The 56,995-nt window shown below is 40.8% G+C and carries 62 protein-coding genes (2 of these 62 running past the window's edge); 30 read left to right on the top strand and 32 right to left on the bottom strand.

Annotated elements, in window-relative coordinates; genetic code table 11:
• Positions 1–254, top strand: the 3' portion of a protein-coding gene (locus tag B1202_RS09615) for a CSLREA domain-containing protein (RefSeq protein WP_078190450.1). The gene continues 2,161 nt to the left of window position 1, outside the view; only the last 254 of its 2,415 coding nucleotides appear in the window; the start codon falls outside the window, past its left edge; it ends in the stop codon at positions 252–254.
• 87 nt (positions 255–341) lie between these two features.
• Here B1202_RS09615 and B1202_RS09610 read toward each other — a convergent pair whose 3' ends face one another.
• The 5 genes from B1202_RS09610 to B1202_RS09590 all read right to left on the bottom strand — a co-directional run bounded on the left by B1202_RS09610 (position 342) and on the right by B1202_RS09590 (position 3,631).
• Positions 342–746: a DUF3106 domain-containing protein gene (locus B1202_RS09610; protein WP_078190378.1), complete on the bottom strand. Its 405-nt coding sequence runs from the start codon at positions 744–746 to the stop codon at positions 342–344.
• Positions 736–1,056 (bottom strand): hypothetical protein, encoded by a 321-nt coding sequence (locus tag B1202_RS09605; protein ID WP_078190377.1) that lies wholly within the window; start codon positions 1,054–1,056, stop codon positions 736–738. Before B1202_RS09605 ends, B1202_RS09610 begins: the two co-directional genes overlap by 11 nt.
• Positions 1,053–1,667, bottom strand: a complete 615-nt coding sequence (locus B1202_RS09600; RefSeq protein ID WP_078190376.1) for an RNA polymerase sigma factor — start codon at positions 1,665–1,667, stop codon at positions 1,053–1,055. The genes B1202_RS09605 and B1202_RS09600 overlap by 4 nt, the downstream gene beginning before the upstream one ends.
• 160 nt (positions 1,668–1,827) lie before the next feature.
• Positions 1,828–2,604, bottom strand: a complete 777-nt coding sequence (locus B1202_RS09595; RefSeq protein ID WP_078190375.1) for a TrmH family RNA methyltransferase — start codon at positions 2,602–2,604, stop codon at positions 1,828–1,830.
• 52 nt (positions 2,605–2,656) lie between these two features.
• Positions 2,657–3,631, bottom strand: a complete 975-nt coding sequence (locus B1202_RS09590) for a class 1 fructose-bisphosphatase (RefSeq protein ID WP_078190374.1) — start codon at positions 3,629–3,631, stop codon at positions 2,657–2,659.
• Positions 3,632–3,814: 183 nt separating this feature from the next.
• On the opposite strand from B1202_RS09590, the gene B1202_RS09585 reads away from it, so the two are divergent.
• On the top strand, positions 3,815–4,012 hold the full coding sequence (locus B1202_RS09585) for an NF038105 family protein (protein WP_078190373.1): 198 nt from the start codon (positions 3,815–3,817) through the stop codon (positions 4,010–4,012).
• Positions 4,013–4,266: 254 nt separating this feature from the next.
• Here the strand turns inward: B1202_RS09585 and pal are convergent, their stop codons facing one another.
• From pal to ybgC, 6 genes are all read right to left on the bottom strand, one after another.
• Positions 4,267–4,836, bottom strand: coding sequence for a peptidoglycan-associated lipoprotein Pal (pal, locus tag B1202_RS09580; protein WP_078190372.1), 570 nt, complete (start codon positions 4,834–4,836; stop codon positions 4,267–4,269).
• A gap of 68 nt (positions 4,837–4,904) precedes the next feature.
• Positions 4,905–6,188, bottom strand: coding sequence for a Tol-Pal system beta propeller repeat protein TolB (tolB, locus tag B1202_RS09575; RefSeq protein WP_171262634.1), 1,284 nt, complete (start codon positions 6,186–6,188; stop codon positions 4,905–4,907).
• Positions 6,189–6,737: 549 nt separating this feature from the next.
• Positions 6,738–8,081 carry a cell envelope integrity protein TolA gene (gene tolA / locus B1202_RS09570; RefSeq protein ID WP_078190370.1) on the bottom strand — a complete coding sequence of 448 codons (1,344 nt, stop codon included), beginning with the start codon at positions 8,079–8,081 and terminating at the stop codon, positions 6,738–6,740.
• Between the two features lie 3 nt (positions 8,082–8,084).
• Positions 8,085–8,534 (bottom strand): protein TolR, encoded by a 450-nt coding sequence (tolR, locus tag B1202_RS09565; protein ID WP_078190369.1) that lies wholly within the window; start codon positions 8,532–8,534, stop codon positions 8,085–8,087.
• Positions 8,534–9,232 (bottom strand): protein TolQ, encoded by a 699-nt coding sequence (tolQ, locus tag B1202_RS09560; RefSeq protein ID WP_078190368.1) that lies wholly within the window; start codon positions 9,230–9,232, stop codon positions 8,534–8,536. The genes tolR and tolQ overlap by 1 nt, the downstream gene beginning before the upstream one ends.
• A 27-nt stretch (positions 9,233–9,259) precedes the next feature.
• Positions 9,260–9,667, bottom strand: coding sequence for a tol-pal system-associated acyl-CoA thioesterase (gene ybgC / locus B1202_RS09555; RefSeq protein ID WP_078190367.1), 408 nt, complete (start codon positions 9,665–9,667; stop codon positions 9,260–9,262).
• Positions 9,668–9,962: 295 nt separating this feature from the next.
• Here ybgC and B1202_RS09550 point away from each other — a divergent pair, with 295 nt between their 5' ends.
• On the top strand, positions 9,963–10,619 hold the full coding sequence (locus tag B1202_RS09550; protein ID WP_078190366.1) for a hypothetical protein: 657 nt from the start codon (positions 9,963–9,965) through the stop codon (positions 10,617–10,619).
• A gap of 29 nt (positions 10,620–10,648) precedes the next feature.
• On the opposite strand, the gene ruvB is transcribed toward B1202_RS09550, so the two are convergent.
• The 3 genes from ruvB to B1202_RS09535 form a co-directional block, all read right to left on the bottom strand.
• On the bottom strand, positions 10,649–11,656 hold the full coding sequence (ruvB, locus tag B1202_RS09545; RefSeq protein ID WP_078190365.1) for a Holliday junction branch migration DNA helicase RuvB: 1,008 nt from the start codon (positions 11,654–11,656) through the stop codon (positions 10,649–10,651).
• 245 nt (positions 11,657–11,901) lie between these two features.
• Positions 11,902–12,504, bottom strand: a complete 603-nt coding sequence (gene ruvA / locus B1202_RS09540) for a Holliday junction branch migration protein RuvA (protein ID WP_078190364.1) — start codon at positions 12,502–12,504, stop codon at positions 11,902–11,904.
• 110 nt (positions 12,505–12,614) lie between these two features.
• Entirely contained in the window at positions 12,615–13,955 is a 1,341-nt protein-coding gene (locus B1202_RS09535) for a deoxyguanosinetriphosphate triphosphohydrolase (protein ID WP_078190363.1), read from the bottom strand.
• 455 nt (positions 13,956–14,410) lie between these two features.
• Between B1202_RS09535 and purL the strand changes: the two genes are divergently transcribed.
• The 3 genes from purL (at position 14,411) to B1202_RS09525 (ending at position 19,535) form a co-directional block, all read left to right on the top strand.
• Positions 14,411–18,247: a phosphoribosylformylglycinamidine synthase gene (purL, locus tag B1202_RS09530; protein ID WP_078190362.1), complete on the top strand. Its 3,837-nt coding sequence runs from the start codon at positions 14,411–14,413 to the stop codon at positions 18,245–18,247.
• Positions 18,248–18,574: 327 nt separating this feature from the next.
• Positions 18,575–18,703: a KGW motif small protein gene (locus B1202_RS16705; RefSeq protein WP_265733746.1), complete on the top strand. Its 129-nt coding sequence runs from the start codon at positions 18,575–18,577 to the stop codon at positions 18,701–18,703.
• 85 nt (positions 18,704–18,788) lie between these two features.
• Positions 18,789–19,535: an abortive infection family protein gene (locus B1202_RS09525; protein WP_078190361.1), complete on the top strand. Its 747-nt coding sequence runs from the start codon at positions 18,789–18,791 to the stop codon at positions 19,533–19,535.
• Between the two features lie 26 nt (positions 19,536–19,561).
• On the opposite strand, the gene B1202_RS09520 is transcribed toward B1202_RS09525, so the two are convergent.
• Positions 19,562–21,304 (bottom strand): FAD-dependent monooxygenase, encoded by a 1,743-nt coding sequence (locus B1202_RS09520; RefSeq protein ID WP_078190360.1) that lies wholly within the window; start codon positions 21,302–21,304, stop codon positions 19,562–19,564.
• 156 nt (positions 21,305–21,460) lie between these two features.
• Between B1202_RS09520 and B1202_RS09515 the strand changes: the two genes are divergently transcribed.
• Positions 21,461–22,342: a LysR family transcriptional regulator gene (locus B1202_RS09515; protein ID WP_078190359.1), complete on the top strand. Its 882-nt coding sequence runs from the start codon at positions 21,461–21,463 to the stop codon at positions 22,340–22,342.
• Between the two features lie 15 nt (positions 22,343–22,357).
• Entirely contained in the window at positions 22,358–22,675 is a 318-nt protein-coding gene (locus tag B1202_RS09510; RefSeq protein ID WP_078190358.1) for a YqfO family protein, read from the top strand.
• 175 nt (positions 22,676–22,850) lie between these two features.
• Here the strand turns inward: B1202_RS09510 and B1202_RS09505 are convergent, their stop codons facing one another.
• Together B1202_RS09505 and B1202_RS09500 are read right to left on the bottom strand one after the other, a co-directional pair.
• Positions 22,851–23,624: a nitroreductase family protein gene (locus B1202_RS09505; protein WP_078190357.1), complete on the bottom strand. Its 774-nt coding sequence runs from the start codon at positions 23,622–23,624 to the stop codon at positions 22,851–22,853.
• Between the two features lie 96 nt (positions 23,625–23,720).
• Positions 23,721–24,521: an enoyl-CoA hydratase-related protein gene (locus B1202_RS09500; protein ID WP_078190356.1), complete on the bottom strand. Its 801-nt coding sequence runs from the start codon at positions 24,519–24,521 to the stop codon at positions 23,721–23,723.
• A 106-nt stretch (positions 24,522–24,627) separates the two neighbouring features.
• Here B1202_RS09500 and B1202_RS09495 point away from each other — a divergent pair, with 106 nt between their 5' ends.
• Positions 24,628–25,197: a nicotinate-nicotinamide nucleotide adenylyltransferase gene (locus B1202_RS09495; RefSeq protein WP_078190355.1), complete on the top strand. Its 570-nt coding sequence runs from the start codon at positions 24,628–24,630 to the stop codon at positions 25,195–25,197.
• A gap of 87 nt (positions 25,198–25,284) precedes the next feature.
• A complete protein-coding gene (locus B1202_RS09490) occupies positions 25,285–25,851 on the top strand; it encodes a YceI family protein (RefSeq protein ID WP_171262626.1) in 567 nt (188 codons plus the stop codon).
• A gap of 17 nt (positions 25,852–25,868) precedes the next feature.
• On the opposite strand, the gene B1202_RS09485 is transcribed toward B1202_RS09490, so the two are convergent.
• Positions 25,869–26,756 (bottom strand): LysR family transcriptional regulator ArgP, encoded by an 888-nt coding sequence (locus B1202_RS09485; RefSeq protein WP_078190353.1) that lies wholly within the window; start codon positions 26,754–26,756, stop codon positions 25,869–25,871.
• 138 nt (positions 26,757–26,894) lie between these two features.
• Between B1202_RS09485 and B1202_RS09480 the strand changes: the two genes are divergently transcribed.
• Entirely contained in the window at positions 26,895–27,494 is a 600-nt protein-coding gene (locus B1202_RS09480; RefSeq protein WP_078190352.1) for a LysE/ArgO family amino acid transporter, read from the top strand.
• A 59-nt stretch (positions 27,495–27,553) separates the two neighbouring features.
• Here the strand turns inward: B1202_RS09480 and B1202_RS09475 are convergent, their stop codons facing one another.
• From B1202_RS09475 to dapD, 5 genes are all read right to left on the bottom strand, one after another.
• Positions 27,554–28,012 (bottom strand): peroxiredoxin, encoded by a 459-nt coding sequence (locus tag B1202_RS09475; RefSeq protein WP_078190351.1) that lies wholly within the window; start codon positions 28,010–28,012, stop codon positions 27,554–27,556.
• A gap of 135 nt (positions 28,013–28,147) precedes the next feature.
• The gene (locus B1202_RS09470) at positions 28,148–28,555 is read right to left on the bottom strand and encodes a hypothetical protein (RefSeq protein ID WP_078190350.1); all 408 of its coding nucleotides are present in this window, start codon (positions 28,553–28,555) and stop codon (positions 28,148–28,150) included.
• A gap of 13 nt (positions 28,556–28,568) precedes the next feature.
• Positions 28,569–29,240 (bottom strand): 7-cyano-7-deazaguanine synthase QueC, encoded by a 672-nt coding sequence (queC, locus tag B1202_RS09465; protein ID WP_078190349.1) that lies wholly within the window; start codon positions 29,238–29,240, stop codon positions 28,569–28,571.
• 29 nt (positions 29,241–29,269) lie between these two features.
• Positions 29,270–29,980 (bottom strand): 7-carboxy-7-deazaguanine synthase QueE, encoded by a 711-nt coding sequence (queE, locus tag B1202_RS09460; protein WP_078190348.1) that lies wholly within the window; start codon positions 29,978–29,980, stop codon positions 29,270–29,272.
• 113 nt (positions 29,981–30,093) lie between these two features.
• Positions 30,094–30,915 carry a 2,3,4,5-tetrahydropyridine-2,6-dicarboxylate N-succinyltransferase gene (dapD, locus tag B1202_RS09455; protein ID WP_078190347.1) on the bottom strand — a complete coding sequence of 274 codons (822 nt, stop codon included), beginning with the start codon at positions 30,913–30,915 and terminating at the stop codon, positions 30,094–30,096.
• A gap of 375 nt (positions 30,916–31,290) precedes the next feature.
• Between dapD and carO the strand changes: the two genes are divergently transcribed.
• Positions 31,291–32,001, top strand: a complete 711-nt coding sequence (gene carO / locus B1202_RS09450; RefSeq protein WP_078190346.1) for an ornithine uptake porin CarO — start codon at positions 31,291–31,293, stop codon at positions 31,999–32,001.
• A 57-nt stretch (positions 32,002–32,058) separates the two neighbouring features.
• Here carO and B1202_RS09445 read toward each other — a convergent pair whose 3' ends face one another.
• From B1202_RS09445 to B1202_RS09410, 8 genes are all read right to left on the bottom strand, one after another.
• Positions 32,059–33,273, bottom strand: coding sequence for an OmpP1/FadL family transporter (locus B1202_RS09445; protein ID WP_228145154.1), 1,215 nt, complete (start codon positions 33,271–33,273; stop codon positions 32,059–32,061).
• Between the two features lie 163 nt (positions 33,274–33,436).
• Positions 33,437–34,360: a CysB family HTH-type transcriptional regulator gene (locus tag B1202_RS09440; protein ID WP_078190345.1), complete on the bottom strand. Its 924-nt coding sequence runs from the start codon at positions 34,358–34,360 to the stop codon at positions 33,437–33,439.
• A gap of 56 nt (positions 34,361–34,416) precedes the next feature.
• Positions 34,417–35,478, bottom strand: coding sequence for a sulfate/molybdate ABC transporter ATP-binding protein (locus tag B1202_RS09435; protein ID WP_078190344.1), 1,062 nt, complete (start codon positions 35,476–35,478; stop codon positions 34,417–34,419).
• An 11-nt stretch (positions 35,479–35,489) separates the two neighbouring features.
• A complete protein-coding gene (cysW, locus tag B1202_RS09430) occupies positions 35,490–36,377 on the bottom strand; it encodes a sulfate ABC transporter permease subunit CysW (protein WP_078190343.1) in 888 nt (295 codons plus the stop codon).
• Positions 36,374–37,207: a sulfate ABC transporter permease subunit CysT gene (cysT, locus tag B1202_RS09425; protein ID WP_078190342.1), complete on the bottom strand. Its 834-nt coding sequence runs from the start codon at positions 37,205–37,207 to the stop codon at positions 36,374–36,376. The genes cysW and cysT overlap by 4 nt, the downstream gene beginning before the upstream one ends.
• A gap of 85 nt (positions 37,208–37,292) precedes the next feature.
• Complete coding sequence (locus B1202_RS09420) at positions 37,293–37,898, bottom strand: alpha/beta hydrolase (RefSeq protein ID WP_078190341.1); 606 nt, start codon at positions 37,896–37,898, stop codon at positions 37,293–37,295.
• Between the two features lie 33 nt (positions 37,899–37,931).
• Positions 37,932–38,945, bottom strand: coding sequence for a sulfate ABC transporter substrate-binding protein (locus tag B1202_RS09415; protein WP_078190340.1), 1,014 nt, complete (start codon positions 38,943–38,945; stop codon positions 37,932–37,934).
• A gap of 176 nt (positions 38,946–39,121) precedes the next feature.
• Positions 39,122–40,129 (bottom strand): sulfate ABC transporter substrate-binding protein, encoded by a 1,008-nt coding sequence (locus B1202_RS09410; protein ID WP_078190339.1) that lies wholly within the window; start codon positions 40,127–40,129, stop codon positions 39,122–39,124.
• A 161-nt stretch (positions 40,130–40,290) separates the two neighbouring features.
• Here B1202_RS09410 and pabC point away from each other — a divergent pair, with 161 nt between their 5' ends.
• The 6 genes from pabC to B1202_RS09380 all read left to right on the top strand — a co-directional run bounded on the left by pabC (position 40,291) and on the right by B1202_RS09380 (position 45,295).
• Positions 40,291–41,100, top strand: a complete 810-nt coding sequence (pabC, locus tag B1202_RS09405; RefSeq protein WP_078190338.1) for an aminodeoxychorismate lyase — start codon at positions 40,291–40,293, stop codon at positions 41,098–41,100.
• 1 nt (position 41,101) lies between these two features.
• On the top strand, positions 41,102–42,154 hold the full coding sequence (mltG, locus tag B1202_RS09400) for an endolytic transglycosylase MltG (protein WP_078190337.1): 1,053 nt from the start codon (positions 41,102–41,104) through the stop codon (positions 42,152–42,154).
• Positions 42,155–42,163: 9 nt separating this feature from the next.
• Positions 42,164–42,769, top strand: a complete 606-nt coding sequence (gene tmk, locus B1202_RS09395) for a dTMP kinase (RefSeq protein WP_078190336.1) — start codon at positions 42,164–42,166, stop codon at positions 42,767–42,769.
• Between the two features lie 69 nt (positions 42,770–42,838).
• A complete protein-coding gene (locus B1202_RS09390; protein ID WP_078190448.1) occupies positions 42,839–43,258 on the top strand; it encodes a PaaI family thioesterase in 420 nt (139 codons plus the stop codon).
• Between the two features lie 190 nt (positions 43,259–43,448).
• Positions 43,449–44,417 (top strand): hypothetical protein, encoded by a 969-nt coding sequence (locus B1202_RS09385; protein WP_078190335.1) that lies wholly within the window; start codon positions 43,449–43,451, stop codon positions 44,415–44,417.
• Between the two features lie 11 nt (positions 44,418–44,428).
• Entirely contained in the window at positions 44,429–45,295 is an 867-nt protein-coding gene (locus B1202_RS09380; RefSeq protein ID WP_078190334.1) for a histone deacetylase, read from the top strand.
• 51 nt (positions 45,296–45,346) lie between these two features.
• Here B1202_RS09380 and nadB read toward each other — a convergent pair whose 3' ends face one another.
• Positions 45,347–46,993, bottom strand: coding sequence for an L-aspartate oxidase (gene nadB, locus B1202_RS09375; protein WP_078190333.1), 1,647 nt, complete (start codon positions 46,991–46,993; stop codon positions 45,347–45,349).
• Between the two features lie 228 nt (positions 46,994–47,221).
• Between nadB and B1202_RS09370 the strand changes: the two genes are divergently transcribed.
• The 12 genes from B1202_RS09370 to B1202_RS09310 form a co-directional block, all read left to right on the top strand.
• The gene (locus tag B1202_RS09370; protein ID WP_078190332.1) at positions 47,222–48,604 is read left to right on the top strand and encodes a Do family serine endopeptidase; all 1,383 of its coding nucleotides are present in this window, start codon (positions 47,222–47,224) and stop codon (positions 48,602–48,604) included.
• 120 nt (positions 48,605–48,724) lie between these two features.
• On the top strand, positions 48,725–49,174 hold the full coding sequence (locus tag B1202_RS09365; RefSeq protein WP_078190331.1) for an acyl-CoA thioesterase: 450 nt from the start codon (positions 48,725–48,727) through the stop codon (positions 49,172–49,174).
• A gap of 195 nt (positions 49,175–49,369) precedes the next feature.
• On the top strand, positions 49,370–51,187 hold the full coding sequence (gene lepA, locus B1202_RS09355; protein ID WP_078190329.1) for a translation elongation factor 4: 1,818 nt from the start codon (positions 49,370–49,372) through the stop codon (positions 51,185–51,187).
• A 21-nt stretch (positions 51,188–51,208) separates the two neighbouring features.
• The gene (gene lepB, locus B1202_RS09350) at positions 51,209–52,036 is read left to right on the top strand and encodes a signal peptidase I (protein ID WP_078190328.1); all 828 of its coding nucleotides are present in this window, start codon (positions 51,209–51,211) and stop codon (positions 52,034–52,036) included.
• A gap of 22 nt (positions 52,037–52,058) precedes the next feature.
• The gene (locus B1202_RS09345) at positions 52,059–52,427 is read left to right on the top strand and encodes a DUF4845 domain-containing protein (RefSeq protein ID WP_078190327.1); all 369 of its coding nucleotides are present in this window, start codon (positions 52,059–52,061) and stop codon (positions 52,425–52,427) included.
• A complete protein-coding gene (gene rnc, locus B1202_RS09340) occupies positions 52,399–53,097 on the top strand; it encodes a ribonuclease III (RefSeq protein ID WP_078190326.1) in 699 nt (232 codons plus the stop codon). Before B1202_RS09345 ends, rnc begins: the two co-directional genes overlap by 29 nt.
• Positions 53,097–54,125: a GTPase Era gene (gene era / locus B1202_RS09335; RefSeq protein WP_067765139.1), complete on the top strand. Its 1,029-nt coding sequence runs from the start codon at positions 53,097–53,099 to the stop codon at positions 54,123–54,125. Before rnc ends, era begins: the two co-directional genes overlap by 1 nt.
• A gap of 33 nt (positions 54,126–54,158) precedes the next feature.
• Positions 54,159–54,356 (top strand): NF038104 family lipoprotein, encoded by a 198-nt coding sequence (locus B1202_RS09330; protein WP_078190325.1) that lies wholly within the window; start codon positions 54,159–54,161, stop codon positions 54,354–54,356.
• Positions 54,357–54,364: 8 nt separating this feature from the next.
• The gene (gene recO, locus B1202_RS09325) at positions 54,365–55,081 is read left to right on the top strand and encodes a DNA repair protein RecO (protein ID WP_213033257.1); all 717 of its coding nucleotides are present in this window, start codon (positions 54,365–54,367) and stop codon (positions 55,079–55,081) included.
• Positions 55,082–55,090: 9 nt separating this feature from the next.
• Positions 55,091–55,816: a pyridoxine 5'-phosphate synthase gene (gene pdxJ, locus B1202_RS09320; RefSeq protein WP_078190323.1), complete on the top strand. Its 726-nt coding sequence runs from the start codon at positions 55,091–55,093 to the stop codon at positions 55,814–55,816.
• A 17-nt stretch (positions 55,817–55,833) separates the two neighbouring features.
• Positions 55,834–56,487: a tRNA-(ms[2]io[6]A)-hydroxylase gene (locus B1202_RS09315; RefSeq protein WP_078190322.1), complete on the top strand. Its 654-nt coding sequence runs from the start codon at positions 55,834–55,836 to the stop codon at positions 56,485–56,487.
• A gap of 136 nt (positions 56,488–56,623) precedes the next feature.
• A protein-coding gene (locus B1202_RS09310; RefSeq protein ID WP_078190321.1) for a DUF4198 domain-containing protein crosses the window boundary here: on the top strand, positions 56,624–56,995 show its beginning. Its footprint extends 453 nt past the window's final position; only the first 372 of its 825 coding nucleotides appear in the window; its start codon is at positions 56,624–56,626; its stop codon lies off the right edge, out of view.

The raw sequence follows: 56,995 nt of genomic DNA, 5'->3' as shown, positions 1-56,995 counted from the left end.
GTTATTTAAAGGAAACCTGCTACGGTGGCAAAATCACCTTCTCTGTAAAAAATGGCTTTAGTCAGTTTGACTATCCTGTTGAATATAGCGTTATCGATAGTGACGGCATTGCATCAAGTAATGCAATTCTGACCCTTAAGAATACCGCGAAAAATACCAACTCTTCTTCTAGCGGCGGTGGCTCAATGGGAGTATTTGGACTGTTGGCATTGATTGGTTTAGGTGTTTATCGTCAGCGTCGGTTGAGCAAGTAAGACAATAAAAAAAGCCTCGATAAGAGGCTTTTTTTATGGCTTAACTAATGTAATTGATTTGATTTTTCACAACACTGTTGTTTTTGATTAGTGAACGACAGCGATAGGTTGTAAGTATTTATTGATATACTCATCGCGAATAGCAGGTCGTTCATCAGGACTAGCTTTTTGCATACGTGTCGCGAGTTCTTTACGTTCTAAAGTACTCATTTTTTGCCACGTTTCGCGCATACGCTGCTTTTCACTGTCTGGAAGTTGGGTGAACCAATCCATGCGCTGTTGCAAGCTGACACGTTGATCTGCAGGGATCTCTTTGAGTGCCTGATACTTTTTAATTAAAGCCTGTTGTTCTGCTTCAGATAGCGAATCCCAAGTTTCATTGACTTGGGTATCTGCATCTTTTGAAAAAATCCAAAAGCGATCAAAGCCAGCAAAACTGGTTTGCAAAAAACTAAAAGCACAGAATGCAATTGCTAATTTTTTAGCTGCCATGTGGAACTTTGTCCTCACCCAGAACCATCAACATTTCAAGATCTTCCACCATTTGAGGGGAGAGCTTAGGGGTTGAAATCACCTGATTTTGTGGTTTGTCATCCAGTACAGTCGCATTCGGTAAAATGACAAAACCTGCAATTGCTGCTGCAAGTGCAAAGCCAGACATTTTCCAGAAACCATAACGTGAAGTTTCGCGCTGATGAATATCTTCAAGCACGTTATTCATGACAGTTGCTTTGTCTTTATGGTGCTGTGCGAGTCCATCAAGTTTGGAAGTTACTTGCTTTAAGAAATCATCTTGTTTCATTCGGATGATCCTCCCATATGTGGATTCAAATGTGCCAAAGCGGTACGTAAACCTTGAATGGCACGGTGGTAATGTGTTTTCACACTGCCTTCGGAACAATTCATAATTTCTGCAGTTGTATGCGTATCAAAGCCTTCCCAAGCTCGCAACATAAATGCTTGTTGCTGGCGGACTGGAAGTTCTGCGATAGCATCTTGTATTTCCTCTGCAGTGACAGCCTGATCCAGAAAGTCGAAAGGGTTTGGTGTAGATTCATCTACCACATCCTGTATCTCGACATCGTCGTCATCTAGGCTGACTTTTCTAAATAAGGAAAACGGCTGCGAACGACGTGCTTCTTTTCGACGCCAGTCTTGCAGCTTGTTATTTAAAATGGTGTAAAACAGGGGATACCATTCCTCTGTGGACTTTTCAGCATAAGCTTTATGTAAGGAAATAAAGGCTTCTTGCACCAAGTCCATGGCAATGCCATGTTGACTGTGCGTTGCACTTTCCATCATTACTAAAGCACGCCCCGTCACTTCATTCATGAAGTTTTTCAGGCGAGACTCAGCCGTGCTTTTTAAAACACTGCTGTCTTGCGTCTCGGACTTTTTGGGTGCTAAATCCATAGAGATGGAAAATCCTGTCATCGGATACCCACCATTATTTCCATATTCATATACAAATAACGATGGAAATAACGGTTAGGTTGACAAAAAGAATTATTATTTTTTCTAGTGTAGTCTATTTTTTTCGGGCTTAAGCGCTAAATACAATAAAATAACGATTTTACTGACGCTGACGTACCATTTCAAAAAAACAGATCGAGCCAGCAATGGCTACGTTTAACGATTCTTGACCACCCGGTTGAGGAATCGCAACGGCTTCTGCATGCTGTAATGCATACTCAGAAACACCTTGACCTTCATTGCCTAAAATCCACACACATTGTTGGCGCAAATTTTTGCTATACAGGTTTTCAGACTGATGAGAGCTTGTTGCATACACTGGAATTTTGAATTTAGTCAAAATATCTTCGAGGGCAATATTTTCAAAGGTATTTAATGAAAAATGTGCGCCCATACCTGCGCGTAATACACGCGGTGACCAGAGTGATGCAGAGCCTTTGGTACAAACGACTTGCTCAATACCTGCAGCGGCAGCAGAACGGAGTAGGGTACCTACATTTCCTGGGTCTTGAATGTTGTCTAAAATTAAGGTGTCTTCACTGAAGTTAAGCGCTTCACTTGAACTTGGTAAATCCACAATCGCTAAGCAAGCAATAGATGTTCCAAGTGTACTGATATCTTTGTATAAAGATTCACTTAGAATGAACACCGCACCTTGATATTGTTCCGCAATGCGGTCGAAATCAGCATGGTTAATTGCTTGTTCAGTGGTGAAAATCGATTTGATTGGACGTTTTGAGTCTAACCATGACAACACCAAGTGTGTGCCTTCCAAAACAGTTTGACCTTGTTTTTTACGGTAGGCATTTTGTTCGATTAAGCCGCGTAGGTGCTTAATTTTCGGGTTGTCTTTTGATTCGAGATAAATCAGAGCCATGAGGGAGATATCCACGAAAGTCAGCAAAAATACTGACTTTCGTTATAAGAAATTAATTATGGTATGACGTAACTAGGTCAACTTCGTTTTTAGAACCAATAATCACAGGAACACGTTGATGAAGTTCTGTAGGTTGGATGTCTAGAATGCGGACACGGCCTGTTGTAGAAGCACCGCCAGCTTGTTCCATCAACATACTCATTGGGTTTGCTTCATACATTAAACGTAGACGGCCTGCTTTTTTCGGATCTTTGAAGTCGTATGGATACATGAAGATACCGCTACGGCAAAGAATACGATGAATATCACCCACCATACATGCGACCCAACGCATATTGAAGTCTTTTTCACGCGGGCCAGTTTTACCTGCAAGAAGTTCGTCAATATAACGTTTTACAGGTTCTTCCCAGTGACGTTGGTTCGATGCATTAATTGCATATTCTTTAGTGTCTGCTGCAACCGCAATCGCATCTTTAGTTAATAAGAATTCTTTGCTTTCTGGATCAAAAGTAAAGAAGACTACGCCAGCACCGACAGTTAGAGCCATCATTGTTGATGGGCCATACAATACATAACCTGCAGCCGCTTGGTTAACACCCGCTTGTATGAAATCTTCAGCTTGCGTTACCGCATTTTTTGCAGGAAGAATTGAGAAAATTGTGCCAACACACATGTTGATATCGATGTTGCTTGAACCATCTAATGGGTCGAACAAGACAAGATAATCGCCATTTTCTTGAGCTGGTGTGAATTCATCTAATTCTTCAGATGCCAAACCGCCGACATGTGGATGAACTTTTAATGCATCGATGAGGTAATCATTTGAAATGACATCAAGTTTTTTTTGTTCTTCACCTTGAACGTTTTCGTGTTGCGCGCTACCCAATACACCAGCCAAAGCACCTTTTTGTAAAAGAAGGTCGATGTCTTTGCATGTATTACCAATTGTTTCAATAACTTGTGCTAATGCAGGAGTAAGATTACCACTTTGTTGTTGTAGAAATTGGGAAAGGGTGAGATTTGACATAACCGGAAAACTCCAAATATTAATTTATCAAAAATGATAAAATGTGATTGTGCAACATTTTAGATGAGAACGAAGGAAAAGAAAAATTAAACTAGACTATTTGTCGTGATTTTACCCTTGCAAGTCCTGAATAACATGCTATGTTGAATCTAATGTATAAATCGAAAGACAGGGAGCACAACAATGACCACACAAAAATTTGATGCGACTCCGACTGCAACTGAGGGATTGAATTTAGACGATATTTCTGCGGATACCGTAAAAGCTGCATGGAGCAGTTACGAAGCAAAAGCAGAGTATAAAAAGTTCAATAAACATGACCTCATTGAGTCGATGCAAACAGAAAAAGAAAATGCTGAACATCCAGAAGCAGAAGCGTAATGATTTGGATTGTTAAGCTAATTTTCTAGTTGGTAAAGCTAAGGATCTCGTTTTTAAAGTCGTTCACTTGTATTTTTAATTGGATATTTTCTTAAAGTTCTAAAGCCGCTAATCGAATTTATCCTGAGTTAAAGGGCTAAAATGAGTTAAAGCACAGAACGATGCAAATGAAACGATATAAATAAAATGATACCGGTTAAATAAAAAAGCACTCATCAATGAGTGCTTTTTTTTAGCTCAGACTTTTTCAAGTCTTATTTAAGTAGCGGAGGAACAGCTTCGTAGTTTATTTCTACACGGCGGTTTTCTTTCCATGCATTTTCATCATGACCCGCATTGATTGGCATTTCTTTACCATAGCTGACTGCTTCAAGCTGGTTAGGGCTTACACCTGTTGTAATCAGGAAGCTTTCAACAGCTTTGGCACGACGTTCACCAAGTGCCATGTTGTATTCACGAGTACCACGTTCATCGGTGTGACCTGTTAAAGCCACGCGTGAGTTAGCATTAGCAACTAGGAACTGAGCGTGAGCTTGAAGGGTTTGTAAGTCTTCATTGCTAAGCTCTGTACTGTCGTAGTCAAAGTGTACTACGCGCTTCGCTAAAAATGCTTTATTCGCTTCAGTTACACCTTTAGATGATGCACCTGCAAGGTTTTGTGCATTGAGTGCGGCATCTTCACTTAAACCTGAAGTGTTTACAGTGGTTGAGCCATTTGGGTTTTGTCCTGCTTGTACGTCTGCTGCAGGTTTACGGCTGGCACAACCAGTCATTACTAATGCTGTAGCTAAAACAGGTAGTGCAATCAGTTTCATCGCGTTCATATTGATCTCCATGACGGTTATTTATGATGTTTCATTAAAAAGTTATTGTTGAATAAATCATGCAGTGTTTATTTCGGTGCCCAAGCTGGTTCACGAACTTCACCTTGTTCACTTGGTAAATTCATGCGGAAACGACCATCTAAAGACATGATCGAAAGCAAACCACGGTTTGCTTCACGTGTTGCATACACCACCATTTGACCATTTGGTGAGAAGCTTGGGGATTCATCTAAACTTGTTGGCGTTAAAATATTGGTTACACCAGAACCAATGTCTTGAACCGCAACTTTATAGTTACTACCGCTAGGACGATGTACCAAAGCTAATTTTTTACCGTCCGCACTTAACGTACCACGTGCATTGAAAGCGCCACGGAAAGTCAAACGTTTGACACTTTCAGCACTTAAGTTGTAGGTATAAATTTGTGGAGAGCCACCACGGTCAGAGGTAAAAATAAAGGATTTACCGTCAGGGGCATAACGTGCTTCTGTATCAATCGCTGTGTCATTGGTCATGCGTTTTAATTGGCGAGTCTGTAAATCCATTTGATAGATTTCAGGATTGCCATGCATAGATGCGGTAAACAACATCGATTTACCATCAGGTGAGAAGCTTGGTGCACCATTCAGACCACGGAAACTTGCTACTTTTTCACGGTTACCACTTGCTAAGTCTTGGATGTAAATTGCAGGGCGCTTGGTTTCAAAAGAAACATAGGCTAGCTTTTTCGCATCAGGCGTCCACGCAGGGGACAGGATTGGATCTCGTGAAGTCAAAATGGTACGGGGTTGTTCACCATCCGTATCTGCAATTTGTAGGGTATAGCGCTGATCTGGTGTTGCTGCATTACGCAATACATAGGCAATACGGCCGCTGAAGTCACCTGGAATGCCAGTTAAAGCTTGATATATTGCATCACTGATCATATGCGCTGCTTGACGGTAACGTGAAGCAGGTACAGTGAGTAGTTCATTTAACAGGTATTGTTTTTTTTCAACATCATACAGTTGGTAGTGAATTTCATAAGAGCCATCTGCCGTTGTTTTTGATGTACCTGTCACGACATAGGGTACGCCCGCAGCTTTCCATGCATCTGCATTAGGCGAATTTATTGTTGCAGTTGCAGGTAAGTTTTTAGAGGCGCTGGTAAATTTACCTGAGCGGTTCAAGTCATTTTCAACCACTGGATAAATATTTGAGTCATTACTAAAAGGCACGATCGCAATTTTAGGTGCTTCTTCAGGAGCTTTAGTGATTTCGAGGTGAAGCTGCGCATGCGTTTGAGTCACTAAAACTGGGCTCAAAGCAGTGAATACGGCTAAGCAAAGAAGATGTTTACGCGTCATTTCCATCATTCGCTAATTACTCTAAAAATGTGAGTTATTGTCTGTATTTGGTTGTGTCACATAATGGCATGATTTTGAGATATTAAAAGCATGAAAATATGACTGAACTGTTATAACACTGTGAAAAATGCAGAGATTTTATCCGAGTTTCGTCAAGTCTAGCTTAAAAATGATGAACACAACATCACATTTTGGAATGAAAATGATAATTCTTTAGTTCTAGGATTCTATTTTTGAATCAAGTGTTTAGAAAATTTTAGTAATACTTGATGTTGCTGAGTCCCACATACACGGAGTTATATAGAACGAAGACAAAAAGGGATCAATTTGTCGGGGCTAGAGCTTCATAAAAGCTCAAGTATTGAAACATGCACGTGCAATCGATTGAGTATTCATTTTAGGAAAGGGTGTAACTGGGGGATGGATGTAGAAGATTAAAAATAAACATCATACCAGCGATGAAACTTGATCTTTTGAAGATAAGAAAAATTGGTATGGGGTGATTCATTGCTTAAGCACAAAAAAATCCCCACAAGGTTTGCAGGGATTTAAAAATTAACGTGATGACTTGAAGGTGGACGTAAAACTTTGAGCTTCACGTTTTGCATCTGGGTCACTCGGCATTGGGTATGGTGCAGCAGCTCGAATAGCAGCCTCAATACTGGCTTTCATATCAGGATCACTAGAGTTCACAATCACTGACCGAACTGAACCACTTTCAGTAAGGGTAACGCGAGCAGTCGCCGTTTTACCTGCAGAGTCAGAAGGCGTATCCCACGCACGCTTAATCCTATTTTCAAAATCACGTTTTGCTGTTGACGCAATTTTCTTCGCTTCAGCTTTTTTCTGTGCTGCCTCTTCAGCTGCTTTTTTTGCAGATGAAGCTTTGGCTTCTTCGGCTGCACGTTCGCGTGCTTCGGCATCGGCTTTAGCCTTTGCATCTGCCTTGGCTTTTGCATCAGCATCAGCTTTAAGTTTTGCAGCTTCCGCATTGGCCTTAGCTTTTGCATCAGCATCAGCTTTACGTTTTGCAGCTTCCGCATTGGCCTTAGCTTTTGCATCAGCATCAGCTTTACGTTTTGCAGCTTCTGCATTGGCTTTAGCTTTCGCATCAGCGTCTGCTTTACGTTTTGCCGCATCTGCATTGGCCTTAGCTTTTGCATCGGCATCAGCTTTACGTTTCGCCGCATCTGCATTGGCCTTAGCTTTCGCGTCTGCATCTGCTTTACGTTTTGCAGCTTCCGCATTGGCCTTGGCTTTTGCATCAGCATTGGCTTTAGCCGTTGCTGTAGCTTTGGCTTTGTCAGCTTCTGCTTTTCTTAATGCATCGGCACGGATTTTTTCAGCCTTGGCTTTGGCATCAGCATCTGCTTTTCGTTTGGCTGCGTCAGCATTGGCTTTCGCCGTGGCATCTGCTTTTGCTTTAGCCGCATCTGCTTTGGCTTCTTGTTGCGCTTTTAGTTTGGCAGCTTCAGCCGCTTTAGCTTGTTCTTGAGCACGCTTTGCATTGTCCGCAGCTTTTTGTTCAGCAAGCTGTTGTGCTTTTGCCGCAGCGAGTGCCTGTTGAGCAGCAATCTGTGGATCTGCCTTAGGTGGTTCTGCTGGCTTAGGCGGTGCAGCCGTTGGAATCTCGGGTGCTGGTTCAACGCTAGGTTCTGCAGTTTGTGTGATATGTTCAGCTACATTTTCATGCGCGGTTTCATCAAACTCTGTGACTTCACGTGTTACAGGTTTTAAATCTTCCGGTTTTACCAAAACAGTGGTTATTTTTTTAGGGGGCTCAGGTGGTTTACTCATGCCAAGATAAAGTAAGCCAACCACAGCGACGATATGCACACCTAGTGTGAAACCAATCGCAACGGCTTTTTGTTTAAAAGGCGGCTTGTTGAAATCTTTCATAAATTATTTTAATGGCTCAGTCAGTAAACCTACTTGTGTTAAACCTGCATCTTGAAGGGCAGACATGAGTTTCATGACTTCACCATAAGGACGAGATTCACTGCCGTTAATCAGGACACTCATTTGCTTTTTCTGTTCGTTGGCTTCATTTTGCGAAGCAGTTAAAACAGATTTTAGTTCATCGAGTGTGAGTACATCATTCTGATGATTTTTATCTTCGAGTTTGATCGTACCATCCGCCTCAAGTGTAACAATCGCAGGGCGATCTTCCGCTTGCATAGGCGTGCCATTCGCCTGTGGTAAGTCAACTTTGACACCTGTGGTGATCATAGGTGCAGTGACCATGAAAATCACCAAAAGAACTAACATGACATCAATATAAGGTACGACGTTCATGTCACTTTTTAATGGTTTTTTGATGCGCTCAAAGCGTCCAGAACGTTGAATAGCCATTAGTCATTGTCCTGAGTTGAACCTACAGACTGACGTTGTAATAACGCAACCATTTCTTCGGCAAAAAGAGCACGATCGTTATAAACGGCTTCACCTTTGGCTGTGAAATGGTTAAATGCAAGTACAGCAGGAATTGCCGCAAAAAGACCAATGGCAGTTGCAATCAATGCCTCTGCAATACCAGGAGCAACCGTAGCAAGGGTGACTTGGTCAACATCTGCTAAACCAATAAAGGCGTTCATAATGCCCCAAACAGTACCGAATAAACCGACATAGGGTGCAACCGAGCCAATACTCGCAAGCGCGCCTAAACCATTTTCTAAATGTCCTTGGTCACGGCTTAAACCCACGCGAAGAATACGTTCTGTACCTTCAATTGATTGTTCTGCGCTGGCATGACGTTTTTTAAGTTTGAAAAACTCGCCTAAACCTTGATAGAAAACATCTTCAAGGCCAACACGTTTCGAGTTGAGCTGAGCATTGTTGTATAAAGTGTTGAGTTCGGCGCCAGACCAAAAGATTTTTTGGAAATGTTCATCGTCAGCCTGCGCTTTTTTATAACTCATGTGTAACTTGGCAATCAGATACCAACTGAATAACGAAGCTAAGAGCAGCAGGAGCATTACCAGTTGTACGACAGGACTTGCTTGTAAGATGAGGTCTGAAACTTTGAGTGTTGATTCTAGTTGAGTTGCCATAGTTACTACATGTGCCAAATAATTTTTTTAATCTTGTTCCAATTCTTTCAGAATCAGTTCACGTATTTCATCAGGAAGGCGACGGGGTTTCATCTCTGCACTGATACATGCCAATTCTACCTCACCTGATGCCAGCATAATATCACCACGATAAATATTTTGTTGCAACACAAATGACGTAGCCTTACACGAAACTACACTTGCTGTAACAGTAATCAGGTCATCCATTAATATAGGACGTGAATATTTCACATTAATTTTATGAACGACAAAGTTGTAATCTTTTTGATGCCAATAATGGTCTACACCTGAAGCGCGTAGCCATTCTGTGCGGGTACGTTCCATAAAGCGAATATGATTTGCGTGGTAAACAATGCCACCTGCATCTGTATCTTCAATATATACACGAATGTTGAATTCGAATTTATTCGCCATGAGAGTGTTCCGTCTTTATAAAATCTGAAAAATATTGGTCTGCACTTCAGCAAAGAATTAGTGCATTTAAAAATGGCGATAATTCAATGATTCGTCAAGTGCTTCAATGACGGGCAGTTTAGCACCGTGAGTCATCAGTCCAATGGCACAAGACACCAAAGAAGAATGTTTTAGGCTGAATTTAATTTAGTACAATAATTTGTTAAAAATTCTTGTAGATAGTTTTTAAATGTATTTTTTTTCATAAAATCAGTATGATATTAATTGTTAATTATTATAGAAACATATAGGAAAGATGTCAGAACAACAATATTTGCAATCACATATTTTACAAGAGACTAAAAGTGACTTAATAAAAGTAGAGTTGTATCACTCAACTGATTGGGTTGTAGCTGCTTCAATATTAGTTTCGGCATTAATAAGTGTTTTTGCGTTTTTCGTCACAATTTGTATAGTGAAGCGATCTACACAGAGTCAAATAGAATCTAATGTAAATTTAATAAATGCACAGAGTGAATTAAAAGTAAAAGAATTAAGAGCTATTCAAAAATTAGAAGAGTTAAAGGAGTTTAGAGCTCACATTGTTCAATATATTGCAGAAGCAGATCGATTTAGATTTTTATACACTCAGAACTTTTATTACGCTAAACCTTATTTTTTATTACCAAAAAGTAAAAATTATCAAATTGAGTTTTTAAGTTGTAAAGAAGAATTTCGAAGATTGACTTATTCAGTAATCATGTATTTAAAGGCTTTAGATCAAACTCAACATGAGCTGTCTTTAAAATTATTAGAGCTTCAACTTTTAGGATGTAAAATGACTGAAACTGAGACTGATGAAAAAATACATAATAAACTTACTGAAGAGTTTATAAAGTTACATCAACAGATCACTTTTATTTTGAGAGTTTTTTTAGAAGAAAATTATGGACAAACTTCAGGGAGCATTTAACTCCCTGAAGTCGTTCAGTGAGTTATTGTTTACTTATCTTTTGGCTCTGGTGGCGTCATCCCAAACTGTAAATAAGCCACATTGGTGGCAATACGTCCACGTGCAGTACGCATGATATACCCTTGCTGAATGAGGTAGGGTTCGATCACATCTTCTAGGGTCCCTGAGTCTTCTGCCATAGCAGCAGCTAGAGCTTCTACACCTGCAGGGCCACCATCAAAACGCTCAAGCAGCATCGATAAATAACGGCGGTCTAGCGTATCTAAACCATCTTTATCGACATTCAGCATGTCCAAAGCACGTTGAGCCATCTCTTGGGTTACTTCACCCGTGCCTTTGACTTGCGCATAATCACGGACCCGGCGTAATAAACGGTTTGCAATACGAGGTGTCCCACGAGCACGGCGTGCAACTTCTTGTGCACCTTCGGCAGTCATGGGTACATCCATCAAGTTTGCAGATCGAGTCACAATATGCGTTAAGTCTTTGACAGAATAAAACTCTAAGCGTTGTACGATACCAAAACGGTCACGTAAAGGAGAGGTCAGTAGGCCTGCACGAGTCGTCGCAGCCACAAGGGTAAAGGGTGGTAAATCCAGTTTGATCGAACGAGCAGCAGGGCCTTCACCAATCATGATGTCGAGTTGGTAATCCTCCATCGCTGGATAGAGAATTTCCTCGATGACCGGTGAAAGACGATGAATCTCATCAATAAATAAAACATCACCTTCTTCGAGGTTGGTTAGCATCGCAGCCAAATCGCCTGCACGCTCAAGGACTGGGCCTGATGTCGATTTTAAGTTGCCACCCATTTCACGCGCAATAATATTGGCTAGTGTGGTTTTTCCTAAACCCGGTGGGCCAAAAATTAAGGTGTGATCGAGTGCTTCTTCACGGCCACGCGCAGCACCGATAAAGATTTCCATTTGTTCACGGACGACAGGCTGCCCGATGTAGTCATCGAGGGAAGTTGGGCGAATGGCGCGGTCGAAGTGGTCTTCGGGTTTTTCTGAACCACTGATAAGACGGTCTTGCATAATTATTTAACTAATCTCTATATCGTTGTGGAAGAATCACGGCCTCAAAAAGCGATTGAACTTTAAATGCCATTGTATAGGCGATTCTCACTTTTGACTGGGCAAAAGTGACAAAACCCATTTGTTAAACTGATGCTACGTCCTTGTAGCACAGTTTAACGGCGACATCCTTGTCGCCTGCGTGATTCACATACTGTCTGTAGCTCTAAAAGGCAAAGTATGCAGTGCTCATTAGAAACTACAAATTATTTATTCATCGACTTTAATGCAGCACGGATAATGTCGCTGGCTTCAGTAAAGTCACCTTTGGCAGCATTCACTAATTTTTGTGCTTCAGCAGGTTTATAGCCTAAAGACTGCAAAGCAGCCTCAGCTTCAGCAACGGCAGAGTTGCCTGTAAATTGAATTTGTTCAACGGTTGAATTGGTTGGTGCAGTGCCTGAAGCCATGGCTTTAAAGCGATCACGTAACTCAATCATGAGGCGTTCAGCGGTCTTTTTGCCTACACCCGGAACTTTTACTAAGGTGTTTACATCTTCGTGTTCAACCGTATGAATTAGCATTTCAACACTTAAGGTCGACAAAATGCCCAGTGCCATTTTAGGGCCTACGCCGTTAACTTTTAACAGTGTGCGGAAGATCAGTTTTTCTTGAGCATTGCTAAATCCATACAGCAGTTGTGCATCTTCACGAACAGCCAGATGTGTCCACAGTGTAATTTTTTGACCTTTTTGTAGTTGGCAAAATGTAGAAAGTGGGGTGTCAATTTCATAGCCCACACCATTTACATTGAGTAATACTGTTGGTGCTTCCAATGCCAGCACTTCGCCAATTAAACATCCGATCATGTCATTTATTCACTTTATTTCAGTTTAGTCTGAGCTATTTGCTCAATTTCAATTTGTTGTGAGATTAGCGTGAAGGTCAGCGAATTACTAGCCTTCACATTTTTTCAGGTTTAAAAGAAACCAACTTTATTACCTTGAAGTTCTTGCGCTAAGTTATACGCCTGATGGTCTGAAAATTTAGAGATAATATCCAATACTTGCATGATGTTTTCATAATGAAACGGCCCAAAATGTGCCCCCGAACGGTGAAGAATGGACATCAGTCGTTGTTCTTTAAAACTCAAGGTTTTATTTGGTGTAGTTAAAGGAATAAAGGCATCTAAAATATTTTGTAGACTTTGATGCGCAATAATCTCTAAGCCGGCTTTTTGTGGATGTTCAAAAATTTTATCGCGAGCTAATTCTTTTGCTCGGTTAATTCCGCGCTCAATATCTTCACTGCAATATTGCAATAAACTGCCTTTGAGTTGACCTGACAAAATTTCATGATGATGACGGGCAAAGGCAGTCGTGACTTCTTCGACTAGACGTTTCATCACACGACCACGTAATGCAGCTATTTTTTGTTGCCAAGTGGTATCGGTCATCACCAATTCGGCAGGTATGCCATAGTCACCGACCAAATCAAGGAAAATTGGCTCAACTTCGTTATAGTTCAACATGTTGAGGATAATGCCATCTTCAAGGTCAATTAAGGCATAACAAATGTCATCTGCGGCTTCAAGCAAATAGGTCAACGGATGACGACAGTAGTGATATTCACCCAGTTGAATTAAACCGAGTTGCTCTGCAATTTGCTGCAAGATTTCTTTTTCTGCCTGATAGCAGCCAAATTTAGCCCGTTGGCTCGCAGGTTTATTGCCTTGCGATGCAATGGTTTTTGAAAGCCACGGGTATTTTAAATATGCACCTAAAGTTGCATAGGTTAAACGCATACCACCATCATTCGGATGATAATCAATTTTAGTTAGTAGGCGTAAACCTTGGGCATTGCCTTCGAACTGACGCACATCGGCTTCTTCTTCAGGGCTTAAGTCCTGTAAAAAGTTGGTATGCGATGCGTCATCAAACCATTCTCGAATGGCATATTCACCTGCATGGCCAAAAGGTGGATTGCCAATATCGTGTGCCAAGCACGCAGCTTGAATAATTGCACCAACATCGGCAGGTGAAATCCACATCGGGAGTTCATCTTTAATTTTTTCAGCCGCGAGCATCCCTAATGAACGTCCAATACAAGACACTTCTAAAGAGTGAGTCAGGCGAGTATGAATGCCATCATGTTGGGTTAGGGGATGGACTTGGGTCTTGCGGTTTAATTGTCGAAAGCTTTGCGAAAAAATAATGCGGTCGTAGTCTTTGTGGAAGGGGCTACGAGCCTGTTCAGAGCTATGTTTATTACTACCAATACGAACTGTAGAAAGCAGTTCAAGCCAACGCATTTGAGTCATTTATCATTATTCAGTTATTTACTAAAAACTATGATGCCAAACTTGTGACTAAAGTAATAGTGGGTCGCGTCATAGCTTGACACTTTATTTAAGGGTATCGATGTAGGTATAGAAATATTCGTATTAAGGTAGGGGGTAGATAAATTCTATTCATTGGCTAGACTATTCGCTGATTCAAACCCCTTGGTAAAGCAGACTTGAAAGCTTCAAAATTCTAAATTTGATATTAATTTTCGATTAATGTTTTTTACAATTTATTTTGTGCTAAGCTGCACTGCTGTATTCAATCTTTTTGACTGAAAATAAAAACAAAATTTAAAAAATCTTGTGTCATTCACGGATAGAAAATGCTTTTCCCATCTAGCTGATTTCAGCAATACACAGTAGAATATGCGCTCTCTTCAAGTCACATTGCGGCTTGGTTCAAAAGACCAGCCCGTGGAGCCAAAATCAGCATGTTTATCGTGGCCGGTGCACCAGCACACTCTTCTTTTAAGAAAACGCAACTATTAACACGTCTATCTTCGATTAGTTCTGTTCAAGAAATTGAAAGCCAATTGGTCTATTTATTTGACCAAGCGCTCAGCGAACAGCAACAGCAATCTGCTTTACAGCTGCTTAATGATGGTCAATCTTTTGAATTGCGCCAGCCAGCAAGTGATGAAGTCCAAATATTAGTGACGCCGCGCGTTGGGACAATCTCTCCGTGGTCGTCGAAGGCAACAGACATTTTCGCCAACTGTAATACACCGGTTCATCGCCTTGAACGCGGTGTTTTATTTACTTTGAAGGGCGTAAATGCTGTTTCTGATGAAGTAAAACTGGCATTGCATGACCGCATGACAGAAAGCGTGTTCAATCAAATTGAAGAAGCGACTGCATTATTCTCTGAAACTGAGCCAAAGCCGTTAAATGCAATTGATATTTTAGGTCAAGGCAAAGACGCTTTAGTGAAAGCAAACTCTGAGTTTGGTTTTGCACTATCTGACGAAGAAATTGATTATTTAGTTGCAGCGTTTAACAAGCTTGGCCGTAACCCGCATGACATCGAGTTGATGATGTTTGCTCAAGCAAACTCTGAACACTGCCGTCATAAAATCTTTGGTTCAGAATGGACAATTGATGGCGAAGTTCAGCCATTGTCATTGTTCCAAATGATTAAAAATACTTATAAAGAATCTCCAGATGACGTTTTGTCAGCATATAAAGACAACGCATCAGTCATCGTGGGCTTTGACACGCAACGTTTCTATCCGAAAAAAGACGAAGAAACAGGTCAGCACGTTTACAAATATAAGAGCCAAGCTGCTCACATCTTAATGAAGGTGGAAACGCATAACCATCCGACAGCAATTGCGCCATTTGCGGGTGCTGCGACAGGTTCAGGCGGTGAAATCCGTGATGAAGGCGCAACAGGCCGTGGCGGTAAGCCAAAAGCAGGTTTAACAGGTTTCACTGTTTCTAACTTGAACATTCCGGGCTTTGAACAGCCTTGGGAAGAAAACTATGGCAAGCCGTCTCGTATGGCATCTCCGCTTCAAATTATGATTGAAGGCCCATTGGGCGGTGCAGCGTTTAACAACGAATTCGGTCGTCCTGCTTTAAATGGTTACTTCCGTACATTTGAACAAAATGTAAATGGCGACGTAAAAGGCTTCCATAAGCCAATTATGATTGCTGGCGGTTACGGTAACATTCGTCCTGACCATGTTGAAAAAGATGCAATCCAACCGGGCGATCTTTTAATCGTACTTGGCGGTCCTGCAATGCTGATCGGTCTAGGCGGCGGTGCTGCGTCTTCTGTAGACAGCGGTAAGTTGGGTGAAAACTTAGACTTCGCATCTGTACAGCGTGAAAACCCAGAAATGGAACGCCGTTGCCAAGAAGTGATTGATGCCTGCTGGCGTATGGAAGACCATAACCCAATCGTATCTGTACATGACGTGGGTGCGGGCGGTATCTCAAATGCAATGCCTGAACTTGTGAATGATCATGAGTTAGGTGCAATTCTTGATCTTCGTAAAATTCCATCATTGGAAAAAGGCATGTCTCCAATGGAGATCTGGTCGAACGAAGCGCAAGAGCGTTATGTATTGGCGATTCGTCCAAGTTCATTAGAATTATTTGAATCTTTATGTGCACGTGAACGTTGCCCATTCGCCGTATTAGGTGAAGCAACTGAAGCGCGTCAATTGACAGTAAATGATCCACTGTTTGAAAACAAAGCTGTGGATATGCCAATGCAGGTAATGCTTGGCGGTACACCGCGTATGAGCCGTTCATATGAAACGATTGAACGTAAAGGCGATGACTTCACTGCTGAAACAGTAACAGATTTGAAAGATGCGATTTACCGCGTGCTTAAGAACCCAACTGTTGCATCTAAATCGTTCTTAATCACCATTGGTGACCGTTCGATTACAGGTATGGTTGCACGTGATCAGTTCGTCGGTAAGTGGCAAGTGCCTGTAGCGGATGCTGCGGTAACAACGACTAGCCTTGTCGGTTATACAGGTGAAGCAATGGCAATGGGTGAACGTCCACCAGTTGCGTTGTTAAATCCTGCTGCTTCTGCACGTTTATCTGTAGCAGAATCAATTTCAAACATCATGTCTGCAAAAATCGACCAGATCAGCGACATTAAATTGTCTGCAAACTGGATGGCTGCTGCAGGTCAACAAGGTGAAGACCAAGCGCTATTCGAAGGTGTTAAAGCCATCGGTATGGAAATGTGTCCTGCATTAGGTATCGCAATTCCAGTAGGTAAAGACTCATTGTCTATGCGTACAACGTGGAATGACGAAGGCGAAGACAAATCTGTAACTTCTCCAATGTCAGGTGTGATCACTGCATTTGCACCTGTGACGGATGTTCGCAAAACACTGACACCTGAACTCAAAAACATCGAGTCTGTACTTGTACGTATCGATCTTTCTAAAGGTCAATTCCGTCTAGGCGGTTCGATCCTTGCTCAGGTTTATAAAGCCATTGGTTCTGTAACACCTGACGTAGACAGCTTCGATGACTTCAAAGCATTCTTTGCATTGGTTCAAGATTGGAACAACCGTGGTCTAATCAAGGCTTACCATGACATCGGTGATGGCGGTCTCTTGGCAACTGTTGCAGAAATGATGTTCGCTTCACGCCTAGGTGCAGCACTTGAAGATCAATCGACTGCAAGCTTGTTTGCAGAAGAAATTGGTGCAGTGCTACAAATCAGCAAAGCGGATTGGGCTGTATTAGAAGCTGAAGTTGCAGCGTCTAGCCTTAAAGATGCAATTGCAGTTGTAGGTACTGTAAACGATACAGATACTTTAACTGTAAATGGTTTGAGCTTAGACCGTGCTGAATTACAGCAAGCATGGACTGAAGTGTCACATCAAATCCAACGTCTGCGTGACAACGTAGAAACTGCGGATCAAGAATATGCGTTGATCGCTGACAAATCACATGCAGGTTTAATTGCAAAACCAACATTTGATTTGAACGAGCCAATCGAAGCGCCATACATCAATGAACGCCGTCCAAACATGGTGATTCTGCGTGAACAAGGTGTAAACGGTCATGTAGAAATGGCAGCTGCATTCGATAAAGTTGGCTTCAACACTGTAGACGTACACATGAGCGACTTGCTTGCTGGCCGTATCAGTCTTGATGACTTTGAAGGTCTAGTAGCGTGTGGCGGTTTCTCTTACGGTGACGTATTGGGCGCAGGCGGTGGTTGGGCTAAATCTGTATTGTTCAATCCAAAACTTCGTGACCAATTTGAGAAATTCTTCAACCGTGACGAAACATTCTCTCTAGGTATTTGTAACGGCTGTCAAATGCTGTCTCAGCTTGCACCATTAATTCCGGGTGCAGAAGCTTGGCCTCGTTTCCACCGCAATACTTCAGAGATGTTTGAAGCACGTGCTGTCAACGTACGCGTTGAAAAATCTAACTCTGTATTGTTAGAAAATATGGAAGGTTCGATTCTTCCTATCGCAGTGGCTCATGGTGAAGGCCGTGTAGTTGCTAGCGCGGAAAACATTGCAGCATTGAATGCTGGCGATCAAGTGATCTTGCGTTATGTAGATAGCCAAGGCAACCCAACGCAGCATTACCCAATGAACCCGAATGGTTCGCCAGAAGCGATTTCAGGTGTAACATCTAAAGACGGCCGTGCAACGATTATGATGCCGCACCCTGAACGTAACTTCCGTGCGATTCAGCATTCTTGGAAACCAGAAGATTGGGATCAAGACGGTGCTTGGTTACGTATGTTCCGTAATGCACGTAAATTTATTGGTTAATCTTACACAGATGAATCATAGAAAAGAGCCGCCTTCGGGTGGCTTTTTTTATGGTTAAAATTTACCAAAAGATATATTAATTATTGTGAATGCTTGTTTTTACACATATAATCGCTTTCGTTTTTTAAACCACCTGCGGGTGGTTTTTTGTTGGATTAAATTTTTATTTCTCCCACTGAACTTGGTTTAGATTTTGCTTTTATATTTGTGGAAACATGCTAGTGTGTGATTTATGCACAATAACTATGCAAGATTAAAGACAGCAAGATAAAAGAAAGATGGATAACTAAACGAGTTCAGTATCAACACTCATGATGAGGTGATGACATGATTAAAACAGTAGCATATTCGGCAGTTGATAAGTCTGCACTGCGTAAAAAGGGCTGGAAGCTTTTTGGTGCAGTGGTGTGTTTGCAGTTGGTGTTTTTAGTTTTTGGTTATGCTTTGCAGATGTAATATTTGAACAATTAAAACCACTGTAAGGTGGTTTTTTTATCTATAAAATTATATATTTATTAAAATTAGGCGAATAAAATGTAAGATGGATAATCAGGAAAAATTAATAAAAGTAGAGACAATTCAAAACATACTAATCGCTCATGCGATAGGAAGTGGTGAAAATTCTAGTGATTATGAAACTTTGAGATACTACTTATTAAAAGAAATAGATATAAAAAACCTATTACCAAAATATGTAATAACTTGTAGAAATCTTCAGCAATTTTGGCAATTTATAAAATATGAATATAGAACTTATGGGGAGCGAAGGGATTTTATATGGAATTCTTTTCAACCGTTATTAAAAAAATTAGAATTAGATAATTCAGTTCCATCGGATAAACTCGTCACTAGTGTTGTAAAGAAAATAGATTCAGATTATATACATAGCATTTGGCATAAAGCTTTGGAGAGACGAGCATCTGATCCTGAAGGTGCAATTACTCTTTCAAGAACACTTTTAGAATCCACTTGTAAACATATACTTGATGAGCTAGACATCGATTATGGAAATAGTCCAGATATTAATCAGCTCTATAGATTAATTGCAAAAGAGTTAAGTTTGTCCCCATCACAGCATTCAGAGCAGATTTTTAAACAAATTCTAGGAGGCTGTAGTTCAATTGTTGAAGGTTTAGGAGCGTTAAGAAATAAAGTTGGGGATGCACACGGACAAGGAAAAGTTAATTTTAAACCATCTCCTAGACATGCTGAACTTGCTGTGAATTTAGCAGGGACAATGGCTGTCTTTTTATTTTCAACATGGGAAATGAAAAAAATTGAATTATAAAAAAACCACCCGAAGGTGGTTTTTTATTAAACAGCCAAGTGAATCTGTTTTAACACAGCCTTCAATGTATTTTCATAATCAAAAGCAGCATTAGTACTGTCTTGGTATCGCCAAGCGACATAACCATCTGGACGGACTAAGACTGCGCCTGATTCATGAATTTCAGATTTAGCATTCCATGTGCCATAAACGTCACGGTATTCACGTGAACCAATTTGAATCACATCTAAATAAGGTAGATTCAACGATTCAGCAGCAGATTTCCAACCTTTTCCTGAAAGACCTGTCAGTAGGGTGAAACGACCATGCCCTGTAATATCTAAAGTCGATTGCTTATCGCCTTTGGCATCAATAATCCAAGTATGTGGAACTTTAGCCCCCGGACGCGTGGTTGCTTGCAAGTAAAGCTGTTGATCTTTGGCAAAGATCTCAGGCTCAGATTCAGCAATCATGGCATTGGATGTATAGCGCTGATTCAACTCTACACCTTGGGCATTAAACTCAAAGTTTTTAATTTCTAAGGCTTGATATAGCTTTTGACGGATTTCTGCAGCTTGTTCATCTTCCGCAAAAATTCTTTGCATCATTTGAGCTTGAGTTGTGATGCCTTGGTCAAAACCAAATACCTCTTTGAGATGCTTATAGTCAAAGCGAGATTGGTTGGCACGCGCCACGATTTGCTTGCCGACAGGCGCACGCTCAGCGGTATAGGACTCAAGTAGAGTAGGAGCAGCCCAACCTTTAATGGCATATGCCAATTTCCAACCGAGGTTAAAAGCATCTTGCATACAGGTATTTGAACCTAAGCCACTTGATGGTGGATGACGATGCACCGCATCACCGCCGCAGAATACACGACCTTTTGAATATTCGGTTGCCCATGTTTGGTTCACATACCAATAAGACAATTTTTGAATTTCGACATTTTCTACTTCAGCACCGACAAAGGCATTTAAACGCGAACGAACTTGCTCTTCGGTGACTTGTGGTTCGCCTTTGGAAATATCAAAGCCCCAACCCATAATCCATTCATTCCAAGGTGTAATGGCACGGAGTAAGCCCATGCCCAAATCACCAAAGCTCGCTTCAGGGTTAACAATCCATTGCAAAATAGCAGGGCGGTTTTTCACATATTGAGAGAGATCTGCTTTAAAAGTCACATACACCGTTCCTGCACGAGCCATGATCCCTTCGAGGGGTAAATCAAGCTCTTCAAGCACTTTAGAGCGAGCACCATCCATACCAATTAAATATTTGGCACGTAAGCTAAATTCAGTTTGAGTAATACGATTAAGGAATGTTGCTGTTACACCATGTTCATCTTGGATATGCGATAAATATTCAGTATTAAAATTATAAATTGCACCACGTTCAGCCGCATTTTTTACTAACAAAGCTTCCATTTTCGGCTGAATGAGATCGACCAATGGACAAGGACTGCCTTTAATATAATCGCCATGACGTTCATCACCAGTGCCCCAAGCACTCATACGGGCTATTTCTTCACCGACTAAACTTGTGGTAATCAGGCTTTCACCCATCTGCTCCCAAGGCGTTGCAATTTCTTTGACCTGTTCTTCTATACCTAAGTCACGTAACACTTCCATCGCACGTTGGTTGGTAATATGGGCACGCGGACTATTGGCTAACCAATTAAATTGGGTAAAAAGCTGAACCTGTATGCCGTAATTTGCCAAGGCCAAACCTAAAGTAGAACCTGCAGGCCCTGTGCCAATAATGAGAACATCGGTATCGAATTGCTGTGTCATACAAAACTCCATGTGTATGTGAAGCGCAAACTTGGAATAGTCCGCAGTCTAGGCAAATGATTTTCCGAGTAGAATGGATATTCATATAAACTATAGATCTATTGGTATTTTGACTGCATGACACAGGTGATGTAGTGAGTGTGTGGAGTGAAGCGAATGGAATTACGACATTTACGTTATTTTGTGACGGTGGCGAAAGAACAGAGTTTCACTAAGGCAGCGGAAAAACTATTTACAGCACAACCATCGCTCAGTCAGCAAATTAAAGACTTAGAGCAAGAGGTTGGGGTGCAATTATTTGAACGTTCTGCTCGCAAAGTCTTACTGACCGATGAAGGGCAGGCTTTTCTGAAATATGCCGAGCAAGCACTAGAAAATGCAAAACAAGCTGTAGCAGCAGCTCGACACGTAGCGCAAGCCAAAAATAATCAGATACATATTGGCTTTTTAAATGTCGCAGAATTGAAAATTATGCCGAGTATTTTGGCGCAATTAAAACAACATATCCCTGATTTGAAAATTCATTTACATAGCTTGACGTGTACAGAGCAAATCCAAAAACTGAAAAATACCGAATTGGATATTAGTTTTACTCGTTATCACTTAAGTCATGACGACTTTACCAATATTCAGGTTTTAAGTGAGCAGATCTATCTAGTTGGCGCAGCGCATCTGCACCCATCAGATCGCATCTTAAAACTTCAAGAATTAAAAAATCACACCATTATTATGTGTGAGCAAAATGCTTCCCCTGTATTTTACGATACCTTAAATGCCTTGATTCCTTTTGATCAGCAACAACATGATCACATGCTGTGGGTGACCAATGTCATGCAGCATTTAAATTTGATTAATATGGGTATGGGGCTGAGTTTTGTGCCCGAGTATTTACTGAAGTTTTTAAATGATTCGGTCAAAGTCATTCAAACAGATGTGGATTTACCGAAACTAGGTTTATATGCAACCTATCCGCATGCATCGAATAATGTGGCATTAAAAATGATTTGCAGTGCTTTAAATGATGTGACTGCACAATAGCGTCTGGAATAGCCAATGTTAAAACTGATTTATTATGTACCTGAGTCTCACCTAGAGTCGACTAAACTGGCTGTTTTTGAAGCTGGAGCAGGCGGTATAGGCAACTATGAACACTGCGCTTGGCAAGTACTTGGAACAGGGCAGTTTAAACCTGTAAAAGGTGCAAATCCATTTATTGGTGAGTTGGATATGTTGGAGCAAATTCCAGAATGGCGCGTGGAAACCATTGTGCCTGAAGATAAGGCGAGTGAGGTCGCAAGGGCTTTAAAAGCAAGTCATCCTTATGAAGAGCCGGCATTTGAGTTTATTCAAATGGTGGATGTAAGTTTTTAATTCATAATGAAAGTTCCCTCTCCTTTTAAAGGAGAGGGTTAGGGAGAGGATTTATCAGATTATGCCCCCTCATCCTCTTGCGGAGCATGCTCATCATCCTGAAGGGAGAAGGGACTTACCTATTATTTAAAGTTAAGCAGCTAATTGCGGTTGTGACTATTCTTTTGAAAGCAAATTATATCTTCTGAATAAACAGCTCACGGTCAAAACGATACTGCGGGAAGAATACACCATCTTTAGCACGTTCACCTGCACCAATCACCATCACTGGGTATTGCTGAGCATTTAATCCTAAAATCTTCTTCACCAAAGGTTCATCAAAACCTTCCATCATACAACTGTCAAAACCATAAGCACGTAAAGCCAAAACGAAGTTTTCACAAGCCAATGCTGTAGTTTTGCTCGCCCAAAGTTTCGCATCGGCTGCATTAAATGCTGTTACAGGCAATTGTTTATCCAGTGTACGTGCAACTTTGAAAGCTACTTTCTTAAAGTTACCTAAGGCGTTGAAGTAACCTGTTTTATAGTTATAAGGAATAAACTTGTAATACTTTTGCACAGCTGCAGGTGCTTCAGGAAATGGAAATTCCGAAATATTCCGTTTTGCCATTTCATCTACACGGTCAGTACGCGCGATACAAACAATCAATTCAGCAGCAGTTTTTGCCGCCAATTGCCCTAAGCAAGCTTTCACCAATTGTTTTTTCTTTGCAGGGTTTTGAACTACATAGAATGTCCACGGTTGTAAATTTGATGAGTTTGGCGCAAGCAGGGCAAGGTCTAAGCATTCATCTAAAACGTCGTTTGGAATGGCCTTGTCGGTAAACTTACGTACAGAACGACGGCTTTGTACAACTTTTTTAAAATTCTCGATATCGATGCCTTCAGGCGCTGGCTCGTAGTAGCGTTTCTTTTCAGGTTTATTTTCAGTTTGTGATGCTGCAGTCATGTGGAAACATCCAGTTTTTTAATTTAGAAAATAGATTGGGGCTGAGATGAAAAAAACCACCCAAATATGAGTGGTTTTTTACGTTCCATTAAAACATTAATTGAACTGAGAGAAGTCAGGTTTACGTTTTTGCATAAAGGCTGCAACAGCTTCCATCATTTCTGGAGAACCTACTCGATCCATGAAAATCTCAGCTTCATGATCAATCCATGCCACGATTTCATCTACATTATGTTTCATTAATGCTTTTGATTGAACCAAAGAAGCGAGTGGTAGTGCAGATAACTGTGCTGCTTTTTTCGCAGCAGTCGCATAAGCATCTTCTTCAATGCTATTGACCAAATTTGCTGAAAGCGCTGTAGCACTGTCAAACTTCTGAGCAGTTAACAGTAATTCAGCGGCTTTATGGTAGCCGGCTTGTTGAACCAATAGCTTGCTCGATGCACCTTCAGGCGATAGACCAAGGCTCACAAACGGAATTTGGAATAGGGCAGTATTGTCGCTGTAGACAAGATCGCAATGAAGCAGAATCGTAACACCAATCCCAATGGCAACACCGCGAACCGCAGCGATCAGTGGCTTAGAAAATTGAGCAGCAGATTTTAATAAAATGAACGGTGCGCCTTCAGAAGCTGGAGCTTGTCCTTTTTGAGCAGCAGATTTCATAAAATCTTGCATGTCATTGCCCGCACTGAAGTCCGCATCTTGACCACGGAGTACAATTACACGCACTGAAGTATCCTGATCAGCTTCATCTAATGCCTTTGCAATCCACAGATATAATTCTGTATACAGCGCGTTCTTCGCCTGAGGTCGGTTAATGGCTAAGGTCAGTACGCCATTGTCCAAATTCGCATTCAAATGTTCATGGGGTTGTTGAATACAGCTCAGTGTCATCGTACTATCCTTGCGTAAAAGTTTCGTTTAGATTTTATGCTCGACATTATGTCGCATATTTCAGCCTGTGGCACAACTGCTCAGTTCATAAAAAGTTTGATTTGATATGAAATATACATTTGATTATTTGGTTTTCATTGGGCGTTTTCAGCCGTTCCATTTAGCACATCTGCAAACCATTAAAATTGCCTTGCAACAGAGTCAATATGTGCTTTTAGCACTGGGTTCGGCGCAAAATGAACGTAATATCAAAAATCCATTTTTAGCGACAGAACGTGAGCGAATGATCTTGTCGAATTTTTCAGAGCAAGATCAGAAGCGAATCAAGTTTGTGCATGTGATAGATGTATATAACGATGAAAAATGGCAAAAGTTAGTCAAATCTTTGGTGAATGATGTAGTTGAAACGAATGCAAAAGTCGGTTTGATCGGGCATTTTAAAGATGATTCTTCTTATTATTTAAAATTCTTCCCCGAATGGGAAATGGTTGAGCTGGATAGTCTAGAAGGAGCGATCTCTGCGACACCGGTACGCGAGGCGTATTATCGTGGTGAAATTCAGCGTGATGCTTTTCCTCAAGGTACCGTCGAATTTTTGCAAAAATTTCAACAGACAGACATTTATAAACAACTTCAACACAAATTTATGACTCAGGATAAAACAAATCTGCTATAAAAAAACGCTAAAATTTCTAGCACTACAATGGAGCAAAAAAATAAACGTTGTAGTGATTTTAGGCTGTGTTTTATTCAGGAGAAAAACATGAATTTGCGTCACGGAACGTTAGCAAAATATATGGGAGCCTTCGCTTTATGCTGCGTATTGCCCCTACATGCTGCTGAATGGACGCTAACGCCTAATAGTCAGGTCACATTTGGCATTAAATCTGTGGGTCTGTCTATTGTTGAAGGGCGCTTTAATAAGGTTCAATCGAACCTAAAATTTGATCCTGAAATTCCGCATAAAGGTTCAGCGCATTTACTGTTAGATGTAGATAGCATCAGTTTTAGTAACCCAAGCTTAAAGGGATTGATCTTGGGTAGTGAATATTTTGATGCCGCTGAATTTAAGCAAGTAAAGTTCGTCAGTAAACAAATCGAACCAGTGGCTTATGCGAAATATATGATTCGAGGGGATCTCACCATTCGTGGTATCACTAAACCTGTGATCTTCGATACTACACTCACTCCAAGTCCGCAAAATCCAAAAGTGCTGGATGTTCAATCTTTAGCAACCATTAAGCGTAGTGATTTTGGTATGCGTAAAGCACTGGGCGGCGTAGGTGAGCAAGTATTGATACAGCTCAAAGGCCAATGGCGGCTTGAATAACCGCAGTCTTACTGGGTTTAACACATATGATCTTTGGCATGTTGCAGCACAACAGCAGTCAATTTTTGTAATTGAACAGATTGTTGGTTCCAGTGATGCCAATACAAGGCTAAATCAATACTGAGTTCTGTTGAAAGCTCTATTAATTTTCCCGCTGCCAATAAGTCTTTACTTTGATAGTCGGGTAACCATCCATAGCCCAAGCCCATCGTAATGGCATCAAAAAATGCTGTTGAAGAGGGAATGAAATAATGCGGATATTGTGAAGGATTGAGTCCGAAATTTTTCTGAATCGATTGCGTATGCAGGTCATCTTTCTCATTAAAAATCAGTGCAGGTGCAGCCCTTAACGCATTTCGCGTCACACCTTGACCGAACCATCTTTGGATAAAATCAGGAGTTGCTACAAACCGATAATGCATTTCTCCTAGATATTCTGCGACGCAGCCTTTCATGGCTTCCGATTCTGTTGTGACACAGGCATTGACCAAACCAGCTTCTAATAAATGATGTGTTTGTGACTGATCATCGACCTGAAAATGAATCACGATTTTTTCTTCAATTAAGAGATCTTTGAGTAGCGGAAGTAACCATGTCGCAAGTGAGTCAGCATTGGTTGCAATATTGACTTGATAGAAAGCATTCGCCGTTTGTCCTGTTAGATTTTGCAGAAAATTATGTTCTAGTAATTTGCTGTGTTGTAAATAATGCAATAAAGATTGACCCGCGAGCGTTGGACGGCAGGGCCGTTCACGGACAATGAGCACATGACCTAATTTCTTTTCTAAGGTTTGCAGCCTGAGCGTGACCGCAGATGCCGTAATGTTTAAACGTAGTGCCGCTTGTTCAAAGCTTCCTGTTTCTGCAACCGCAAGAAATGCTTCACTATGTTTGCTTTGTAACATGAGTCACCTATGAGCACTAGAAATTCTATAAACTAAGAAAAACTTAGTTATATTGATATTTATTTATAAATACTTATTTTTAGCAATAAGCTTGGATAATAGCAACATTCATTTAAAGCTTTGAAAGTGTAGTTAAAAATGTTGCACAGTTATATGCAAGGGCTCGCAATTGGATTTAGCCTAATTATCGCGATTGGTGCGCAAAATGCGTTTATTCTCAAGCAAGGGTTAAAAAAGCAGTATGTCTTTTGGCTTTGCGCTATTTGTGCTGCTTCTGATTCGATACTCATCTTATTGGGTGTACTCGGATTTTCCCAATTGGTTGAAAGTCACCCTGAAATTGTCAATGGAGCGAAATATTTAGGCGCAACGTTTTTAACAGTTTATGGGGCACAGCATTTTCTGCAAGCCTTTAAAACTTCGAGCAGTTTAGCGCCAAGTGAGAAGAATGAAACCAAACTATTGAAGTTGGTGCTGATTTGCTTGGCTTTAACGTGGTTGAATCCACATGTGTATCTCGATACGGTTGTGCTGATTGGTTCTATTTCAACGAAGTTTGAGTCGACTGCTGTATATTTTGCGATTGGGGCCATTACAGCCTCTTGGGTGTTTTTCTTTGTCCTAGGATTTGGTGCGCGCTATTTATTACCGCTTTTCCAAAGTGCAAAGGCATGGAAAGTTTTAGACTTAATTATTGGCGTTGTGATGTGGGGAATTGCAATTTCATTATTGCTCTAGTTAGAAGCTCTTATTAAGTTTGAGCCCATTCCTATAGGAGCGGGCTCAAATCATTAATTTTATGCTGCTTGTAATGCTTTTAAATCTTCTAGGACTTGTTCTGCATGGCCTGCGGCTTTGACTTTACGATATTCTTTCACCAGCTTGCCATGATGGAAAATAAAGGTTGAGCGTTCGATGCCCATGACCTTTTTGCCATACATATTTTTTTCTTTAATTACATCGAAATGCTGACATAGCACTTCTTCTTTATCACTGATTAAATTAATGCTTAGATTTTGCTTTTCAGTGAAGTTTTGATGGGCTTTAACCGAGTCACGAGAAATGCCGTAGATTGGTGTATTAAGCGCATCAAACTGATCTTTTAAGCATGAAAACCCAATGGCTTGCGTCGTACATCCCGGTGTTGAATCTTTAGGGTAGAAGTAAACAATCAGCCAGTCATTGTTGAGTTCTGCAAGGTTGACTTCACCTGAGGTGGTTGGGAATGTTTGATTTGGTAAGCTAATTTCAGTCATGAAGATTTCCTTTTTCATGTCTTATCCCTAAACGGGCTTAAACAAAGTATGTGAAATATGACCATCATACAGAATTTACTTTGAACTTAAAGCAATAAAAAAGCCTGCAATTGCAGGCTTTTTTGAGACGAAAAATTATTTTTTCGCTTGAGCAGATTTCATTGCTTCTTCAGTTAAGGTTTTTAATTTACCTGTTAACTGAGGACCGAAACATGCTTGAAGGTCTTTATTTTGTTTTTGAACAAAAGCGAGTGTTGCAGGGCTTTTCTTCTGGTTGATTGTGCTTTGGATTTCCCATTTTTGAGCATTGGTTAAACGACCATCTGCTTCAACAGCACAAGTACAGTATTTGCTAACTTCAGCGGCAGTTAGTTTTTTACCTTTGCCAGTTTCTTCTTTACAAACATTAATTAACGAAGATTTTACGTTAGTGCTCTTATATGCTTGTTGAAGCTTGTCGTTGTCAGCATGTGCAACTGAAGCAAACAATGCAGCTGCAGAGAAAGCAGCAGAAAGAATAATGTTTGATTTTAAATTTTTCATAAACCCTACCTTGTTATTTCGGTATGTAACGTGTCGGATCTTCAACACCTGCGTCAACGAAACCTTGTTTACGAAGACGGCAGCTATCGCATTTACCGCAAGCACGACCTTGGTCATCTGCTTGATAGCAAGACACCGTTTGACTGTAGTCTACGCCATGTTCTATACCTAAGCGAATGATATTTGCTTTGGATAAATGTAACAGAGGTGTTTCAAATTTAAGTGGTTTTCCTTCAACGCCAACCTTTGTTGCAAGGCGAGCCATGTTGGCAAATGCTTCGATAAACTCTGGACGACAGTCTGGATAGCCTGAGTAATCAACTGCATTAATACCAATGACAATTGCTTCTGCACCAAAAACTTCCGCCGCAGCTAAAGCATATGACAAGAAAATCGTGTTACGCGCTGGTACATAAGTTACAGGGATACCGGCTTGTTCATGATCAGGAACTTCAATGCTATGGTCAGTTAACGCAGAGCCACCTAAGTTACCTAAATCGATATTAATGACACGATGTTCTACACCAGCCTGCTTAGTTAACTCACGAGCAGCATCTAGTTCTGTCGTAGAACGTTGACCATACATAAAACTTAAGGCGATACATTCATAACGTGCTTGAGCCCAAGCTAAACAAGTGGTTGAGTCTAAGCCGCCAGACAATAAAACTATGGCACGAGGGCGCATATGCATTACTCCAAATAATTCTTTAAAACTTAACGACCAGTTTCATCGTTCCAAAGCAATTTGTGTAATTGCAATTGGAAGCGAACAGGGAGATGGTCTTCTAAAATCCATTGTGCTAAATCACGTGCAAGCTGAGGCAAACGAGCAGCACCTTTTTCAACGGCAAAGGCCGGAGAGAACCAAATGGTGCTGACTTTTTCGTTTAGCTTATAGCGCTCAACTTGCTGTTTTGACCATTCATAGTCTTCACGATTACAAATCACAAATTTGATCTGGTCATGTGGCGTTAAATGGTCGAAGTTGCTAAGCAAGTTTCGTGCAACTTCACCCGATGTCGGGGTTTTTAAATCCATAACCTTTGAAACACGTGGGTCAACTTTAGACACATCTAAAGCACCACTGGTTTCTAAAGAGACTTCGCAGCCTAAATCGGCCAGACGAGTCATGAGGGGAAGAGCGTTCGGTTGAGCAAGCGGCTCACCACCCGTCACGCAAATATAAGGGGTTTTAAAATCTAAAGTGGTTTGAATAATTTCTTCTAATGATTGGCGTTCACCGCCTTCAAACGAATAGGTTGTATCACAATAAGTGCAACGTAACGGACAGCCCGTCAAGCGGATAAAGACCGTAGGCAAACCTGCGGTATTGGCTTCACCTTGCAATGAATAAAAAATCTCCGTAATACGTAAACCCGCAGACGGATCAGAAACAGGAATAGCGGAAGATCGAAGGGTACTCATAACAAAATTAACCAGATATAAAAAAACAAAAAATCTCTACGATCATTGCTAACCGTAGAGACGAGGAGCGATAGAGGCTCCACGGAACACGAATGCTCCGCTGAAATAAAGACTTAGTCTTCGCGTAATAATTCGTTCAAGCTTGTTTTCGCACGAGTTTTCGCGTCAACTTTTTTCACGATTACTGCAGCGTAGAGGCTGTATTTACCGCATTTAGACGGCAAGCTACCAGAAACCACAACAGAACCCGCAGGAACACGGCCGTAATGGATTTCGCCAGTTTCACGGTCATAAATCTTAGTTGATTGACCAATGAATACGCCCATTGAAATCACAGAACCTTCTTCTACGATCACACCTTCAACGATTTCAGAACGCGCGCCGATAAAGCAGTTGTCTTCAATGATTGTTGGGTTTGCTTGAAGTGGTTCAAGAACGCCACCAATACCAACGCCACCAGACAAATGTACGTTTTTACCAATTTGAGCACATGAACCAACAGTTGCCCATGTATCAACCATCGTACCTTCGTCAACATATGCACCAATATTGACATATGAAGGCATCAATACAACATTTTTCGCTTGGAAAGAACCTTTACGTGCTACAGCAGGTGGTACTACACGTACACCAGCAGCTTTAAATTGTTCTTCAGTCCAGTCAGAGAACTTAGTATCAACTTTGTCATAGAAGCGTAAGTCACAAGCTTCCATTGGTTTGTTGTCGTTCAATTTGAATGAAAGCAAAACGGCTTTTTTCACCCATTGATGAACAATCCATTCACCATCAATTTTTTCAGCAACACGTAATGTACCGTTATCTAGGCCAGCGATCACTTCTTCTACTGCTGCACGTACTTCAGCAGGACAGTCAGCTGCAGTGAAATTAGCACGGTCTTCAAACGCTTGTTCAATGATTGTTGAAAGCTGAGACATGTTCTTCCATCCAGAAAAAAATTTTCCAAGATTTTACACTAAATCGAGTCAAAAATAGATGGTAAATCGGCCTAGGATCGGAATTAATTATTAAGCAAGCGCTAAAACCAAGAAACTAAGGGTGATGGATGTAGCACTTTCATAAAATTTGTATAAAAAATACGCAAAATATACAGAATTGTTCTCAAGCATCATTATTATGTTTAAAAAAATCAAATAAAAAATCTTTATTAATCAACATTAAAATCTAAATGTATCAAAAGTTAACAAAAAATCAGTAAATTTGCATAAAAGTTAAGCGGAGTTTCCTTTTAACATGTGCCATATAACAAGACTGTAGAAATCTGAATAACAGTTTATTTTGAGGAGAAACACATGAAATCATTACGTTTATTAACAGTAGCTGCTCTACTTACTGCTGCAGGTACTGCAATGGCAGATACCTCTGTAGTTCATGATGGCTATGCATTTGATCAAAACCAACTTATCCCAACTGGCGCTCGTCTAGAAGTGGGTACGACTGGTTATGGTGGTGCGTTACTTTGGACTGCGAACCCATACGTCGGCCTTGCTTTAGGTTATAACGGTGGTGATATTTCATGGTCAGATGACTTATCTGTAGATGGCGTAAAATACGACATGGATATGGATAACAAAGTTGGTTACTTAAATGCAGAAGTACGTCCTTGGGGTGCAAGTGCTAATCCATGGGCTCAAGGTCTTTATGTTGCTGCGGGTGTAGGTTATATCGACACTGAATATGGTTTGAAATCTACAGCGAAAAGCGGTGAAATCGAAATTGATGGTAAAGAAACTTCTTTCGAACGTCTAAACGGTAAAGTATCTTACGATAATGATATCGCACCATACCTAGGTCTTGGTTTTGCACCAAAATTGAATAAAAACTGGGGCGTATTCGGTGAAGTAGGTGCTTATTACACTGGTAACCCAACTGCAAAATTAACGGCTGTTGGTGGTACTGCTGCTGACCGCGAATTACTTGCTGACCATGAACGTAGCATCGAACAAGATGACAAATACGAATGGCTTCCAGTAGGTAAAGTAGGTGTGAGCTACCATTGGTAAGTTCTTACTGAAATAAAAAAACGAGCTTCGGCTCGTTTTTTTTGTTTTCAAATGCGTTTAAAATCTGTGACCAAATTTCAGTCCATAGATCATGGCATCATTGTCTGAAACACTTGCAAGACCTGAAATATGCGATGTTTCTGTATTCGATGGTTTTGAGAGCTTCATATAATACAGGCCCGTCGCTAGAAAATTGTTCGGGTTAAATTTGTGCATCACACCTAAACCCAAACCGCGATAGCCATCACTTGGGTTTAAGGTAGACGCCGCATTTCCTGTCCCGTTGTCCCAAATAAATTCTGCAGCAGCGAGCCAACTAGGATTAAATTGATGTGCAATCCCCAATTTTCCTGACCATTGATCTTTTTGATATTCCACCAATTGGATATCCGCTAAATCACGGTATTGCGGATCGAGTGCTGCGTATTGAAGCACGGCATTAAACTGCGGTGGTTGAATGCTAAAATCTTTCCAATTAATCCAACGAACTGTGCCGTATACAACATTGTGTGGGCTAATAGCTGTTTGAAATTCAAAATTGACGCTTTGTGGCGTTTGAATGGATGTATGGGTGTCAGGGACTAACTGAAAAGGACCATTTGAATACAAAGTCGATTCAGAGGTTTTATTGTCATGTTTGATTTTTGAACGATAGGTCAGGCTGGTTTTAAGCGCGTATTCAGGGATTTGGTAGCTGAAACCGAGCAGCCAACCGAGCGCTTCATCTTGTTTAAAATCGGTATGGTAGCCATTGAGCGCAGCATATTGTTGCCCAGATATTTTTAAATCACCCTTAAATGTTTGTAGGCTTAAACCGCTATAAATATTCCAATTTTTATTGGGTTGATAGCCCACAAGTCCAGTTAGGTTATGCGTTCTAAAGTTAATATCGGCGCTTTCAATATCGATATTTGAGCCATCTGGTAAGCGAGGACTATATTGATAACTAATGTCGGTATGAAAGGGTTGCTCATAAATCACCCCCGCAGAAATATTTTCATGCGGTTGAATTTTAAGTGCAAATTTCCCAGAAAATTGTTGATGGGCGAGATTCCCTGTAGAAAAATCAGTGATGCCCAATTCACTAATTAAGCCTTGATTCTGAACTTTGCCGTCAACTTGAGCATCGACATAAGCGAAACTGGCTTCAGTATAATTTCCGGGTTCAAGAAAGGCCGAGATCGATTGATCTGAGTTTTCTATTCCTGCTGCATACATGATCTGTATGGGGCAGACGATACCGACTGCCACTGCGACGAATTGATTTTTCATAAAGTCCTGGCTTATGGGTCGGAAGTGATGAAGTTTTAATTTTTATTGTGTTGAACGTATTTTAATCACAATTAAAAATAAAGCCAAGAAAACTTAGATAAAATATGAATTTACCAATAAAAAAGAGGACAGCATGTGTCCTCTTTATTTGTCAATTGGGATATCAGTCTTCTGGGTAAGCGACTTTTTTCAACGCTTTGATGTCAGCATCTGGTGAACATAAAGAAATAAACTCATAGCCATAACCGCGTAGCAAATGTCCTTTGCGTACAGCTATCCAAGTGGTATTAACACCAAAAATATCGGTAGGAATCTGTTTTAAACGGTAGTCACGTTCTGGGTCATATGCCACATCGTTGACAATACCCACCCCCATATTGAGTTCAACATAGGTTTTAATAACGTCTGCATCAAGTGCGGACATTACGATATCAACATCAAAGCCTGAATCTTCAAAGGCTTTATCAATTTTTGAACGACCTGTAAAACCACCGTGGTAGGTAATAATTGGATAGTTCGACAAATCTTCAATGGTGATATTTGATTTTTGGGTCAGTGGATGCTCTTTAGGCGTAATGATGCTGTGTTGCCAGTTGTAGTAAGGTACGCTTGCCAGGTTATCTTCATTGGTTAATGATTCGGTTGCGATCCCAATATCCGCTTCACCTTGAAGGAGCATTTCAGTAATTTCAACAGGGCTTGCTTGTTGCAAAATTAGATGAACTTTTGGAAATTCTTTTTTAAATTGGTTCACAATCGGCGGCAAGACATAACGCGCTTGCGTATGTGTAGTCGCAATCGTTAATGTCCCTTCATCCACTTTGTTAAAGTCATCTGCCAGACGTTTAATATTGTCTGCATCTACGAGCATGCGTTCAACGATACCCAATAATGACTGGCCTGGTTCGGTTAAACCAAGTAAACGTTTACCTTTACGGATGAACAGCTGTACACCAAGTTCATCTTCTAGATCTTTGATGTGTTTACTCACGCCAGACTGCGAGGTGTAAAGTGCAGCAGACGCTTCTGTTAAATTAAAATTCTGACGTACGGTTTCTCGAATAATTCTTAATTGTTGGAAATTCATAATTTTATTTTACCTTAAAAGCAAGTGGGGCTTGTGACGGCCCCAACTTTTTTGTTTTATGCAACTTGGTTTTCAAATAAATGCAAGTTCGTTGCACTTAACCATACCGTTTGATTTGGGCGGAATTGATGCGCTTTCGCTTCATCTGCCGTTAATGAAATTTCAATCAGATTGCCCTGACGGTCATGCAATTCAGCAATCACTTTACCTGCAATCCAAAGCTCACGTACAAAAGTCGCTTGGATGGCATTTTCTTGCGGCTGTGCATGAATGCGTAGTTCATCCGGACGGGCAAAGGCAATGACATTTCCTTGCGGCGCATTGGCGTTTTGTGGCAACAAAATTCGGTCTTCACCAATTTGAATGAGGCCATTACTATTTTGACCTTCAAAACGGTTGGCTTGACCTAAAAAGTCAAATACAAACGGTGTTGCAGGTTTTTCATAAACTTCACGTGGCGAGCCAATCTGTTCTACGTTACCTTTGTTCATCACAATGATTTGATCGGCCACTTCAAGCGCTTCTTCTTGGTCATGGGTCACGAAAATAGAGGTGATGTGGAGTTCGTCATGCAAGGTACGTAACCAACGGCGTAATTCTTTACGAACTTTGGCATCCAATGCACCAAAAGGCTCATCCAGTAATAACACACGCGGCTCAACCGCTAATGCACGTGCTAGTGCAATACGTTGACGTTGACCACCTGAAAGCTGAGCAGGGTAACGGTCAGCCAAGAAACCAAGCTGAACAAGATCAAGCAAACGAGTAACCCGTTTTTTGATTTCCGCTTCTGATGGACGTGTTGCACGTGGGCGTACGCGTAAACCAAAAGCAATGTTGTCAAATACGGTCATGTGGCGGAACAGTGCATAATGCTGGAATACAAAACCAACTTCACGTTCACGGACATGAACTTTAGTGGCATCTTCACCTTCTAAAATCACTTGGCCGCCATCGGCAGATTCGAGACCTGCAATGATACGTAGCAGGGTAGTTTTACCACAGCCTGATGGGCCAAGCAGCGCAACGAGCTGACCATCTGGGAAATCTAAAGAGATATTTTTAAGTGCATGGAATGCACCAAAGTGTTTTTCAATATTTTTTACTTGAATACTCATGAGGTCATTCCTTAAGAAACTTGTGAATCTTCTTTACGCTTGTCTTGTCGTTCCTGACGTAGTTCAACCCATGTTTTTAAAATCAGGGTCACAATCGCCAAGAGCGCTAATAGTGAAGACACAGCAAAAGCAGCACTAAAGGTATATTCGTTATAGAGGATTTCTACGTGTAGCGGTAAGGTGTTGGTTTCGCCGCGAATGTGACCTGAAACCACAGAAACTGCACCAAACTCACCCATTGCACGTGCATTACAGAGAATCACGCCGTAGATTAAGCCCCATTTGATATTTGGAAGTGTCACTTTCCAAAAGGTCTGCCAGCCTGAAGCACCCAATACGATAGCTGCTTCTTCTTCCTCAGTCCCTTGAGCTTCCATTAACGGAATCAGCTCACGTGCCACAAAAGGAACGGTAATAAATACAGTCGCAAGGACAATGGCTGGAACGGCATATAAAATTTTGATGTCGTTATCCATCAGCCAGCCGCCTAACCAACCTTGAGTACCAAAAATCAATACCAACATTAAACCTGCAATGACTGGAGAGACTGAAAATGGCATATCAATAATCGTGGTTAAAATTGATTTACCACGGAAATTAAACTTGGCAACACACCATGCCGCAGCTACACCAAAGACCACGTTTAGCGGTACGGCAATCACAGCTGTTAGTAATGTCAGTTTCACTGCTGATAATGTATCTGGATGAACCAGTGCTTGGAAGTAAACGCCAACACCTTGTTTAAAGGCTTCAACGAAAACCAAAACCAATGGCAGAATCAGGCAGCTTAAGAAGAAAATTAAAGCAATGATGATCAGGGTATAACGAACCCATGTCGGTTCACGCGTTGCATCACGCGACTGTAATTTTTCCGCAAGCGCATTACTGTTCGTATTCATCGTGCAGTTCTCCCTGTACGGCGACTCGCCCATGCTTGAACCAAGTTAATTAAGAATAAAATGGCAAAAGAAATCACCAGCATCACAACTGCAATCGTGGTAGCACCTGCATAATCATATTCCTCAAGACGAGAGATGATCATCAATGGGGCAATTTCAGTTTTGAAGGGTTGATTACCTGCGATAAAAATCACCGAACCATATTCACCCACACCGCGTGCAAAGGCCAAAGCAAAACCTGTTAACAGCGCAGGAAATAGAATAGGTAAGATCACTTTGGTCACGATCTGAAAGCGATTTGCACCCAATGCTGAAGCTGCTTCTTCAAGTTCAGTCTCTAGGTCGCTCAGTACAGGCTGTACAGTACGAACCACAAACGGAATACCAATAAAGATGAGGGCCAAGGTAATACCGATCGGGGTATATGCGACTTTAATGCCAATAGGTTCAAGGTACTGACCGATCCAACCGGTAGGTGCATATAACGAAGTTAATGCAATACCCGCAACAGCAGTTGGCAATGCAAAAGGTAAATCAACCAATGCATCGACAATACGTTTACCCGGGAAGGTATAACGAACCAAACACCATGCTAAAAGCAAACCAAAAACCACATTAACTAACGCAGCAATAATGGCGGCACTAAAACTCAGTTGTAACGATTTTAAAATACGTTCTGAGCTTAAAATCTCCCATAGTCCATCCCAACCGATACCTAAAGATTTAATAAATACGGCCGAAAGGGGAATGAGCACAATTAAGGATAAATACGCTAGGGTAAAGCCTAGAGAAAGACCAAATCCTGGCAGCACTCGGGATCGCTGCGACATGATGACTCCTCAAAATGAGAAAAGCTGACTTAAAAGGTCAGCAAAATTAAATAAATGATTTTGCGACAAGCTTAAAGCTCAGTGCTTAAAAAGCAAATTGAAATAAATACTTGTTTTCATCAGTAAAGCTGATATGTTTCATGTGGTTTTCTGAAATTAAGTAATTGAAAATTTCAGGAAACGGTCCAAAACCTGATGCAACATTAATGTGTCCTACAGCACCCATATTCACAGGGTAGAGCTTCCAAGCATCTGCAAGTTGTTTTGCATCTTCAAAGCCAAGCCAAGGATCATTTTCACTAATCAACATCGTTGTCGGCACACGAATACTCAGCTGATGAAAAAATGCTTTGTAATCCGTTGTACTGTCGCGTGCAAAGCCGTTTTCTCCAAAGCGTGCTGGATTGGCTGGCGCAACCAAAACTAAATTTTTGATTTTTTTATTGAGTTCTGGATGCAATGCCAATGCTGCCACCGTGGTTAAACAACCAAAGCTATGCGCTACAATTTGAATTTCACCCTGTAAAGGTCGTACGGTTTGAACAAATTGTTTAATCCAGTCTTTTAGTACAGGGTGATTCCAATCTTTTTGCTGAACACGAGAGCTAGACATGAGCTGACGTTGTAACCAAGATTGCCAATGTGCGTGTTCACTACCGCCTACACCCGGGACAATTACTGTATGTGTCATGTCAAGTTCTCCTGATTCAGCCAATGACTGGTTTTATTTTCCGTTGTTGGCTTTAACGATTTGGTCAAACACGCCGCCATTTTCAAAGTGTGCTTTTTGGACTTTATCCCAACCACCAAATTCTTTATCAATGGTTACGAGTTTAAGTGGCTTAAAGAATGACGCGTATTGTGCAAGTGTTGTAGGGTTACGTGGACGGTAAAAGTTCTGAGCTGCGATTTGCTGACCACGTGGTGAATAAAGGAAGTTTAAATAACCTTTGGCTAAATAAAGATTGCCTTTTTTCTCCGCATTTTTTTCAAGAACAGCAACAGGTGGCTCAGCTAAAATTGAAAGTGAAGGAGTCACAATTTCAAACTTACCCGGTTGTTCACGAATCGCTAAATGTGCTTCATTTTCCCAAGCCAGTAATACATCACCAATACCACGTTCAGCAAAGGTTGTAGTCGAACCACGTGCGCCTGAATCGAGTACTTTCGTGTTTTTATAAATCTTACGGACAAATTCTTGAGCCGTTGTATCATTACCACCCGCTTGATGTTTTGCCCAAGCCCATGCAGCTAAATAGTTCCAACGCGCACCGCCTGAGGTTTTCGGGTTTGGGGTAATAATACCTACGCCTGGTTTAACTAGATCTCCCCAATCTTTAATTGCTTTTGGGTTGCCTTTACGGACTAAGAACACAATGGTTGAGGTATATGGCGTTGAGTTTTGTGGAAGTTTTTTTTGCCAATCTGCAGGTAAAAGTTTGGCTTTTTCTGCAATCACATCAATATCCGCTGCAAGTGCTAAAGTCACCACATCGGCATCTAAGCCATCAATGACTGCACGCGCTTGTTTACCTGAACCACCGTGAGATTGTTTAAAATTAATTTTTTGACCTGTACGGCTTTCCCAATATTTACTGAAGTCTTTATTCACACTTTCATAGAGTTCACGCGTTGGGTCGTAAGATACGTTTAAGAAGTCTTTTGCAGCTGCGCTAAAAGAAACCGTCGAGATGACTGCAGCAAGAACACCCAATTTTAATTTTGCGGAAATACTCATGTGAACCTCAATAATTTTTACTTTGTCTGTAACATGGGGGAAGAATAGCGCCAATCTTTATGCATAAAAAATAATTAAAAATGAATTTTATATGAATAAAAAAGATAACAGGTGTGTCTACGAAAAAAAAGCATCGACCTTATGCGAAAGGAAGATGCTTTTCTGTATTTAAAGCATTATTTGGAATTATTAGTCTTCACGATTTGGTCAAAGACGCCACCATTTTCAAAATGTTTTTTCTGCACTTTGCTCCAACCACCAAACTCTTTATCAATAGTCACTAATTTTAAAGGTTTAAAGACGGATTTATATTTTGCCAATACCGCAGCATTGCGTGGACGATAATAGTTCTGTGCTGCAATGGTTTGACCTGCAGGTGAGTACAGATAATTTAAATACGCTTTGGCTAAATTTTCATTGCCATCTTTCTTGGCATTTTTTTCTACAATCGCAACAGGCGGCTCGGCCAAGATAGAAAGTGAAGGGGTCACAATCTCAAACTTACCCGGCTGTTCACGAACTGCCAAATGTGCTTCATTTTCCCAAGCCAATAACACGTCGCCAATACCACGTTCAGCAAATGTAGTTGTTGCACCACGTGCGCCTGAGTCGAGGACTTTGGTTTGTTTATAAATTTGACGGACAAATTCTTGGGCTTTTGTATCGTTGCCACCTGCTTGATGTTTGGCCCAAGCCCACGCTGCAAGATAGTTCCAACGTGCACCGCCCGATGTTTTTGGGTTCGGGGTAATAATGTCTACACCCGGTTTAATTAAATCGCCCCAGTCTTTGATGCCTTTCGGGTTGCCTTTATGCACTAAGAACACAATGGTTGATGTGTATGGTGTTGAGTTTTGTGGGAATTTCTTTTGCCAGTCTTTTGCAACTAAACCACGTGCAGCAATTTCATCAATATCTGCAGCCAAGGCCAAAGTGACGACATCGGCATCTAGACCATCAATAACAGCACGAGCCTGTTTGCCTGATCCACCATGAGATTGTTTAAAGTTAATGTCTTGGCCTGTGGTTTTTTTCCAGTAAACACTAAAGTCTTTATTGAAGTTGTCATACAATTCACGGGTTGGATCATATGACACATTTAAGAAATCTTTGGCAGATGCACTGAATGCTGTGGCAGAAATGAATGCAGCCAAAACCCCAAGTTTTAATTTAGATAGATTCATGTTGTCCTCAATTTTTATACATGTTTTGTTGGATGAGGCAAGAATATCTGTAGTTTTTATGCAGAAAAAATAATTAAAAAAGAATTTAATATGAACAAAAAAGAAATATATGCTGAACGATTATTTTTTAAAATAAAGTGATGTAATTGGGATGACGACGTATGCAGTGTTTTAAAAATGCGCAGCAAATAGAACAAGTTGATTTACTTGATCGAGCCTTTCACTATGGCGATGGCTGTTTTAGCACGGCACGTATTCGCCAAGGACAAATAGAACTTTTAGCTTTGCATATTGCACGATTAAAACTGAGTAATGAGCGATTAAAGCTAAATGCAGATTTAAGCCTTATTGAAGACACTCTAAAATTGTTACGTAAACAAGATGTCGTTAATGGCACTTTAAAAATTGTGTTGAGTCGTGGTATCGGTCAGCGTGGCTATAGTTTGCCTGAGCATCCAGCAGATATTTGGGTGTTTTATTACCCCAAAGCTGTTGCAGATTTTGAGTACGAAACTGTCGAAAGTGGTGTATTACATCAAGCCATTGGGTTAACCATGCCAAGTTTGGTGGGCTTGAAGTCCTTAAATCGATTAGAACAAGTCATGCTTAAAGCAGAGTTGGATCAAACCCCATGGGGGGAAGCTTTGGTGACGGATGTGCAAGGTACAGTTGTCGAAGGTGTGAGCAGTAATTGTTTTATTCGTACAAATGAAGGATGGATTACGCCCGAACTTCGTTATAATGGCGTGCATGGTGTCATGCGTGCAGAAATTTTAAAACGGATGCAGCAGCATCAGATTCCATGTACTCAACGTCACGTCAATATGGATGAAATTACGCATTTTCAGAGTGTTTTTTTCTGCAATGCCTTAAGTCCCATGAAAATTGCATCAACTCTGAATGGAGTTGAGTTAGATGTTCAAGCTTGTATTGAACTTTTCCGAACACTTCAATTAAGTCAGATTCGTTAATATGTCCACCGCGTCTAAAAAAACAAATAAGAAAAAATCTGCCAAAGCAGGTTTTCCATTTAAAGCATGTTTGGTTGTGCTACTTGGTATCGTTGTACTTGTGGCGATCTTACTGTGGTCGAGCTTATTTAAAGCCTATCCTGTGGAAGGCAAAAAGCAGATGTTGGCGATTGGTGCAGGGGATACCTATTCAGGATTTATTGACCGACTGGCCAAAGAGAAACAAGTTCATTTTCCTATTATTTTGAAGCTGTACCAAAAGTTCATGATCAATGACACCCTGAAAGCGGGTGTATATGAAATCCATGAAGGCATGAGCGTACGTGAAGTCATGAAACTGATTTCTAACTCTGAAAATGCGCAAATGAATCGAATTTTAGTGATCGAAGGGACGACATTTAAGCAACTGATAGACGCGTTAAAAAATGACCCTTTGGTGACACATGACATCAGTCATTTACCGTATGCACAAATCTTAAAAGAACTTGGTATTCCGTATTCGCACCCTGAAGGCTTATTTGCACCGAATACATATTTCTTTGCAAAAGGCGAGTCTGATCGAAAAATTTTGAAGGATTTGTATAACCGACAAATCAAAGCCTTAGATCAAGCTTGGAATAATCGAGCTCAAAATTTACCGTATAAAGATAAATATGAAGCCTTGATTATGGCGTCGATTATTGAAAAAGAAACCAGTCTTGATCGTGAGTTAGAGCAAGTATCAGGGGTTTTTGTCCGTCGTTTACAGCAAGGCATGCGTTTACAAACGGATCCTACGGTTATTTATGGCATGGGCGATAAATACCAAGGCAATATCACTCGCCAAGATTTACGTGCACCTACTGCATATAACACTTATACAATCAACGGCTTACCGCCTACACCGATTGCTTTGCCGAGTCAAAAAGCTATTGAAGCCGCGATGCATCCAGATGCGTCAAATAACATCTATTTCGTGGCTACAGGTAACGGTGGTCATAAATTTAGCAGTAATTTGTCAGACCATAACCGAGCGGTACAAGAGTATTTATCGGTAATTCGTGCGAAAAATTGAGGAGTGAGCATGTTTATTAGTTTTGAAGGCACGGAAGGTGTGGGTAAAACCACGTTAATTCGTAAACTACATGAGCATTTCCAACACTTAGCAAAAGATGTGGTGTTAACCCGTGAGCCGGGTGGCACACCTATGGCAGAGCAAATTCGCTCATTGTTACTTTCGGTGAACCATGAAGAAACCATGAGTAATGACACTGAGTTATTGCTGATGTATGCGGCACGTGCGCAGCATTTAGAAGCCGTGATTCTGCCGGCGTTAGCTGCAGATAAAATTGTTCTATGTGACCGTTTTACAGATTCGAGTTTTGCATATCAGTGTGCAGGTCGTGGTTTGGATCGAGAAAAACTGAAAGTTTTAAATGACGGTTTTGTGGCGCGTATGCCAGATATTACCTTTTGGTTAGATGCACCGATTGAAACGGGGATGTTACGTGCGCGTGAACGTGGCGCTTTGGATCGATTTGAGCAAGAGAAAGCAACGTTCTTTGAGAAAGTGCGTTCAGGTTTTGCTGAAATTCATGAAAATGAGCCTGCACGCATGAAGCGCCTCGATGCGACGCAAACACCTGAACAGGTTTTTCAACAGGCATTATTGCATTTGCAACAGATCTAAAATGCCATAGTAATCTTTAGGTATTTGATTTAAAAATCATTCATAGCATAAGTTATGGATGATTTTTTTATGCCGCATCGAAAGCAGGCGATTATTGATTTTTTACAATGTGAATTTGCCCCAAGTTTAAAAAATTGCACGATTAAAGAAGTTGGACAGCAAACCGCGACCTTAATTTGGCATGTCACAGAACAAGATCTAAGACCGGGTAATACGATTTCTGGCCCAACCATGATGACTTTGGCTGATTTTGCGCTATATGTGGCTATATTGGGGGAGATTGGGATCGTGGGACTTGCGGTCACGACCAATATGAATATTAATTTTTTAAGAAAACCAGAAGCCAATAAAGACTTAATAGGCGAGTGTCGATTGCTGAAAGTGGGCAAAAGTATAATTTATGGTGAAGTGTTGGTGTATTCAGCAGGTGTGGATGAGCCTGTTGCACATATAACTGGGAGTTATTCGATTCCACCAAAGCGACATTGAACTGAAAATATGCAGTTGATGCATTGGATTAAATTGTCGCACTCGGTCTGATTAAATTGTGTATTGGTTGGCGAAATTGCAACTTAGTGTATTTTTATTTACATAATTTCAAAAACTTAGTTGAAATCAGTTGAGTTGCAAATACGGTTTTAAATCTATAATTGAACCACAGATTTGCTTGGTTAAATATATGATTGCTACTACGCATGAAGTTGTTCGGCTCTTTCATGAACATGCATATCCATTGTCAGAAAAATTGACAGAAATGCTGAATGAGCATTACTCACATCAAACCGAACGACGTGGCTGTGGATATACTCAAGCCACACGTGTGTTAGCTGAATATATTAATGTGCCGCGTGCATCACATGAATTTCAAGATCTCAAACTTTTTGAACAATATGACACGCATGGTTTACGCAAAATTTTAGATCATAGTCGTGCTTATCATTTAGATTTGTCAGGTTGGCGTCATCTAGATTTAAACCAAAATTTAAATCAAAATATTCAGCAATTGAAACAATCTACAGACTTTTACGACGTTTTACAGAAAGAATTACAACTTCAAAAAAGTTTGCGTCAAATTCAGCAACATGCAAATTTGGAAGAAAGTAAGCTTATTTGTAACTTGATTGAAGATCTGATTTTGCCAAAATCGTCAACTGAAAACCAAATCGTTGAAGTGCAAGCACTGGCTAATAAGCCAAAGGTTGGCTCTTGTCCAATGGCTGAAAATTTCTTTTTAAAAATTGCACATCGACGTGTATTTCGTAGCGGTGAAATTAATATTTTTGTAGATGAATGCGGTCAGCCTTTATTTATGGAAAAGTTAAATATGGGGGATAACCATTCTTGTATCAGCTTGAAACCTGTACTCATGAATGGTGTTCGTATTCCTGCCGGTTCACTTTTTTCCGTCGATTATGATGCAGAACAATTAGTTGAAAAACGGGAAAATCGTGAGTTTAAAGGTTTTGTGATTCCTTATCAGGCCATTTCTGGGTGGTGGTTTTTACGTTTAACCACTTTGTCAGTGTCGCCTCAAAATCGAAAGCGTGCCTTCAGTACACATTTTCAGCAGCAAGTGGATAATGGTCTGTATAGCCCAGGTACGACTGAGCTTCAGCAATTAATTGATGTGGCAAAAGCGCAACTTTGAGTGTTTCCATCATGTTAGATGTATGCTTTTCGCCAAAATATTTTGCGCATACCCATACCAATAGTATGGAAAAATTATTGGCGGTTGGAACAGCTTTAGAACAATGGCAGAACATCAGAATACATGAGCCTGAGTGTATCGACGCTGAAATTTTAAGCCAAGTACATGATCCTGTTTATGTGGATGCTTTTATGACAGGGCAGCCCGCTAAGCTTGCGACCTTTTCAGGTTTTAAGCCTTGGAATACTCAGCTTCGAGATGCCGTGCTGAGAATCAATGCAGGGCAGTTGATGGCTGCAGATTTGGCTTTGCAAAAAGGTATCGCAGCGAATGTTGCACAAGGTTTTCACCATGCAGTGTATGAATATGGTGGATCATTTTGCACCTTCAATGGTTTGGCTTTTGTGGCACAGCAGAATCCGAATAAAAAAATCTTTGTACTCGATTGCGATCAACATGGGGGGAATGGTACAGCTGAGTTTACTAGACGCTTAGAGAACCTTTTTAACTTTAGTATTTATGGGCTACGTTTTGGTTGTCCTACTTATGAACGTTCTTTAACTCGGCATGTGCATAAAGATCGTGGAAATTTTGCACAATATACCTTGGCTATACATGAGGGAATACAGCATGCCAAAGCATGGGGTGCAGATTTAATCATTTATCAAGCAGGAATGGATTGTCATCAAGCTGACCCATTTGGCTCATCATGGTTTAGTACCGCTTTGATACAGAAACGCGAAGAAATGGTCTTTAAATTGGCTAAACGTGCAGATATTCCGCTGATGTTTGTATTGGCTGGGGGCTATCAAAATATGAATGATCTTGTAAATCTGCACTTAGAAACTTTCAAAGCTGCACTACATATTTATGGATAGTAAGATCAAAAAAAGCCGACTTCATGTGCGGCTTTTTTTGATTTAAAAGTTTTAAGAAACTAATTCAGTATTGACTACAGGGCAATCAACCGTGAAATCGGGTGGACTTAACACCGTTTTACGTAGTTCGTCTGCTTGTTCAGGATAGTCCAAAGTGAAATGCAGTCCACGAGATTCTTTACGTTCCATTGCACAGCGCACAATCATTTCTGAAACTAGTACTAAGTTACGTAGTTCAATCAGATTTTTACTGACTTGGTAATCTTGGTAATACTCGGTAATTTCACGATTGAGCATTTCAATACGATGGAGCGCACGTTGAAGCCGCTTGGTTGTTCTGACAATACCCACGTAGTTCCACATGGTTTGGCGAAGTTCATCCCAATTCTGCAAAATCACCACGTCTTCATCAGGATTGGTCACTTGCGAGTCATCCCATTCTGGGACATGAGGCGCCTGATAAGTCCCTTGATGCTGTGCTGTGATATGTGCTGATGCACTCATGCCATAGACAAAACATTCCAGTAAGGAATTACTCGCCATACGGTTTGCACCGTGTAGGCCGGTATAGGAAGTTTCTCCAATGGCATATAGGCCTGGAATATCGGTCTGACTGTTTTCATCAACCACAACGCCACCACAGGTGTAGTGTGCTGCCGGAACCACCGGAATCATTTCTTTGGTGATATCAATGCCGAGTTCCATTAAGCGTGCATACAATGTTGGAAAATGTTCTTTGACAAATTCTGCAGGTTTATGGGTGATATCAAGCCAAACATGACGGATTCCCAGACGTTTGATTTCATAATCAATAGCGCGCGCTACGATATCGCGTGGTGCTAATTCTGCACGTTCATCAAAGCGCAGCATAAAGCGTTCACCGTCAGGGAGACGTAAATAGGCACCTTCGCCACGCATTGCTTCGGTAATTAAGAAGGAGCGAGCTTGAGGGTGGTATAAGCAAGTTGGATGGAATTGGTTAAACTCCATATTGGCAACACGGCAGCCTGCACGATACGCCATGGCAATACCATCACCCGTCGCAATGTCAGGATTTGATGTATATAAATAAGCTTTCATTGCACCGCCACAGGCAAGGGCAGTGAAAGGTGCTAAAAAGGTATGTACTTTTTCGTTTTTTTCATCCAAAGCATAAAGGCCGAGAGCACGGTTTTCAGCTTCAGGATTTAACTTTTGTGCGGTAATTAGATCTATCGCGATATAGTTTTCAAAGATCTGAATATTTGATTTTTCTTGGGCGCGTTCTACCAATGTTGTGGAAATTGCACGTCCAGTTGCATCCGCTGCATGGATAATACGGCGTTGAGAGTGACCACCTTCTCGGGTCAGATGTAGCTGTTCTTGTTCGTCTAAAGTAAATTGCACACCTTGATTCAGTAGAAAATCAACAGAGGGCTTACCACCTTCAACAGTTTGTTTTACCGCCGCCATTTCACATAAATGCGCACCTGCGATCATGGTGTCATCAATATGTTGTTCAATGGAATCTGTTTTATCGAGGACAGCTGCTACACCGCCTTGGGCAAAATATGTACTGGCATCCGTCAGCGTCGATTTAGCTAAAACAGCAATATTAAAATGATCTGGTAACGAGAGGGCTAAACTTAAACCCGCACCGCCACTTCCCACAATAATCACATCAAATTGATGTGTCGTGTTTAAATTAGACATGTCCATCAGCTAATTTTAAAAATGTCCGATCATCACAACTGTTTTTGCCTAAAAACGCAATGACTATAAATTAACTAAATAATGAAAAATATTCATAGATCTGTAATATTTAAGGAATGTTTAAGATTATTTATCCTAAATATTCATCAAACATTTTATTACGAAGCCTAGACTTGCATTGTGATAAAAACTAACGTATTTCAAATGATAAGCACAATTGAGTGAATGCTAACAATGAATAAATCGTATTTACAAAAGGGACTTTATGCAGCTGTGTTTACGGTTGCAAGCGTACAAACTCAGGCAGCAGGTCCTGTTGATTTTTCCAATTTGGTTGAGCAGGTCAGCCCAGCTGTTGTGAGTGTGAATGTGGTGAAAAAGCTCAGTCAAGAAGAGCTTTTACAGCAGCAAGTCCCAGAAATATTACGACGCTTTTTTGGTAATCAGGTCGTTATTCCGCAGCAAAAAATGCCGCAAGAAAAGACCGGTTATGGAAGCGCATTCTTTATTAGTAAGGATGGTTATCTATTAACTAACCATCATGTGGTGGAAGATGCATCGAAAGTCACCATTGTACTAAATGACCGCCGTGAAATTGATGCCACAGTCGTGGGGAGTGATGAGCGGACTGACGTAGCTTTGTTAAAGGTGAAAGGTTCAAATTTTCCAGAGCTACGCACAGGCAATGTTGACCGTTTACGTGTCGGTGAGCCAGTGTTGGCCATTGGTTCGCCATTTGGTTTTGACTATTCAGCTTCGGCAGGGATTGTTAGTGCGAAAATGCGCAATATGATGGGAGAAACCTCAGTTCCATTTATTCAAACTGATGTGGCGTTGAACCCCGGAAACTCAGGTGGTCCTTTGTTTAACCAGTCAGGGGAAGTGGTCGGGGTGAACTCTCGTATCTTTAGTGGTACGGGCGGCTATATGGGTTTATCGTTCTCGATTCCTATTGATGTGGCGATGGATGTTGCAGACCAATTAAAGAAAAACGGCAAGGTGACACGTGCTTATTTAGGCGTCATGCTGCAAGATATCGACCGTAATCTAGCTGAGTCGTATAATCTTTCAAAACCAGAAGGCTCATTGATTACTCAAGTTGCACCGAATTCACCTGCAGCAAAAGCTGGCTTTAAAGTGGGTGATGTTATTTTGAAATTTAATGGCACACCGATTTCACGTACTGGCGAACTGCTGAATTATCTTAACCGTACAGGTCCAAATCAAAGCATTCAGCTTGAAGTGCTCCGCGATGATAAACGCCAAAATATTTCAGCAACCTTAATCACTGCACCAGATGATACGCCTGCAAAAGCTGAAACGACCCCTGTGAAAAAAGGCCCGGTGATTGGGGTGTCAATTCGTAACCTAAACGCAGATGAACTAAAACAACTCAGCCTAAAAGGCGGTGTCTTGATTCAAGATGTGCGAGCTGGTGGTATTGCTTCACAAGCGAGAATTCAGCCGGGGGATGTGGTGACTCAAGTTAATAATAAAGCTGTGAATAATGCTGAAGATTTTGTGAAAGTTATTTCAGAGTTGAAAAATGGCAGCATTGCACGTGTTTCTTTGATTCGTCAGGGGCAAAGTGCGATTGTAGGCATGCGCATTCAATAATGAATTACTGAATGAAAACCACTCCAAGCGAGTGGTTTTTTTAACTTTAGTGTTTTTGCAATTTACCCTTAGATAAAAATGAGTAGACTGTGGAGCATATTTTAAAATTTGCAGGACGCTATGAGCGATATCTTTGATTTAAAAATTACAGTTCAAGCTGAACATATCGACACATTAAATCATGTAAATAACGTGGTGTACGTCAGTTGGATGCAAGATGTCGCGACAGCACATATTGAAGCCTTGGGTTTAGGCTTAAAAGAATATATTGAATTGAAGCATGCCATGGTTGCTGTAGAGCATCATGTGCAATATCGCAAAGCAGCAGTCGAAGGTGAGGAGATTATTCTGCGAACGTGGCTCAATGATATCAATGCGTTGTATTCATTTCGTCAGTATGTATTTTATCGCCCTAAAGACAAAGCGATATTATTTACAGGCAATACGCAGTGGGCATGCATTGAAATTGCTACAGGTCGTCCAAAACGAATGTCGCCAACCTTTACCCAAGCGTATCAACCTATTGCGGATAGCCTAAATCCGCTTGATTTTAGTGCTTATGATCTCTGAGTTTGATTTCAAAGTAATATTTCAAACCAAGACCAGCCAAGTTCTACATGTGGGATGAATGACTTGCATAAAAGCAATGCATTATTTTCGATACTTTGAAAAATCCATCTGCTATAATCCTCGGCAATTTCTATTCGGCTTTTGCTATGCATAAAGAATTGCATGTATAGCGCTTTTATTTTTCCAAGGTAGCCCATGGCGCAAGCTAAAAAATCTGTTGATATAAAAAACATTCGTAACTTCTCGATCATTGCGCATATCGACCATGGTAAGTCGACTCTTGCCGACCGATTTATTCAAACTTGTGGTGGTTTGCAAGATCGTGAAATGCAAGCGCAGGTTCTAGATTCTATGGAATTGGAACGTGAGCGTGGTATTACGATTAAAGCTGCGTCAGTGACTTTGTATTACACTCATCCTAATGGTGAAGAATACCAACTCAACTTCATTGACACACCGGGACACGTTGACTTTTCTTATGAAGTTTCACGCTCTTTGGCTGCGTGTGAAGGCGCACTTTTGGTTGTTGATGCTGCACAAGGGGTAGAAGCGCAATCTGTAGCAAACTGTTATACCGCAATTGAACAAGGTCTAGAAGTTCTACCGGTTTTAAACAAAATCGATTTGCCGCAAGCAGAGCCAGAACGTGTTATTCAAGAAATTGAAGACATTATTGGTATTGAAGCGACTGAAGCGCCAACGTGTTCAGCGAAAACAGGTCTAGGCATTGAAGGTGTGCTTGAAACCCTGGTGAATGTTATTCCTGCACCACAAGGTGATCGTAGTGCGCCTTTACAAGCCTTGATTATCGACTCTTGGTTCGATAACTATTTAGGCGTGGTTTCTTTGGTTCGTATTAAAGAAGGCCGTGTGCGTAAAGGCGATAAAATGTTGATGAAATCAACAGGTCAAACGCACATCATTACGTCAGTGGGTATTTTTAATCCGAAACACACAGAAACGGACATGCTCGAAGCGGGTGAAGTTGGTTTTGTGATCGCGGGTATTAAAGATATTTTTGGTGCTCCAGTGGGTGATACGATTACCTTAGCAACCACACCAGAAGTAGCAACCTTACCAGGCTTCAAAAAAGTTAAACCACAGGTTTATGCAGGTTTGTTCCCAATCGATTCAAGTGAATTTGAACCATTCCGTGAAGCGCTGCACAAACTGCAAATTAATGACTCAGCATTATTCTTTGAACCTGAAAGTTCAGATGCACTCGGTTTTGGTTTCCGTTGCGGCTTCTTGGGTATGCTGCACATGGAAATCGTACAAGAGCGTTTAGAGCGTGAGTATGATCTTGACCTGATTTCTTCTGCACCGACCGTAATTTATGAAGCGGTAATGAAAAATGGTCAAACCATTTATATCGACAGTCCTTCTAAAATGCCAGATGGTTCAACAGTTGAAGACTTACGTGAGCCAATTGCTGAATGTCACATCTTGGTACCGCAAGAATACTTGGGTAATGTGATGACTTTATGTGTTGAACGTCGTGGCGTTCAAAAAAATATGAAGTTCATGGCAAACCAAGTCGCTATTACGTTTGAAATTCCAATGGCAGAAGTGGTAATGGATTTCTTTGATAAGTTGAAATCATGTTCACGTGGCTTTGCATCGCTTGACTATAGCTTTGTCCGTTTTGAGAGTTCATCTTTGGTTAAGGTTGATGTGCTAATTAATGGTGAGAAGGTTGATGCCTTGGCCATGATTTGTCACCGCCAAGATGCTCGTCACCGTGGTATTGCTCTAGTTGAGAAAATGAAAGACTTGATTCCACGTCAAATGTTTGATGTGGCTATTCAAGCAGCAATTGGTGCGCAAATCATTGCACGTTCAACTGTAAAAGCGATGCGTAAAAACGTATTGGCAAAATGTTATGGTGGTGACGTGTCACGTAAGAAGAAACTTCTTGCGAAACAAAAAGAAGGTAAGAAACGTATGAAGCAAGTGGGCAGTGTTGAAATCCCACAAGAAGCGTTCCTTGCGGTATTGAAAGTAGAAAGATAATAAATAGAGGTTTATGAGCTCATGGATTTTGACTTTAATTTGATCCTTGTTCCTGCCACAGTCATTTTTTTCCTAATTTGGCTGTTGGATAAGTTTGTCTGGAAACAACGGCAGACCAAAGGTAAGGGGAATGAAAACGTCGTTATCGCGTGGGCTTATGACTTCTGGCCGATTCTAGCGATAGTTTTGGTGATGCGTTCATTCTTATATGAGCCATTTAATATTCCATCAGACTCTATGGTTCCAACTTTAGAGACAGGTGATTTTATTGTGGTGAATAAATATCAGTATGGCGTACGATTACCTATTATTAATAAAAAAATTATTGATGTTGGTGAACCTGAGCGTGGAGATGTCATTGTATTTCGTTATCCACCGCAACCAACCATTAGCTATATTAAACGTGTGGTCGGTTTACCAGGGGATCATATTATTTATGATCATGGTCAACTGAGTGTGAATGGTCAGAAAGTGACAAAAGTTCCAGTTGAATTTAGCCGTGAAAAAGATCAACTCGATACACCTACATCGATTTATCATAAAGAAACCATGGGTAAGCATACGTTTACCATGCGTGAGCTTGACGGCGTCAATGTTGCGCGCCAAGCGCCATTTATCAACTATGTTGAAAATGGTAAATATTCAACAGAAAATGGTTTATATTGGGAAGTTAAGGTTCCTGAAGGTCACTATTTCGCGATGGGGGATAATCGCGATCAAAGTGCGGACAGTCGTTTTTGGGGCTTTGTGCCTGAAGAAAACCTCACTGGACGTGCTTTTTACAAGTGGATGCATAAGGAACCTGGTTTAAAACTGCCTTCATTTAGTCGTAATGGCAGTATTGATTAGTCTATAAAAATAGGAATATAAAATGAGACATCAACGGGGAACGTCTTATTTAGCTATAATGTTAGCTGTAGTTGGTTTTGCATTTATGGCGAAGGTTGCAATTGCAGTATGGGGGCCATATTTTGAGGATCGGATGATTAATAGTCAGATCCGTGAGCAACTTGTTAGTGCTCCTAAGAATATTAGTCCGGCTGGATTTGTAAAGGAAATGGATAAACGATTTAATATGAATATGATTGATATTAAATTTTCAGATATTGCACAAGTAAACAATGATAATGGTTTACGAGTGGAAAAAAATTATGAAATAAGAAAACCTTTCTTATTGAATATTGATATTGTGTTAAAGTTCGAGAAAAGTTTTGATCAAAGCTCAGTCCAAGCTAAATGAAGCTCGTTTAGCAAGTCGTATCGGTTATCAGTTTAAACAACCTGAATTGTTACAACTGGCCTTGACCCACCGATCGGTGAGCCATAAATACAATTATGAACGCCTAGAATATCTGGGCGATTCATTATTGGGTATGATAATTGCCAATTATCTATACCATGCCTACCCGCATGAAAATGAAGGGCGTCTAACGCGTATGCGTGCGACACTGGTTCGTCAGGAAGCATTAGGTAAAATTGCCAATGACTTAAAACTCAGTCAAGAATTAATCTTGAGTACAGGTGAGTTGAAATCTGGCGGTCATCATCGCGAGTCTATACTTGCGGATACCGTTGAATCGATCATTGGTGCAATCTATGTCGATTGTCAGGATTTAAAAATTCTGGAACCGATTGTTCTTAAATGGTATGTGCCATATTTAGATCATATTGAACCGACCGATCAACTGAAAGACCCTAAATCACGTTTACAAGAGTATTTACAAGCACGTAAAAAACCTCTCCCGGTTTACGAGGTTGTAGATATTCAGGGGGATGCTCCGAACCAACATTTTAAAGTTGAATGTACGGTTGAAGGGCTCTCTGTTAAATACGGTGAAGGTTCAAGCCGTCGCTTTGCTGAACAAGCTGTAGCGGCAGAAATCTTAGAAATTTTGGAGAAAAAGTCTTAATGACTACTCATTCCGATCACGTAGATGCTGATCACGAGTCGCAAGGCGACAGTAACGATTTAATTAGTCAGTTTTTTAGTGCACAAGGAACTGAAATTCCGGCCGATTTTAAAAGTGGTTTTGTGGCGATTGTTGGTCGTCCAAACGTGGGTAAATCAACGTTAATGAACCATATTTTGGGTCAAAAACTTTCAATTACGTCTCGTAAACCACAAACGACTCGTCATAAAATTGTAGGTATTGACTCACGTGAAAAGTCTCAGGCAGTATTCGTGGATACGCCAGGGATGCACAAAAAAGAAGTTCGTGCCATCAATAAAATGATGAACCGTGCGGCGCATTCTGCACTTCGTGATGTGAACTTGGTTTTGTTTGTGATTGATGCAGACAAATGGACGCAGAATGATGATTTAGTGTTAGAAAAGCTAAAAAATGCCGATATGCCAGTTATTCTTGTGATCAATAAAATTGATACGCTAGAAAACAAAAACCACGCATTACCCTTGATACAAGAGCGTGCAAAATTGATGAATTTTGCAGAAATTGTTCCTGTATCAGCATTACGCGGTGCAAATTTGGATCATTTGCGCAGTACGATTGAGAAATATCTACCATTCCAACCACCACTGTATTCACTTGAGCAATTGACCGATCGTTCAGAGCGATTCCTTGCATCTGAAATTATCCGTGAAAAAATCATGCGTCAATTGGGTGAAGAGCTACCTTATGATTTAACCGTTCAAATTGAATCGTTTAAAACAGAAGAAGCAACGGTAAATCCAAAAACAGGCCGTCCTAAAGCGGCGTGTACCTATATTGATGCGACGATTTTTGTCGATCGCTCTGGCCAAAAAGCCATTGTGATTGGTGAGAAAGGTGCCAAACTGAAGAAAATCGGTATGGATGCACGTGTGGATATGGAAAAAATGTTCGAGCAAAAAATCATGCTGACACTTTGGGTGAAAGTCAAAGGTGGTTGGTCTGATGATGAGCGTGCATTGAAAAGCTTGGGTTATAGCGATATTTAATTGCTAGACATTTAAAACTTTGAGGGAAGAGTAATGATGAAAGTATTAGCTGTAGTGGCATGTGTTTTGTTTCTACAAGGGTGTATTCATAAAATCGTTACTGTTCCTGTCAAAGTGGCTTATAAAACCACAAAAGGCGTGGTCAAAGGAACCGCTGCAGTTGTAGGTGCAGTCATTCCAGATGGGGATGATGAAGAAGAAGACGAAAAGAAAAAGAAAGACAAGGATTAATATCTTAAATCATGCGTAATGAGATACTGCATGGTTATTTAATTCACCATCGTAAATATCGTGAAAAAAGTCATATCGTGCACTTGTTTACGCAGGAGCATGGCCGAGTTGACGGTATTCTCAGACAAACACCTCCGCCTCAGTATCAACCGATTTGCTTGCAAGCATCCGGCAAGTCTGAACTTAAAAATTTCAGTAAACTTGAAATTGTAAATCAACCCATTTTCTTTTTTGGGGATGCTTTTTTTTCAGGGTTTTATTTGAATGAAGTCTTATTGAGGCTATGTCCCTTAGAGGTCGAGATGCCAGAGACATTTGCTCAATATGCGCATACCTTAGAACAACTCCAATGCATGTCTGCGCAGGATAATCCTGACCTGTTTTTGCGACAAATCCTTAGACAGTTTGAGCATGAACTGCTTGAAGAATTGGGTTATGCGCTGGATTATTCAACTGATGCAAATCAACAGCAAATTCAGCTTTATGAAAATTATCAATTTCATTTAAATGAAGGTTTTCAACCTGTCATTAAAGCCTCACGGGCAACATTGTCAGGTCAACATATTTTAAGTATGTGTGATTATGAAAAAGGTGGGGAATTTAATTCTGAACAGTTACAATTACTGTCTAAGTTGTACCGACAAATGATTACTTCCTTGCTTGGCGATCGTCCATTAAAAAGTCGTCAATTGTGGATACAGAATTCTCAAACTCAACGTCATTAGGAAAGAATTATGGCAGCTTTGCTTGGTGTAAATATTGACCATGTGGCAACACTACGAAATGCACGTGGGACAACTTATCCAGATCCTGTGAATGCCGCAATTATTTGTGAGCAAGCGGGGGCGGAAGGGATTACGCTACATTTACGTGAAGATCGTCGCCATATTAAAGATGATGATGTGCGTCGTATGCGTTCTGTATTAAAAACCCATATGAATCTTGAAATGGCAGTGACCGATGAAATGGTTGAATTTGCCAAAGAGATTCAGCCGCATCATGTATGCTTTGTTCCTGAAAAGCGTGAAGAAGTCACGACTGAAGGCGGTCTAGATGTTGTTGGGCATTTTGAAGATGTAAAAAATGCGACTCAAGCACTCGCAGCGATTGGTTGCGAAGTTTCATTATTTATTGATGCTGACTTTGCTCAAATTGATGCGGCGATTGCCTGTGGCGCGCCAACGATTGAGTTGCATACAGGTGCATATGCAGATGCTGAAACACCTGAAGCGCAGAAAGCAGAGCTGGAGCGTATCATTCAAGGTGCTGAATATGCGGCATCTAAAGGTTTGATTGTGAATGCTGGTCATGGCTTAAATATTGACAATGTCACTCCAATTGCTCGCATTGCGCAAATTCATGAATTGAATATTGGTCACTCGATTATTGCTGATGCTGTATTTATTGGATTGACACAGTCTGTGAAACAAATGAAAGCTGCGATTAAAGCCGCACGTTAATTATTTAAGTAAAGTATATGTCAAATATTGATTATGATGCCCTAATGAAGCCAGTCATTGGCTTCTTGGGGTGTGAAACACCAAAAGCATGGTTGGATGAAGCTTTAAATAATTTGGATATCCTGATGCAGGATCATGCCAATTGTGAAAAGAAAGCGGCAAGTACAGCAATGAATTTGATGTTTCGTTATAGTTTTTTCTCGGATTTACAAATCAAGCTGGCGCAGCTAGTACGTGAAGAAATGCTGCACTATGAGCAAGTGCTGGAACTGATGGCAAAACGTGGTCAGGAATGGACTGCAATCAGTGCCGGACGGTATGCTGGTGGTCTACGCAAAGAAGTGCGGACTTATGAGCCAGAAGCGTTAATTGATATCTTAGTGATCGGCGCATTCGTTGAAGCACGGTCATGCGAGCGTTTCTATGCGCTTGCACCACATGTGGATGAAGAGTTGGGGCGTTACTACCGCTATTTGCTAAAGTCTGAATCACGCCATTATGAGGACTATTTAGCTTTGGCCATGGATGTGGCGACGACCAATAAGCTGAAGAACCCGAAAGAAGATATTCAGATGCGTATTGAGCATATTCGTGAAGTTGAAAAAAATCTGATTAGCAGCCCAGATGAGTTATTCCGCTTTCATAGTGGTGTGCCAGTCAAAGCAGCTTGATAAAAGTATCCTCCAGAATGGGGGATTTTTTATGCACTCAAAATAAATGATAATAAGAATTATTTACAATTGTTTTGGGTGAATCTAAAATGAAACGATCTCTTTGAATCAAACAATTTAAGCTCACTTATTTAATATGAAATTACAATTCACTTTACTCTGTTTCGCTTTGTGTGCGGTTGGTCAGGCTCAAGCGCATTATCCTTATGTTGCGCCTCTAAACTATCAAACATTTAATAATCACAGTGCCATTCTTTCTGGTTTTTATGACAATCCGTTTGTTTCAGAAATAGCCATTAAAAACTTTAAATTCCATGTACATACACCATCAGGTGATAAGCTACATTTAACAGATGTCGATTGGGCAAAAACGCAAACGGTCAGCAGCTATAGTTTAGAAAATAAGCAGGATGGCACGTATCGTATTCGCGGTGAAAAGCAGGGAAGTACAGTGCGTTTTGCTTACGATCAAAAGCAGTGGAAAACGTTAATCAATGGTGTGCGTGAT

The organism is Acinetobacter amyesii (genome assembly GCF_002018365.1).
Taxonomy (GTDB): Bacteria; Pseudomonadota; Gammaproteobacteria; order Pseudomonadales; family Moraxellaceae; genus Acinetobacter; species Acinetobacter amyesii.
This window is presented reverse-complemented; position numbering and strand designations above follow the sequence as displayed.

Excerpts from the sequence above, each read along its gene's own strand:
- B1202_RS09610 (WP_078190378.1), bottom strand. The coding sequence starts at position 746 with ATGGCAGCTAAAAAATTAGCAATTGCATTCTGTGCTTTTAGTTTTTTG.
- B1202_RS09605 (WP_078190377.1), bottom strand. The coding sequence starts at position 1,056 with ATGAAACAAGATGATTTCTTAAAGCAAGTAACTTCCAAACTTGATGGA.
- B1202_RS09600 (WP_078190376.1), bottom strand. The coding sequence starts at position 1,667 with ATGGATTTAGCACCCAAAAAGTCCGAGACGCAAGACAGCAGTGTTTTA.
- B1202_RS09595 (WP_078190375.1), bottom strand. The coding sequence starts at position 2,604 with ATGGCTCTGATTTATCTCGAATCAAAAGACAACCCGAAAATTAAGCAC.
- B1202_RS09590 (WP_078190374.1), bottom strand. The coding sequence starts at position 3,631 with ATGTCAAATCTCACCCTTTCCCAATTTCTACAACAACAAAGTGGTAAT.
- B1202_RS09585 (WP_078190373.1), top strand. The coding sequence starts at position 3,815 with ATGACCACACAAAAATTTGATGCGACTCCGACTGCAACTGAGGGATTG.
- pal (WP_078190372.1), bottom strand. The coding sequence starts at position 4,836 with ATGAACGCGATGAAACTGATTGCACTACCTGTTTTAGCTACAGCATTA.
- tolB (WP_171262634.1), bottom strand. The coding sequence starts at position 6,188 with ATGGAAATGACGCGTAAACATCTTCTTTGCTTAGCCGTATTCACTGCT.
- tolA (WP_078190370.1), bottom strand. The coding sequence starts at position 8,081 with ATGAAAGATTTCAACAAGCCGCCTTTTAAACAAAAAGCCGTTGCGATT.
- tolR (WP_078190369.1), bottom strand. The coding sequence starts at position 8,534 with ATGGCTATTCAACGTTCTGGACGCTTTGAGCGCATCAAAAAACCATTA.
- tolQ (WP_078190368.1), bottom strand. The coding sequence starts at position 9,232 with ATGGCAACTCAACTAGAATCAACACTCAAAGTTTCAGACCTCATCTTA.
- ybgC (WP_078190367.1), bottom strand. The coding sequence starts at position 9,667 with ATGGCGAATAAATTCGAATTCAACATTCGTGTATATATTGAAGATACA.
- B1202_RS09550 (WP_078190366.1), top strand. The coding sequence starts at position 9,963 with ATGTCAGAACAACAATATTTGCAATCACATATTTTACAAGAGACTAAA.
- ruvB (WP_078190365.1), bottom strand. The coding sequence starts at position 11,656 with ATGCAAGACCGTCTTATCAGTGGTTCAGAAAAACCCGAAGACCACTTC.
- ruvA (WP_078190364.1), bottom strand. The coding sequence starts at position 12,504 with ATGATCGGATGTTTAATTGGCGAAGTGCTGGCATTGGAAGCACCAACA.
- B1202_RS09535 (WP_078190363.1), bottom strand. The coding sequence starts at position 13,955 with ATGACTCAAATGCGTTGGCTTGAACTGCTTTCTACAGTTCGTATTGGT.
- purL (WP_078190362.1), top strand. The coding sequence starts at position 14,411 with ATGTTTATCGTGGCCGGTGCACCAGCACACTCTTCTTTTAAGAAAACG.
- B1202_RS16705 (WP_265733746.1), top strand. The coding sequence starts at position 18,575 with ATGATTAAAACAGTAGCATATTCGGCAGTTGATAAGTCTGCACTGCGT.
- B1202_RS09525 (WP_078190361.1), top strand. The coding sequence starts at position 18,789 with ATGGATAATCAGGAAAAATTAATAAAAGTAGAGACAATTCAAAACATA.
- B1202_RS09520 (WP_078190360.1), bottom strand. The coding sequence starts at position 21,304 with ATGACACAGCAATTCGATACCGATGTTCTCATTATTGGCACAGGGCCT.
- B1202_RS09515 (WP_078190359.1), top strand. The coding sequence starts at position 21,461 with ATGGAATTACGACATTTACGTTATTTTGTGACGGTGGCGAAAGAACAG.
- B1202_RS09510 (WP_078190358.1), top strand. The coding sequence starts at position 22,358 with ATGTTAAAACTGATTTATTATGTACCTGAGTCTCACCTAGAGTCGACT.
- B1202_RS09505 (WP_078190357.1), bottom strand. The coding sequence starts at position 23,624 with ATGACTGCAGCATCACAAACTGAAAATAAACCTGAAAAGAAACGCTAC.
- B1202_RS09500 (WP_078190356.1), bottom strand. The coding sequence starts at position 24,521 with ATGACACTGAGCTGTATTCAACAACCCCATGAACATTTGAATGCGAAT.
- B1202_RS09495 (WP_078190355.1), top strand. The coding sequence starts at position 24,628 with ATGAAATATACATTTGATTATTTGGTTTTCATTGGGCGTTTTCAGCCG.
- B1202_RS09490 (WP_171262626.1), top strand. The coding sequence starts at position 25,285 with ATGAATTTGCGTCACGGAACGTTAGCAAAATATATGGGAGCCTTCGCT.
- B1202_RS09485 (WP_078190353.1), bottom strand. The coding sequence starts at position 26,756 with ATGTTACAAAGCAAACATAGTGAAGCATTTCTTGCGGTTGCAGAAACA.
- B1202_RS09480 (WP_078190352.1), top strand. The coding sequence starts at position 26,895 with ATGTTGCACAGTTATATGCAAGGGCTCGCAATTGGATTTAGCCTAATT.
- B1202_RS09475 (WP_078190351.1), bottom strand. The coding sequence starts at position 28,012 with ATGACTGAAATTAGCTTACCAAATCAAACATTCCCAACCACCTCAGGT.
- B1202_RS09470 (WP_078190350.1), bottom strand. The coding sequence starts at position 28,555 with ATGAAAAATTTAAAATCAAACATTATTCTTTCTGCTGCTTTCTCTGCA.
- queC (WP_078190349.1), bottom strand. The coding sequence starts at position 29,240 with ATGCGCCCTCGTGCCATAGTTTTATTGTCTGGCGGCTTAGACTCAACC.
- queE (WP_078190348.1), bottom strand. The coding sequence starts at position 29,980 with ATGAGTACCCTTCGATCTTCCGCTATTCCTGTTTCTGATCCGTCTGCG.
- dapD (WP_078190347.1), bottom strand. The coding sequence starts at position 30,915 with ATGTCTCAGCTTTCAACAATCATTGAACAAGCGTTTGAAGACCGTGCT.
- carO (WP_078190346.1), top strand. The coding sequence starts at position 31,291 with ATGAAATCATTACGTTTATTAACAGTAGCTGCTCTACTTACTGCTGCA.
- B1202_RS09445 (WP_228145154.1), bottom strand. The coding sequence starts at position 33,273 with ATGAAAAATCAATTCGTCGCAGTGGCAGTCGGTATCGTCTGCCCCATA.
- B1202_RS09440 (WP_078190345.1), bottom strand. The coding sequence starts at position 34,360 with ATGAATTTCCAACAATTAAGAATTATTCGAGAAACCGTACGTCAGAAT.
- B1202_RS09435 (WP_078190344.1), bottom strand. The coding sequence starts at position 35,478 with ATGAGTATTCAAGTAAAAAATATTGAAAAACACTTTGGTGCATTCCAT.
- cysW (WP_078190343.1), bottom strand. The coding sequence starts at position 36,377 with ATGAATACGAACAGTAATGCGCTTGCGGAAAAATTACAGTCGCGTGAT.
- cysT (WP_078190342.1), bottom strand. The coding sequence starts at position 37,207 with ATGTCGCAGCGATCCCGAGTGCTGCCAGGATTTGGTCTTTCTCTAGGC.
- B1202_RS09420 (WP_078190341.1), bottom strand. The coding sequence starts at position 37,898 with ATGACACATACAGTAATTGTCCCGGGTGTAGGCGGTAGTGAACACGCA.
- B1202_RS09415 (WP_078190340.1), bottom strand. The coding sequence starts at position 38,945 with ATGAGTATTTCCGCAAAATTAAAATTGGGTGTTCTTGCTGCAGTCATC.
- B1202_RS09410 (WP_078190339.1), bottom strand. The coding sequence starts at position 40,129 with ATGAATCTATCTAAATTAAAACTTGGGGTTTTGGCTGCATTCATTTCT.
- pabC (WP_078190338.1), top strand. The coding sequence starts at position 40,291 with ATGCAGTGTTTTAAAAATGCGCAGCAAATAGAACAAGTTGATTTACTT.
- mltG (WP_078190337.1), top strand. The coding sequence starts at position 41,102 with ATGTCCACCGCGTCTAAAAAAACAAATAAGAAAAAATCTGCCAAAGCA.
- tmk (WP_078190336.1), top strand. The coding sequence starts at position 42,164 with ATGTTTATTAGTTTTGAAGGCACGGAAGGTGTGGGTAAAACCACGTTA.
- B1202_RS09390 (WP_078190448.1), top strand. The coding sequence starts at position 42,839 with ATGCCGCATCGAAAGCAGGCGATTATTGATTTTTTACAATGTGAATTT.
- B1202_RS09385 (WP_078190335.1), top strand. The coding sequence starts at position 43,449 with ATGATTGCTACTACGCATGAAGTTGTTCGGCTCTTTCATGAACATGCA.
- B1202_RS09380 (WP_078190334.1), top strand. The coding sequence starts at position 44,429 with ATGTTAGATGTATGCTTTTCGCCAAAATATTTTGCGCATACCCATACC.
- nadB (WP_078190333.1), bottom strand. The coding sequence starts at position 46,993 with ATGGACATGTCTAATTTAAACACGACACATCAATTTGATGTGATTATT.
- B1202_RS09370 (WP_078190332.1), top strand. The coding sequence starts at position 47,222 with ATGAATAAATCGTATTTACAAAAGGGACTTTATGCAGCTGTGTTTACG.
- B1202_RS09365 (WP_078190331.1), top strand. The coding sequence starts at position 48,725 with ATGAGCGATATCTTTGATTTAAAAATTACAGTTCAAGCTGAACATATC.
- lepA (WP_078190329.1), top strand. The coding sequence starts at position 49,370 with ATGGCGCAAGCTAAAAAATCTGTTGATATAAAAAACATTCGTAACTTC.
- lepB (WP_078190328.1), top strand. The coding sequence starts at position 51,209 with ATGGATTTTGACTTTAATTTGATCCTTGTTCCTGCCACAGTCATTTTT.
- B1202_RS09345 (WP_078190327.1), top strand. The coding sequence starts at position 52,059 with ATGAGACATCAACGGGGAACGTCTTATTTAGCTATAATGTTAGCTGTA.
- era (WP_067765139.1), top strand. The coding sequence starts at position 53,097 with ATGACTACTCATTCCGATCACGTAGATGCTGATCACGAGTCGCAAGGC.
- B1202_RS09330 (WP_078190325.1), top strand. The coding sequence starts at position 54,159 with ATGATGAAAGTATTAGCTGTAGTGGCATGTGTTTTGTTTCTACAAGGG.
- pdxJ (WP_078190323.1), top strand. The coding sequence starts at position 55,091 with ATGGCAGCTTTGCTTGGTGTAAATATTGACCATGTGGCAACACTACGA.
- B1202_RS09315 (WP_078190322.1), top strand. The coding sequence starts at position 55,834 with ATGTCAAATATTGATTATGATGCCCTAATGAAGCCAGTCATTGGCTTC.